General features: G+C 39.3%; 43 protein-coding genes and 2 rRNA genes (1 of these 45 running past the window's edge). 19 read left to right on the top strand and 26 right to left on the bottom strand.

Features of this window, described 5'->3' with window-relative positions; translation table 11 throughout:
• Both hutU and hutH read left to right on the top strand, forming a co-directional pair.
• Nucleotides 1-1,462: the 3' portion of a urocanate hydratase gene (hutU, locus tag I6F43_RS11855; RefSeq protein ID WP_010553810.1), read on the top strand. Its footprint begins 212 nt before the window's first position; 1,462 of the gene's 1,674 nt are visible here — the last part of the coding sequence; its start codon lies off the left edge, out of view; the stop codon is at nt 1,460-1,462.
• Between the two features lie 2 nt (nt 1,463-1,464).
• Nucleotides 1,465-3,000, top strand: a complete 1,536-nt coding sequence (gene hutH, locus I6F43_RS11850; protein WP_197102475.1) for a histidine ammonia-lyase — start codon at nt 1,465-1,467, stop codon at nt 2,998-3,000.
• Here the strand turns inward: hutH and I6F43_RS11845 are convergent.
• Nucleotides 2,997-3,767: an NADP-binding protein gene (locus tag I6F43_RS11845; protein ID WP_197102474.1), complete on the bottom strand. Its 771-nt coding sequence runs from the start codon at nt 3,765-3,767 to the stop codon at nt 2,997-2,999. The genes hutH and I6F43_RS11845 overlap by 4 nt on opposite strands.
• Nucleotides 3,768-3,883: 116 nt before the next feature.
• On the opposite strand from I6F43_RS11845, the gene I6F43_RS11840 reads away from it, so the two are divergent.
• The 4 genes from I6F43_RS11840 to I6F43_RS11825 all read left to right on the top strand — a co-directional run bounded on the left by I6F43_RS11840 (nt 3,884) and on the right by I6F43_RS11825 (nt 10,555).
• On the top strand, nt 3,884-5,911 hold the full coding sequence (locus I6F43_RS11840) for a methyl-accepting chemotaxis protein (RefSeq protein ID WP_165724886.1): 2,028 nt from the start codon (nt 3,884-3,886) through the stop codon (nt 5,909-5,911).
• Nucleotides 5,912-6,282: 371 nt separating this feature from the next.
• On the top strand, nt 6,283-8,997 hold the full coding sequence (gene secA, locus I6F43_RS11835; RefSeq protein WP_010553814.1) for a preprotein translocase subunit SecA: 2,715 nt from the start codon (nt 6,283-6,285) through the stop codon (nt 8,995-8,997).
• 68 nt (nt 8,998-9,065) lie between these two features.
• Nucleotides 9,066-9,464, top strand: coding sequence for an 8-oxo-dGTP diphosphatase MutT (gene mutT / locus I6F43_RS11830; RefSeq protein ID WP_197102473.1), 399 nt, complete (start codon nt 9,066-9,068; stop codon nt 9,462-9,464).
• A 23-nt stretch (nt 9,465-9,487) separates the two neighbouring features.
• Entirely contained in the window at nt 9,488-10,555 is a 1,068-nt protein-coding gene (locus I6F43_RS11825; RefSeq protein ID WP_197102472.1) for a phosphotransferase enzyme family protein, read from the top strand.
• Nucleotides 10,556-10,843: 288 nt separating this feature from the next.
• Here I6F43_RS11825 and I6F43_RS11820 read toward each other — a convergent pair whose 3' ends face one another.
• The 3 genes from I6F43_RS11820 to pmbA form a co-directional block, all read right to left on the bottom strand.
• Nucleotides 10,844-12,919 (bottom strand): M13 family metallopeptidase, encoded by a 2,076-nt coding sequence (locus tag I6F43_RS11820; protein WP_010553817.1) that lies wholly within the window; start codon nt 12,917-12,919, stop codon nt 10,844-10,846.
• A gap of 414 nt (nt 12,920-13,333) precedes the next feature.
• Nucleotides 13,334-13,819, bottom strand: a complete 486-nt coding sequence (locus tag I6F43_RS11815) for a DUF721 domain-containing protein (protein ID WP_024589904.1) — start codon at nt 13,817-13,819, stop codon at nt 13,334-13,336.
• Nucleotides 13,820-13,891: 72 nt separating this feature from the next.
• Entirely contained in the window at nt 13,892-15,241 is a 1,350-nt protein-coding gene (gene pmbA / locus I6F43_RS11810) for a metalloprotease PmbA (RefSeq protein WP_165721239.1), read from the bottom strand.
• Nucleotides 15,242-15,385: 144 nt separating this feature from the next.
• On the opposite strand from pmbA, the gene yjgA reads away from it, so the two are divergent.
• Nucleotides 15,386-15,919: a ribosome biogenesis factor YjgA gene (yjgA, locus tag I6F43_RS11805; RefSeq protein WP_007582068.1), complete on the top strand. Its 534-nt coding sequence runs from the start codon at nt 15,386-15,388 to the stop codon at nt 15,917-15,919.
• A 124-nt stretch (nt 15,920-16,043) separates the two neighbouring features.
• Nucleotides 16,044-17,417: an oxygen-independent coproporphyrinogen III oxidase gene (gene hemN, locus I6F43_RS11800; RefSeq protein WP_165721240.1), complete on the top strand. Its 1,374-nt coding sequence runs from the start codon at nt 16,044-16,046 to the stop codon at nt 17,415-17,417.
• 93 nt (nt 17,418-17,510) lie between these two features.
• Here hemN and I6F43_RS11795 read toward each other — a convergent pair whose 3' ends face one another.
• The 3 genes from I6F43_RS11795 to I6F43_RS11785 all read right to left on the bottom strand — a co-directional run bounded on the left by I6F43_RS11795 (nt 17,511) and on the right by I6F43_RS11785 (nt 20,020).
• Nucleotides 17,511-18,026, bottom strand: coding sequence for a DUF2489 domain-containing protein (locus tag I6F43_RS11795; protein WP_010553820.1), 516 nt, complete (start codon nt 18,024-18,026; stop codon nt 17,511-17,513).
• A gap of 12 nt (nt 18,027-18,038) precedes the next feature.
• On the bottom strand, nt 18,039-18,635 hold the full coding sequence (gene yihI, locus I6F43_RS11790; RefSeq protein ID WP_197102470.1) for a Der GTPase-activating protein YihI: 597 nt from the start codon (nt 18,633-18,635) through the stop codon (nt 18,039-18,041).
• A 752-nt stretch (nt 18,636-19,387) separates the two neighbouring features.
• Nucleotides 19,388-20,020, bottom strand: a complete 633-nt coding sequence (locus tag I6F43_RS11785; RefSeq protein WP_197102468.1) for a c-type cytochrome — start codon at nt 20,018-20,020, stop codon at nt 19,388-19,390.
• A 281-nt stretch (nt 20,021-20,301) separates the two neighbouring features.
• On the opposite strand from I6F43_RS11785, the gene yihA reads away from it, so the two are divergent.
• Nucleotides 20,302-20,970: a ribosome biogenesis GTP-binding protein YihA/YsxC gene (yihA, locus tag I6F43_RS11780; RefSeq protein WP_101164494.1), complete on the top strand. Its 669-nt coding sequence runs from the start codon at nt 20,302-20,304 to the stop codon at nt 20,968-20,970.
• A 9-nt stretch (nt 20,971-20,979) separates the two neighbouring features.
• Here the strand turns inward: yihA and I6F43_RS11775 are convergent, their stop codons facing one another.
• From I6F43_RS11775 to polA, 3 genes are all read right to left on the bottom strand, one after another.
• Nucleotides 20,980-21,498: a DUF1285 domain-containing protein gene (locus I6F43_RS11775; RefSeq protein ID WP_010553821.1), complete on the bottom strand. Its 519-nt coding sequence runs from the start codon at nt 21,496-21,498 to the stop codon at nt 20,980-20,982.
• Nucleotides 21,495-22,082 carry a YceI family protein gene (locus I6F43_RS11770; RefSeq protein WP_007582084.1) on the bottom strand — a complete coding sequence of 196 codons (588 nt, stop codon included), beginning with the start codon at nt 22,080-22,082 and terminating at the stop codon, nt 21,495-21,497. The genes I6F43_RS11775 and I6F43_RS11770 overlap by 4 nt, the downstream gene beginning before the upstream one ends.
• A gap of 490 nt (nt 22,083-22,572) precedes the next feature.
• Complete coding sequence (gene polA / locus I6F43_RS11765; protein WP_197102466.1) at nt 22,573-25,308, bottom strand: DNA polymerase I; 2,736 nt, start codon at nt 25,306-25,308, stop codon at nt 22,573-22,575.
• A 524-nt stretch (nt 25,309-25,832) separates the two neighbouring features.
• Between polA and elbB the strand changes: the two genes are divergently transcribed.
• The 3 genes from elbB to I6F43_RS11750 all read left to right on the top strand — a co-directional run bounded on the left by elbB (nt 25,833) and on the right by I6F43_RS11750 (nt 29,832).
• Nucleotides 25,833-26,480, top strand: coding sequence for an isoprenoid biosynthesis glyoxalase ElbB (gene elbB / locus I6F43_RS11760; protein WP_197102464.1), 648 nt, complete (start codon nt 25,833-25,835; stop codon nt 26,478-26,480).
• A 227-nt stretch (nt 26,481-26,707) separates the two neighbouring features.
• Nucleotides 26,708-27,103 carry a c-type cytochrome gene (locus tag I6F43_RS11755; protein WP_007582093.1) on the top strand — a complete coding sequence of 132 codons (396 nt, stop codon included), beginning with the start codon at nt 26,708-26,710 and terminating at the stop codon, nt 27,101-27,103.
• Between the two features lie 164 nt (nt 27,104-27,267).
• A complete protein-coding gene (locus tag I6F43_RS11750; protein WP_007582095.1) occupies nt 27,268-29,832 on the top strand; it encodes a sensor domain-containing diguanylate cyclase in 2,565 nt (854 codons plus the stop codon).
• Nucleotides 29,833-29,847: 15 nt separating this feature from the next.
• Here the strand turns inward: I6F43_RS11750 and rep are convergent, their stop codons facing one another.
• Nucleotides 29,848-31,866: a DNA helicase Rep gene (gene rep / locus I6F43_RS11745; protein WP_024605304.1), complete on the bottom strand. Its 2,019-nt coding sequence runs from the start codon at nt 31,864-31,866 to the stop codon at nt 29,848-29,850.
• A 162-nt stretch (nt 31,867-32,028) separates the two neighbouring features.
• On the opposite strand from rep, the gene ubiK reads away from it, so the two are divergent.
• Complete coding sequence (ubiK, locus tag I6F43_RS11740) at nt 32,029-32,292, top strand: ubiquinone biosynthesis accessory factor UbiK (RefSeq protein ID WP_007582099.1); 264 nt, start codon at nt 32,029-32,031, stop codon at nt 32,290-32,292.
• A gap of 252 nt (nt 32,293-32,544) precedes the next feature.
• Here the strand turns inward: ubiK and I6F43_RS11735 are convergent, their stop codons facing one another.
• From I6F43_RS11735 to ilvG, 8 genes are all read right to left on the bottom strand, one after another.
• The gene (locus I6F43_RS11735; RefSeq protein ID WP_165735253.1) at nt 32,545-33,189 is read right to left on the bottom strand and encodes an NAD(P)H-binding protein; all 645 of its coding nucleotides are present in this window, start codon (nt 33,187-33,189) and stop codon (nt 32,545-32,547) included.
• Between the two features lie 4 nt (nt 33,190-33,193).
• Nucleotides 33,194-33,856, bottom strand: a complete 663-nt coding sequence (gene can, locus I6F43_RS11730) for a carbonate dehydratase (RefSeq protein WP_007582103.1) — start codon at nt 33,854-33,856, stop codon at nt 33,194-33,196.
• 30 nt (nt 33,857-33,886) lie between these two features.
• A complete protein-coding gene (locus I6F43_RS11725) occupies nt 33,887-35,062 on the bottom strand; it encodes a methyltransferase (RefSeq protein ID WP_165735252.1) in 1,176 nt (391 codons plus the stop codon).
• A 61-nt stretch (nt 35,063-35,123) separates the two neighbouring features.
• Entirely contained in the window at nt 35,124-36,158 is a 1,035-nt protein-coding gene (locus I6F43_RS11720; RefSeq protein WP_024591429.1) for an ABC transporter substrate-binding protein, read from the bottom strand.
• A gap of 97 nt (nt 36,159-36,255) precedes the next feature.
• Complete coding sequence (ilvA, locus tag I6F43_RS11715; RefSeq protein ID WP_165735251.1) at nt 36,256-37,809, bottom strand: threonine ammonia-lyase, biosynthetic; 1,554 nt, start codon at nt 37,807-37,809, stop codon at nt 36,256-36,258.
• 2 nt (nt 37,810-37,811) lie between these two features.
• Nucleotides 37,812-39,668, bottom strand: coding sequence for a dihydroxy-acid dehydratase (gene ilvD / locus I6F43_RS11710; RefSeq protein ID WP_010553830.1), 1,857 nt, complete (start codon nt 39,666-39,668; stop codon nt 37,812-37,814).
• Between the two features lie 103 nt (nt 39,669-39,771).
• Entirely contained in the window at nt 39,772-40,017 is a 246-nt protein-coding gene (gene ilvM / locus I6F43_RS11705; RefSeq protein WP_010553831.1) for an acetolactate synthase 2 small subunit, read from the bottom strand.
• Nucleotides 40,014-41,663, bottom strand: a complete 1,650-nt coding sequence (gene ilvG, locus I6F43_RS11700) for an acetolactate synthase 2 catalytic subunit (RefSeq protein ID WP_007582116.1) — start codon at nt 41,661-41,663, stop codon at nt 40,014-40,016. The genes ilvM and ilvG overlap by 4 nt, the downstream gene beginning before the upstream one ends.
• A gap of 553 nt (nt 41,664-42,216) precedes the next feature.
• Here ilvG and I6F43_RS11695 point away from each other — a divergent pair.
• The 6 genes from I6F43_RS11695 to I6F43_RS11670 all read left to right on the top strand — a co-directional run bounded on the left by I6F43_RS11695 (nt 42,217) and on the right by I6F43_RS11670 (nt 49,276).
• Nucleotides 42,217-43,887, top strand: a complete 1,671-nt coding sequence (locus I6F43_RS11695) for a phosphoethanolamine transferase (protein ID WP_197102462.1) — start codon at nt 42,217-42,219, stop codon at nt 43,885-43,887.
• Complete coding sequence (locus I6F43_RS11690; RefSeq protein WP_197102460.1) at nt 43,884-44,255, top strand: diacylglycerol kinase; 372 nt, start codon at nt 43,884-43,886, stop codon at nt 44,253-44,255. Before I6F43_RS11695 ends, I6F43_RS11690 begins: the two co-directional genes overlap by 4 nt.
• Nucleotides 44,246-46,192: an LTA synthase family protein gene (locus tag I6F43_RS11685; protein WP_197102458.1), complete on the top strand. Its 1,947-nt coding sequence runs from the start codon at nt 44,246-44,248 to the stop codon at nt 46,190-46,192. Before I6F43_RS11690 ends, I6F43_RS11685 begins: the two co-directional genes overlap by 10 nt.
• Nucleotides 46,193-46,255: 63 nt before the next feature.
• Nucleotides 46,256-46,930 (top strand): response regulator transcription factor, encoded by a 675-nt coding sequence (locus I6F43_RS11680; RefSeq protein WP_197102457.1) that lies wholly within the window; start codon nt 46,256-46,258, stop codon nt 46,928-46,930.
• Complete coding sequence (locus tag I6F43_RS11675; RefSeq protein WP_197102456.1) at nt 46,911-48,347, top strand: sensor histidine kinase; 1,437 nt, start codon at nt 46,911-46,913, stop codon at nt 48,345-48,347. Before I6F43_RS11680 ends, I6F43_RS11675 begins: the two co-directional genes overlap by 20 nt.
• A 50-nt stretch (nt 48,348-48,397) precedes the next feature.
• Complete coding sequence (locus I6F43_RS11670) at nt 48,398-49,276, top strand: TraB/GumN family protein (protein WP_197102455.1); 879 nt, start codon at nt 48,398-48,400, stop codon at nt 49,274-49,276.
• A 47-nt stretch (nt 49,277-49,323) separates the two neighbouring features.
• Here the strand turns inward: I6F43_RS11670 and I6F43_RS11665 are convergent, their stop codons facing one another.
• From I6F43_RS11665 to I6F43_RS11635, 7 genes are all read right to left on the bottom strand, one after another.
• Nucleotides 49,324-50,733, bottom strand: a complete 1,410-nt coding sequence (locus I6F43_RS11665; protein WP_197102454.1) for an ATP-binding cassette domain-containing protein — start codon at nt 50,731-50,733, stop codon at nt 49,324-49,326.
• Between the two features lie 440 nt (nt 50,734-51,173).
• The gene (locus tag I6F43_RS11660) at nt 51,174-52,901 is read right to left on the bottom strand and encodes a response regulator (RefSeq protein WP_197102448.1); all 1,728 of its coding nucleotides are present in this window, start codon (nt 52,899-52,901) and stop codon (nt 51,174-51,176) included.
• A 123-nt stretch (nt 52,902-53,024) separates the two neighbouring features.
• Complete coding sequence (locus I6F43_RS11655; RefSeq protein WP_197102446.1) at nt 53,025-55,358, bottom strand: fatty acid cis/trans isomerase; 2,334 nt, start codon at nt 55,356-55,358, stop codon at nt 53,025-53,027.
• A complete protein-coding gene (locus I6F43_RS11650) occupies nt 55,355-55,717 on the bottom strand; it encodes a hypothetical protein (protein ID WP_024591417.1) in 363 nt (120 codons plus the stop codon). The genes I6F43_RS11655 and I6F43_RS11650 overlap by 4 nt, the downstream gene beginning before the upstream one ends.
• A gap of 86 nt (nt 55,718-55,803) precedes the next feature.
• Nucleotides 55,804-56,598, bottom strand: coding sequence for a VOC family protein (locus I6F43_RS11645; protein WP_197102444.1), 795 nt, complete (start codon nt 56,596-56,598; stop codon nt 55,804-55,806).
• A 660-nt stretch (nt 56,599-57,258) separates the two neighbouring features.
• A 5S ribosomal RNA gene (gene rrf / locus I6F43_RS11640) occupies nt 57,259-57,373 on the bottom strand.
• Nucleotides 57,374-57,585: 212 nt separating this feature from the next.
• A 23S ribosomal RNA gene (locus tag I6F43_RS11635) occupies nt 57,586-57,671 on the bottom strand; the annotation flags it as partial.

The following is a 57,671-nucleotide window of genomic DNA, read 5'->3' as shown; positions in this document are numbered from 1 at the left end:
CGATAGACTCGAAAGCGACGAAACTCTGCTTGTACAATCAGGAAAACCCGTTGGTGTATTTAAAACCCACAGTAATGCCCCTCGTGTACTTATTGCCAACTCAAACCTTGTTCCACACTGGGCAAATTGGGAGCACTTTAACGAGCTCGATAAAAAAGGCTTGATGATGTACGGACAAATGACAGCGGGTTCTTGGATTTATATTGGCTCGCAAGGCATTGTACAAGGCACTTACGAGACCTTTATAGCCATGGCAAAGCAACATTTTTCAGGTAGTGCTAAAGGCAAGTGGGTATTAACGGGTGGCCTTGGAGGTATGGGCGGTGCGCAACCACTTGCCGCTACAATGGCAGGGTTTAGTGCGCTAGTTGTTGAATGTGATGAAAGCCGTATCGATTTTCGTATAAAAACAGGCTACGTTGATGTAAAAGCAACGAACCTTGAACACGCACTGCAATTAATAACCGACGCGTGCATAAAAGGTGAAGCCCTATCAGTTGGCTTACTTGGTAACGCTGCCGATGTATTTAGTACACTGGTTAAAACAGGTATTACACCTGATGTAGTCACAGATCAAACATCAGCTCACGATCCATTAAATGGTTACTTACCACAAAACTGGACAATGGAGCACGCAGCAAAAATGCGTGAGCAAGATCCAAAAGCGGTAGTAAAAGCGGCTAAACAATCAATGGCAGTCCAAGTTAGAGCCATGCTGGCGCTGCAAAAAGCGGGTGCCGCCACTACTGATTACGGAAATAATATTCGTCAAATGGCGTTTGATGAAGGTGTTACCAACGCGTTTGATTTTCCTGGATTTGTACCCGCCTATATTCGCCCTTTATTTTGTGAAGGTATTGGACCATTTAGATGGGTAGCACTATCAGGCGATCCAGAAGATATTTATAAAACCGATGCAAAAGTAAAAGAGCTTATTCCTGATGATGCACATTTGCATAACTGGCTTGATATGGCCCGTGAACGTATTCAATTTCAAGGGCTACCTGCACGTATTTGTTGGGTAGGTTTAAAAGATAGAGCACGCCTTGCATTGGCCTTTAACGAAATGGTTAAAAATGGCGAACTTAAAGCCCCTATCGTTATTGGTCGCGATCACCTCGACTCTGGCTCAGTTGCCAGCCCTAACCGCGAAACAGAAAGTATGAAAGATGGCTCTGATGCGGTATCGGATTGGCCATTACTCAATGCACTGCTTAATACAGCAAGTGGCGCTACTTGGGTGTCCCTTCATCATGGCGGCGGTGTAGGTATGGGCTTTAGTCAGCACTCTGGTGTGGTTATTGTTGCCGATGGTACAAATGAAGCTAAAGAGTGTATTGCTCGCGTACTTTGGAACGACCCTGCAACGGGTGTAATGCGCCATGCTGATGCTGGATACGACATAGCAAAGAACTGCGCTAAAGAACAAAATTTAGACCTACCAATGTTAGACAAGGAATAATCATGTTCAAACTTACTCTCACTCCAGGCTCACTTAATTTAAACACGCTAAAAAAAATTAATAATTCACCAGTAAAGTTAAGCCTTGTACAGCATGCTGAATCACAAATAGCTGCCAGCGCACAAACCGTTCAAAACGTTATTAATGAGCACCGCACTGTATACGGGATTAACACCGGCTTTGGGTTATTAGCTAATACCAAAATAGCCGACGACGAACTTGAATTATTACAGCGCTCCATTGTGCTTTCACACGCTGCGGGCATTGGCGAATACATGGATGACAGCACAGTAAGATTAATGATCACCTTAAAAGTAAACTCGCTTTCGCGCGGCTACTCGGGTATTCGCCTGCAAGTAATCCAATTTTTTATGCAGCTGCTTAGTAGCGAAGTATATCCGTGCGTGCCTAAAAAGGGCTCCGTGGGGGCATCGGGGGATTTAGCCCCTCTTGCGCATATGTGCCTACCTTTATTAGCTGAAGGTCAAATGCGACATAAAGGAAAAATAATTAGTGCAGCACAAGGGTTAAAAATAGCGGGGCTTGAACCTCTTACCCTTGCAGCTAAAGAAGGCTTAGCATTATTAAATGGCACACAAGCGTCGACTGCGTTTGCACTACAAGGCCTATTTAGAAGCGAGAACTTATATGCACAAAGCTGCGTTATCGGCTCGATAAGCATAGAAGCTGCAATGGGCAGTCGCGCGCCATTTGATGCACGTATTCATGATATTCGTGGTCAGCGCGGACAAATAGACACCGCTCAAGTATTTAGAGAGCTACTCGATACGCACTCTCAAATTAGTGATTCCCACGTCAATTGTGAAAAAGTACAAGATCCATACTGCCTTCGCTGCCAACCTCAAGTGCTAGGTGCTTGCCTAACTCAGATACGCCAAGCCGCAGAAGTGTTGCTATGCGAGTCAAACGGTGTAACCGATAATCCGCTAGTTTTTGCCGATGTAGGCGACATCATTTCTGGAGGGAATTTTCATGCAGAACCCGTTGCAATGGCTGCCGATAACCTCGCTATTGCGATTGCCGAAATTGGTGCTTTAGCAGAAAGACGAATTGCATTACTTATCGATTCAAACCTATCCAAATTACCGCCATTTTTAGTTGAAAACGGCGGGGTAAATTCAGGTTTTATGATTGCTCAAGTTACCGCTGCAGCGCTTGCGTCAGAAAACAAATCATTAGCACATCCGGCTTCGGTCGATAGCTTGCCTACATCTGCAAATCAAGAAGATCATGTATCTATGGCAACCTTTGCAGCAAGGCGCTTAGATGAAATGGCCAATAATACCCAAGGTGTTTTGGCAATAGAATGGTTAGCATCGGTTCAAGGGCTAGAATTTAGAAAGCCGCTTGAACCATCAAATAAAGTGCAAAGCGCTAAAGCGTTATTACGCGAGCATGTGAGTTATTATGATAAAGACCGCTACTTTGCTCCCGATATCGAAGCTGCTAATACATTACTAAGTGAAGGTAAGCTATGCGACTTCATAGAGAGCAGTCCCCTGCCTTCAGCATATTAAATACCATATTGGTAAGTAAAGCCTAGCGCTTCAATAGCTGAGCCAATAACTTTGCGCTCAGCTTTATCATCACTGGTAAAGCGTGGTAACTCGCCACCATGTTCTGCACACTTCACTGCATAGTATTCAGCTTTTGTTGGGTGCGCAGGATTAACAACATTATAAATATTTTGCCCTACTTGCCAGTGTTCTATCACCGCAAAAATAGCATTAATTACATCTTGTTGATGCACCATATTTACTACTTGCTCACTTGATGTATTAAACTCTTTGCCTGCCACAAAACGACCAGGTTCTCTGTTAGGCCCTAGTAATCCAGCTAAACGCAGCACTTTCCCGTCTTGCTCAAGTACTTGCTCTTCTGCCTCATAGAGCTTTATTTGGCGCTCGTTTGTGCATGAAATATCGCTACTTTCGCTATATACACTAGGCTCTTGATCGTATACCCCGGTTGATGAGCATAATAAAAAGCCCTTTGCGTTTAACTCCTTTGAGAGCTTAAGCGCTGCGGTGAGTGTTTCAGGATAATTACTTTCACTGTGCCTGCTACGTGGTGGAATAGCACATACCCAATAAGCATTTTGTAAATCAACTTGATGTCTTAATTGCCCATCTTCAAGTGTAAACTGACGCTCAAAATCAAACTCGTGTATATCTGTTCTATGCGTTCCTTGTACTTGCCAATCAGTTTTTTGCGCACTTACGCATAAAGCATGCCCTAACCAACCTGCACCTAATACTACTAATTTATTACTTTTATTTGTCATTTTTGTATAAGCCTTTATTTTAAACGCATAATTAGTTCTTTCTATCTAACTTTATAGAGATTTTAAGTAAGATATGATTAGATATAATTTCATAAATAATAAAAATATGCGCACTCATGCTAAATAATTTATCATTACGGAAGAAAATATTATTATTGATTGGTGGAACAATTACCGTTTTACTAATTATCGCCTCAACATTTTTTGTTAAACACATTGCTAATCTCTCTAGAGAAAACATAGAAAACGAAGCACAAAGTTATCTACAGACCGAGCAACTTTCAATGCAAAGTTACTTTGCGATGTACGGTAAAATGGTATCAACCTTTGTTAATAACCCACATTTGATCAATTTTTTTGAAAATTGGGATACTCGCGATCAAGCACTCGAAAGCGCGTCAGGTTACAACGAAGTAAACCAAGACTTTGTGCGTTTAAGCTCAAACGACGAAAACATCTTATCGGCCTTTTTTGCCTCAGCAACCACCGGTGAATACTTTAAAGAAAATGAACGTACAAGTCACTACAACGGCCAGCCTTATTACGCCTACAAGCGTGGTTGGTGGCAAGAAGCCATGCAAGTTAACAAACTTTACGTAGGTCCAATCTCTGTTGATTTAACCACAGGCGTAGCATCTGCAGTAGTACAACAACCTGTTTATAACGCACAGCGTAAACTCATTGGTATGGGCGGTGTTGATTTACAACTAAACAAAATTAACGACATGGTCGAAAATATTCGCTTTAACGGCCAAGGTTATGGATTTTTACTCGATGGAAATCAAAAAGTAGTTCACTTTTCAAAAGCCACTGGACACAAACTTTCAATTACAGATGAAGGTGCAAACGGTAAAGAAGGACTCGATGCGCTTGAGCAACAATTTACAGATACAGCAGGCTTTAAAGAATTAAATACACAAATGCGAAATAACCTTAAAGGCAGCCAAATGGTTACTTTTAAAGGTGAGCAGTTTTATGTGGTTTACCATCGTCTGCAGCTAGAGCAGCCTCATATAGATTGGTATGTAGGTCTACTTATTCCTACTAGCATGATTGAAGAGCCCGTAAATGCCGCAGTAACCGCAACAACAACTGCAGTAGTTATTATCTTAATTATTATATTAGCCATGATTTTATGGGCTACCCATATGATTTCAAAACCCATCACAACACTTACGCATATTATGCGTGATATAGCATCGGGTGAAGGCGACCTTACTCAAAAAATTGATATTAATAGTCAAGATGAAGTGGGACAGCTGGCCAATCATATGAACACTTTTATTGATAAGTTACGCGCCATGATGCTAGAAACCGCAGCGCAAGCAGAACAGCTAAGTAATGCAGCAGCTCAGCTAAGACATGTTTCTGAGCAAACTAATTCTGAAATTCAGCAAGAGAAGCAGCAAGTTGATAGCGTCAGCGCTGCGGTAACTGAAATGGCGACTACTGTGCTTGAAATATCACGTAATGCACAACATACAAATAACGCAGCTGAAGAAGTTCAGGCAATTACAGCTGAAGGTGCAAGCCGTTCTACACAGGCGCAAAAAGTAATGACTGAACTGGCGTTGCATATTGGCGAAGCATCTAAAGTGGTAGCAGGCCTTGAGCAAGAAAGTAATAATATTGGCGCATTAGTCGATGTAATTAATTCAATAGCCGATCAAACCAACTTACTTGCACTTAATGCGGCTATAGAGGCAGCTCGTGCCGGTGAACACGGTCGAGGCTTTGCCGTTGTTGCTGATGAAGTACGCTCACTAGCAAGTCGCACACAAGAATCAACTGACGATATTCGTAATATGATTTCGCGCTTGCAGCAAATAGCTCAACAGGCCTCAGTGATGATGCAACAAGGACAAGATCAAACCGAGGGCTCAGTACTGCAAACTAAAGAAGTACTTAGCTCACTTCACAATATTGCGCAGTCGGTCACTAAAGTACAAGACCAAAGTCATCAAATAGCCACGTCAACTGAGGAGCAAACAGTCGTTGCTGAAGATATTAATACGAGCCTTTCGGCAATTAATAACTTAGTGAACAGTACCGCTGACCATGCGCACACCCTCGCTGACGAAGCTCGTGACTTAAGTGATTTAGCTGCAGCACTTAACAAAACGGTTAACCAATTTAAATTATAAAACACTCATTTAATAGCTGTGTTTAAGCGTCAAACTTAAGCGCAGCTATAACCCTTGTTTTTAATTTATTTAGCACCATATCTTTACAGTTCGCTACTATTTTTACTGTAATTGAGTAATACAAAGTTATTTTTACGAACCAGATCAAATTTTTCGATTTTATACACAGATCTTTTTATTGAGATAGTTTGTTGTTTGGCAGAGTCTGGTATAGTAGCGCACGTAATAAACAGTGCTTTTTGAGCGGTTTAATACAATATTGCTAATTAATATGTTCTAAGTGTTATTTAAAAGCACATATTAATTACCAATTGTTAAAAATGGGTTAGCCGATACTCGGCTGACAAAGAATACATTGTAACGGTTTTATCATGATATCTAATTTATTTACCAAGCTTTTTGGTAGTCGCAATGACCGCACTATTAAAAACTTAAGAAAGACGGTCGCGCTAATCAATGCGCTAGAAACGCAACTTGAAGCGCTTTCTGATGAAGATTTAAGAGCTAAAACAGCTGAGTTTAGAGAACGTTACGATAACGGACAAGGCCTTGACGATATCCTACCTGAAGCTTTTGCTGTGGTACGTGAAGCGTCAAAGCGTGTAAATGGCATGCGTCATTTCGACGTGCAGTTATTAGGTGGTATGGTTTTACATCAAGGTCGCATTGCAGAAATGCGTACCGGTGAAGGTAAAACACTAACAGCTACCCTACCAGCTTATTTAAACGGCTTAACAGGCAAAGGTGTTCACGTAATTACTGTGAATGACTACCTTGCTAAACGTGATGCTGAAACCAACCGTGCGTTATTTGAATTTTTAGGCCTTACTGTAGGCTGTAACGTACCGGGTATGATGCCACAGCAGAAGAAGCTAGCTTATACTGCTGACATTACGTACGGTACAAATAACGAATTTGGTTTTGACTACCTTCGCGATAATATGGCTTTTAGCATTGATGAACGTGTTCAGCGTCCATTATTTTATGCCGTAGTCGATGAAGTGGATTCAATCTTAATTGATGAAGCGCGTACTCCGCTTATTATTTCAGGCCCAGCTGAGGACAGCTCTGAGCTATATACTGAAATAAATACCATCGTTCCTTTACTTGAACTTCAAGAAAAAGAAGACGAAGAAGGTGTTGAAGGCGACGGCGATTACACTATTGATGAAAAGTCTAAGCAAGTTCATTTAACAGAACGTGGTCAAATTAAAGTAGAAGAGCTACTTACCGAACGCGGCTTAATTGAAGAAGGCGATTCGCTTTACTCAGCAGCAAGCATTACGCTACTAAGTCACGTTTATGCCGCCCTTCGTGCCCACAAGCTATACCAAAAAGATGTTGATTACGTAGTAAAAGAAAACGAAGTAATCATTATCGATGAGCATACTGGTCGTTCAATGGAAGGTCGTCGTTGGTCAGAAGGTTTACACCAAGCTGTTGAAGCTAAAGAAGGTGTAAATATTCAGAACGAAAACCAAACACTTGCATCTATTACGTTCCAAAACTACTTCCGTTTATACGAAACATTAGCAGGTATGACAGGTACTGCCGATACTGAAGCTTTTGAGTTTCAATCTATCTACGGCCTAGATACTGTTGTTATGCCAACTAATAAGCCAATGGTTCGTGATGATCGCGCCGACTTAGTTTACCTAACACAAGAAGAAAAATACGAAGCAATTTTAATTGACATTAAAGACTGTCAAGACCGCGGACAACCGGTACTTGTAGGTACTATTTCAATTGAAAGCTCTGAGTATTTATCGCAGTTTTTACGCAAAGAAAAAATTAAGCACAACGTACTTAATGCCAAATTTCATGCGCAAGAAGCAGATATCGTTTCAGATGCTGGCCTACCAGGTACAGTAACAATTGCAACCAACATGGCCGGTCGTGGTACCGATATCGTGTTAGGTGGTAACTGGAACAGTGAAGTTGAAAAACTTGAGAACCCAACTGCTGAGCAAATTGCTGAAATTAAAGCAGCTTGGAAAATTCGCCATGATGCGGTAATTGATGCTGGCGGTTTACATATCATTGGTACTGAACGTCACGAATCTCGTCGTATAGATAACCAATTACGTGGTCGTTCTGGTCGTCAAGGTGACGCCGGTTCTAGCCGTTTTTACCTATCGATGGACGATGCACTAATGCGTATCTTCGCTGGTGAACGCATGACTAACATGATGCGTAAACTAGGTATGCAACGCGGTGAAGCAATTGAACATCCATGGGTAAACCGTGCGATTGAAAATGCACAGCGAAAAGTAGAAGCACGTAACTTTGATGTTCGTAAGCAACTACTTGAATACGATGATGTAGCAAACGATCAACGTCGCGTTGTTTACTCTCAACGTAATGAGCTACTTGAAGAAGGCGATATTTCAGAAACTATCACAGCAATTCGTGGTGATGTTCTTGCTAGTGTAATTGATCAATACATTGCACCACAAAGCCTTGCTGAAATGTGGGATATTCCTGGCCTTGAAGAACGTTTAAAACAAGACTTCTTAATTGAATTACCAATTACTCAGTGGTTAGCAGATGACAATAAACTATACGAAGAAAAACTTCGTGAGCGTATTGAGCAGGCGGTTGAGCAGTCGTACAAGCAAAAAGAAGAGCAAGTTGGCGACTCTGTTTTACGTCAATTCGAAAAAGCGATTATGCTACAAAGTCTTGATCAGCATTGGAAAGATCACCTTGCTGCTATGGATCACTTACGTCAAGGTATTCATCTACGTGGTTACGCGCAAAAGAATCCTAAGCAAGAGTATAAGCGTGAGTCGTTTGAGCTGTTTTCTGAAATGCTTGAAAACTTGAAAGTAGATGTTGTAAGCATCCTAAGTAAAGTACAAGTACGCGCAGAAGAAGATGTTGAAAAAGTAGAAGAGCAACACCGTAAAAGTGAAAATGCTCCTCGCGAATACCAACATGAAGAAGCTGAGCAAGTAGGTGGCGAAGCGCCAGCACCAGAAACAGCTACTGTAATGGCTCGTACAGAACCAAAAGTAGGTCGTAATGACCCTTGTCCTTGTAAATCAGGTCAAAAATTCAAACAATGTTGCGGTAAATTAAAATAGCCCAATATTGTTATTAGCTTATTAAAAAGCGGCGCTAGCGTCGCTTTTTTTTATGGAGTTTTAAAGTAATGACTATAGAAATTGTACATGTAGCTGTTGGTGTTATTAAGAAAAATAACGCTATATTCATTTGTAAACGTGCAGATGAACAACATCAAGGCGGTTTATGGGAATTTCCTGGTGGCAAAGTAGAAGCAGGTGAAAGTGTTTTTGTTGCACTTAAACGCGAGCTTATTGAAGAAGTTGGATTAACAATTCACAGCTCTAGTCAACTTATGGTGATTGAACATGACTACGGCGATAAGTGCGTTAAATTAGATGTACACGTAGTGAGTAACTTTAGCGGTGAAGCACATGGCGCTGAAGGACAACCTAGTGAATGGGTAGCAATTAGTGAATTAGAAAATTATGATTTTCCTGAAGCTAATGCTGAAATTATCGAGAAAATAGTAGCCCGATACTTATAACAAACTAGGTACAAGTGAGCGCAATGAACATCTCAATACAAAATAAGCTAAGCGAACAATTAGCATTAAATGCTGAGTTAACTCAAGTTAGTGTGATTGGTAGCGGCCATATAAATAGTACATGGCTACTTACGTGTATTGATAAACAGTTTATTGTGCAAAAACTTAATACTGAGGTATTTAAATACCCTGCTCAGTTAGTAAGTAATGCAAAACTAATTGAGCAGCATTTAAATGCTAAACAACTGAAAAATAATTACCCCCTTGAAACAGTTAAGCATATAGCCATACAAAACAACGAACACTTAATAGAAATTGATAGCGCGCATTATCGCGTCCTCAACTATATTAGTGACAGTTACAGCGAAGACGTTGTTAAAAATGCGCAACAGAGCGAGCAAGCGGCTTACGCCTTTGGCGTATTTGCTCATGCATTACAAGATTTTGATACACAACAACTACATACTGTAATTCCTGATTTTCATAACTTAGCGATGCGCTTTGAGCAATTAAATACCGCAATCACAAATAACTCTGTAAATAGAGTAAAGCACTGCGCTAACGAAATAGAATATTGCTTATCGCAGCAACATTTAATCACCGAGCTTAATAGCATAGCTAAGCAGATACCACTTAGAGTGTGTCATAACGATACAAAAATAAATAATATGCTGTTTTGTAGTGCAACTCACAAAGCAAAAGCAGTGATTGATTTAGATACCTGCATGGCGGGATTTAGGCTTTATGATTTTGGCGACATGGTACGCACTTTCTGCTCCCCCGAAGCCGAGGATTCAACAAACTTGCACAACGTTATTATTCGAAAAGATATATTTTCAGCCATTGTTAAAGGCTATGTAACGCCATTAAAAAGCGGCATGAGTACAAAAGAACAAGAAAGCCTGCTGTTAGGCGCTAAAATAATGCCGCTCATGTTAAGTGTGCGCTTTTTAACTGATTACTTAAATAACGATGTGTACTTTAAAGTGGCTCATGCAGAGCATAATTTAGAGCGAGCACAAAACCAACTCGCGCTTTATAAAAACATACTCAGTAACGAAAAATGGATGCACCAATGCTTAATGAGCTAAAGCTTATTCAACCTGAACTCTGGTTAAGAGATTTATTAACGTATTGAATCATGGTGATATTTAAATTTATTTTCTCTAGTCAGAGATTTTTGGTGAAAACAAGGCGAATTTACGCGTCAATAGCTGGCCTATTGCAAGTAAATTCAACGCTGTTAGCGCTGAAAATAGCTGCTTGAGATAGATTTATTATCCATAGTTCAGGTTATTTACAAATTCAAGATACAAAAAAACCAGTAAGCTAAAAACTTACTGGTTTTTTATTAACTTTAAATCAGTCTATTTAGTAAATTACCAAATTTTTACGCGATCTTCTGGTTTGATATACATTTTATCACCTTCTTTTACGTCAAACGCTTCGTAAAACTCAGGCATATTCGACAAGATACCGATTACACGGTAGTGACTTGGTGAATGAGGGTCTGTTAATAAACGATTACGTAACTCTTCATCGCGATAGTTACGACGCCAAATTTGTGACCAACCCATAAAGAAGCGTTGATCGCCTGTGTAACCATCAATCACTGGTGATTTTTTATCACCTAAAGACAGCATATACGCTTTATGCGCAACCGTTAAACCACCTAAGTCACCAATGTTTTCGCCAAGCGTTAGCTCGCCATTAACACTTGCATCTTCAAACGGTTTATATTCGTTATACTGTGCAACTAAAGCCGCTGTACGCTCTTCAAATTGCTTAAGGTCAGTCTCACTCCACCAGTTACGTAAGTTGCCATCACCGTCATATTTAGCACCTTGGTCGTCAAAACCATGACCAAGCTCATGCCCAATTACTGCACCAATTGCGCCGTAGTTTACAGCATCATCCGCTTCTAAATTAAAGAATGGCGGTTGTAAAATAGCTGCTGGAAATACAATTTCGTTGTTTACTGGATTGTAATACGCATTTACTGTTTGCGGAGTCATGTGCCACTCAGAGCGATCAACTGGTTTACCCAATTTAGCAATCATGTCTGCGTATGCCCATTCGCTATAACGAATGTAGTTACCTACTAGCTCATCTGAGTTAATATCTAGCTCTGAGTAATCTTTCCACGTGTCTGGGTAACCAATTTTAGGTGTAAATTTGTCTAGTTTTTCTTTCGCTGCAAGCTTTGTTTCAGGGCTCATCCACTCAAGATTTTCAATAGCAACACCGTAACCTTTAATTACGTTATCAACTAACTCTTCCATGCGTGCTTTAGCTTCTGGCGGGAAGTTATCTTTAACGTATACCTTACCTAAAATTTCACCAAGTACACTGTTAGATGCATCAACCGCTTGCTTCCAAAGAGGTGCTTGTTCTTCTACGCCACGAAGTGTTGTGCTGTAAAAGTCAAAGTTAAGGTTAACTAAATCTTCACTAAGTAGTTCTGCATAACCACTTACAAAATGAAATTTTAAGTAGTTTTTCCACGTCGCTAAATCAGTGTCTTTGTAAATAGTAGCAAGTGCTTCTAAGTAGCTTGGTTGACGTACAATAATGTCACTTGCACTCACGCCTGCATCTTTAAAGAATGCAGCTAAATCAAGGTCACCCATCAACTTGCTTGCATCTGCTACTGTCATCTTATTATAAGATTTAGTTGCATCACGGCTTTGCACACGGCTCCACTGAGCATCAGCTAGTGTTTTTTCAAATGCAAGTACGCTCTTAGCTGCTTCTGCTGCATTTTTAACGCCTGACTTTGCTAAAACATCAGTGATGTATTGCTCGTAAGAAGCGCGAATTTTAGTGAATTTTTCGTCATCTTTTAAGTAATAGTCACGATCTGGTAAACCAAGACCCGACTGAGATAAATACAATGCATACTCACTTGAGTTTTTAGCATCGTTATTTACAAACCAACCAAACGGTAAAGTACCGCCTTGTTTTTGAATTTTAGCCATTAAACCCACTAAATCAGCTTTAGATTTAACGCTATCAATTGTATCTAATGACGGTTGTAATGGCGTAATACCTAGCTCATTACGCGCATCTTTATTCATATAGCTTTTATAAAATGCACCAATTTTGTACTCATCACTGCCTTTTTTAGCGGCTTTGTTTGCGGCTGCACTTTCAAGGGCTATTTTCATCGCTTTTTGCGACTCATCATATAACTGCGAAAAAGAACCGTAGTTAGATTTATCACCTGGTATTTCAGTTTTAGCTAACCACTGACCATTTACATGGTAGTAAAAATCGTCTTGTGCGCGTACTGAACTATCCATATTAGCTAATTCAATACCAAGCTCTAGTGGTTTTTCAGCGGGTGCTGTTACTACTGGAGTGTCGGTTACTTTTGTTTCTTGTTGTTTTTCACCACAACCTACCAAGCCAAGCGCAAGTGCGATACTTGCAGCAGCCATTGTTACTTTATTCATAATTATTCCGTTTGTTAGTTAGAATTGAATCATACCAATCTGCTTATATATGGGGTCTATTTAACGTTAAGAAAATTACGCTAGAACCAGGCAAAAGTTTTTGTATCTAGCTGCTCTAAATAAAAAATTTTAACGACGTTATAGTGTAATTTAATTCGTTAAATTGATCAAAGACTTATGCAGGTTGGTATCACATACCAACTCCATTAAATTCTTGAATATAGCAGGAGTAAAAATAGCACTGCCTACACGCTTTTACTTAATGGAATGGGTATCAAAGAGCTTTCGATCAATATAAAGCCCACGCAGTATCATAAACCTCATTAAGCCAACAATAAAATGGAATATGTAACAAAGTATTTTGAATGCGGTGAGCTGCCAAATTAGCCCCACCAATAACAAGATGGTGAGTAGTTAAGACTTACTTTTATTTTTTCCGTGAAGCGCTAAACGCTCTAGTTTTTCTTTTAAAGAGGGGGGTGCAGAAGATGCTATCGCGTTTAAGTAATCAGCTGTTTGCTCACTCATTTTACGTGAGTTGGTAACTGCAGGACTGCCCGACTTATTCGCTGTACTTAATCTCTGAGTTGCTTGAGGATTTGCAGTTATTTTTATTTGCCCGAGCTCTGCCATTCCGGCAGCTCTAAAATGTGAAAGCATATCCATTTTTAAATAATTAAGCCTAAGCGCGATAGGTGCAGATACCGCCTCTATCATTAGCGTGCCGTCTCGGTAATTACTGACTCGGCATTTATCACCCAACTTAGGGCCTAAAAAATCTTTTAATAGGGTTTGCTGTGTATCAAGTGCTTGGCTTTTGCCTGCATAAGCTGATAAACGATTATTTAACCCCGCCATAATATCGGTTAGCGGTTTTGGTGCATATCTATCTTTAGCCATTTTACACCTCGTAAAAGCTCACTTAGACCCAGAGATAATACTCTAGGTCTAAGTATACACTGCGTATTAATACTACGCGCCGGCTATTTGCATTTGCTCTATTAATACTGAGCCAGTTTGAATACCACCACGGCGTTCGATGTCACCACCAATAGCAGATATGCCTTTAAACATATCTTTTAAATTACCAGCAATGGTAATTTCGCTTACAGGATATTGGATTTCACCATTTTCAACCCAAAAACCAGCAGCACCACGAGAGTAATCACCCGTTACGGTATTTACGCCCTGCCCCATTAGCTCTGTAACTAATAAGCCGGTGCCCATCGTTTTTAATAGTGCAGTTAAATCGTTATGAGTTTGCTCAACAAGCCAGTTATGTATACCGCCAGCATGCCCTGTTGGGGTCATATTCATTTTACGCGCGGCATAACTTGCTAATAAATAAGTTTGTAGCTCGCCGCCTTGAATAATTTCCCTATCGAATGTTTTAACACCTTCGCTATCAAACGGTGACGACGCCAACCCTTTTAAAATATGTGGGCGCTCGGCAATATTCACACAATTACTAAATACTTGTGTGCCTAAGCTATCAAGTAAAAAACTTGATTTACGATAAAGCGCACCACCACCAATTGCCGACACTAAGTGACCAAACAATGAATTTGCAATATCGGCTCTAAAAATAACAGGCACTTTTATTGTGCCTAACTTTTGGCTATTTAATTTAGCCAATGTTTCAGCTGCTGCTTCAAGCCCAACTGCCGCTGCGTCATTTAAACCCGCTTGGTCGCGTGCAACAGTATAAGCAGAGTCGCGTTGCATCTGCTCACCATCTTGACCTATTACCATAGTGCTAATGCTATGACGAGTGCGTGGAAAGCCCGTTATCAAACCATGGCTGTTGCCATAAACACGTAATCCTTGGTGAGATGAAAAACTCGCACCATCAGAGTTAACAATACGCTCATCTGCATTTAGTGCAGCTTGCTCAGCAGCATGACAAAGCTCAATACCTTCTTCAGGGCTTACATCCCAAGGATGGTATAAATCTAAATCTTTAGGATTAAATTCAAGCAATTCTTTATCAGCAACGCCGTTAAATGGGTCATCCGATGTAAATTTGGCTATATCAATCGCTTTTTCGACTACCATGCGCAATGTTTTTGGATTTAAATCAGCGGTTGACGCCGAACCTTTATTATTACCAACGTATACACTAATGCCTAAGCCGCCGTCCTGGTTAAACTCAATGGTTTCTACTTCACCCATTCGTGTACTAACCGATAAACCAGACGTGCTAGACATGGCAGCTTCTGCAGCTGTAGCGCCTAATTTTTTAGCATGTTCGAGTACTTCTGCTACCGCATCTTTAACTTGCGATATTTGAGAATAAATTGGATCGTTTTGTTGGCTTTTCATAAATTAAGTCCTGAGCCTTAGAGGCATAATGCACGCATTTCTTATATTTAAATGCTAACACACTCAATGCATCACATCAGCTAATATTCCTAAGTATCATATTCATGTATAATGGCAAAAGTTATTTTTATTTAAGAGCACCCCATGGCAAAGAAAAAAGGCAAGCCTGCTGAAATTGAAGAAGAAATTGAATATGTATCAAGAACGGAACTTAAGCGTGAAGCGCAAGAGTTTCATCAGTTAGGTACTGAAATTGCCAAAATGGGTAAAAAACAGCGCGAACGCCTGCCATTAAATGACGATTTAAAAGCGGCAATGGTTGTTGCTGATAAAATAAGTAATAAAAGTGACGCGTACCGCCGTCACTTAAACTACATCGCTAAAACGTTGCGTACTGTAGAAAACATTGACGCTATTAGAGCGATTATCGATGTAATGCTTAATAAAAATAACCAAGCTGAAGTATTGGTCAAAAAAATTGAGCAATTACGTTCAGACCTAATTGAACAAGGTGATGACCTTATCAATGAGACTATTGAACAGTTTCCGTCTCTTGATCGTCAGCAAATGCGTCAATTGGTTCGTAATGCGGCGAAAGAAGCGAAAGCTGAAAAGCCGGGTAAAGGTTATAAAGAGTTATTTCAATATCTCAAAGATGCCCATACTGTTACGTATTAATTAGACCGCATTAATTGATATTTTATTAAAAAAGGTGCTTCGGCACCTTTTTTGTTATAGATCAAACCGCCTCACTGCGTACTTTTTTATAATCACCCCCTAAATAAATACTTAGGTGCGCGTGATGATTAAACTTCCACAATGGGATCAAACCCTAATAAACAAATATAATGTGTCTGGCCCGCGTTATACCTCGTATCCCACAGCTCTATCACTGCGTGATGGGTATCAACAACAAGACCTACTAAGCGCTGTAGAATCATCAACGAGTCGTTCACTCTCTTTATATATTCATATTCCGTTTTGTAGTCAGCTTTGCTACTACTGTGGCTGTAATAAAATAATTACCCGCCATCAATCTAAGGCCGATACGTATCTCGACTTTTTAGCAAAAGAAATTACTGCCCAAGCTCATTTATTTAAAAACTACACGGTTGAGCAATTACATTTAGGTGGCGGTACTCCCACCTTTTTAACCGCAAAACAAATGACTCGTCTAATTAAGCTTTTAGAGCAGCACTTTAATTTTACAAGCACAACAGAGCGCGGCATTGAAATAGACCCTCGCTCACTTGCCGATAATATGCTTGTTGATTTAAGAATGCTTGGCTTTAACCGTGTCTCATTTGGGATTCAAGACTTTAACGACGACGTGCAACTTGCTGTTAATCGCCCGCAAAATGCAGATACGGTTAAGCAATTAATTACACAAGCTCGCGAGCTGGGATTTCAATCTATTAATGCAGATATGATTTACGGGCTTCCTCTGCAAACGCCAGAGAGCTTTAAGCAAACTATAGAGCAACTTATTGAGTTAAGCCCTGACCGAGTATCGGTGTTTAACTACGCGCATTTACCAGAGCGCTTTGCCGCACAGCGTAAGATTAAAGATGCAGATTTACCCAGTGCACATAATAAACTCACTATGTTTAAAAACACGCTGGAGCAGATGACGCAAGCAGGCTATCAATTTATTGGTATGGACCACTTTGCAAAAAACGATAACGAACTAGCTATTGCGCAAAATGAAGGCAAGTTACATCGTAATTTTCAAGGTTATACAACCCATGGGAATTGTGATTTATTAGGCTTAGGCGTGTCATCAATTTCACAAATTGGCACTGCCATTTTACAAAATCAAAAAGAATTAAAACATTATTACCACAGCGTAGAAACACAAAACGGCTGTGCTCTTAATAAAGGTATGCACTTAACGCATGATGATGTAATTCGTGCTGATGCAATTAAGCAGCTCATTTGCCAGTTTGAATTAGATATACAAGACTTTAGCGAAAAGCATGCGCTTATATTTAATGACTACTTTGAGGATGCGTTAATTGCGCTTACGCCACTTATAAAAGATGAACTAGTCACTATAAATGATAATAAAATTAGCGTAACGCCACGCGGCAACTTATTCATTCGTATTATTTGCATGTGCTTTGACGCTCATTTACAAAAACAAATAAATGCGACGCGTTTTTCACGAGTGATTTAACTGATACTAATTTAATGCAATTTGTATGAAAATTTTTACGCATAAAAAAAGCAGACCAAGGTCTGCTTTTTTTGAGTACTCGAAAAACTAAAGCTAGTTAAAAACTACTTTATCGCTGCCAGGAGCGGCTTTAAACTCGATGATAATTTTAGCGCAATCGGCTTTAACTTCATCTTTAAGTGTTTCTTCAGCTTGCCAGCGAGCTTTATCTAGCTTAAAAATTTCTTTTTTAGCATATTTTTTACGTGCATCGTGTGTCGGCATTTCTTTAACTACCTGGTACATTTTATAAATGCCAGGATATTGTGTCGTTAAATCACGCTCGCTCTCAAAGCCATATTGAGACATAAGTACCCAAATACGTAAACAGCCTTCAGAAAACTCACACTGCTCTTCATTCATTGCACGCGCAATTAAATGAATACTATCGGCTAGTTTGGCATTTCGCTTTAAACGCGACTTCTCAAGCTTTTGCTTTTGTTCAGCCTGCGTTTTAGCAATTAACTTTTTTTGCGCATTTAACTTATACAGCAACTGACCCGCATAAAATGCCAGACCAACTATTATAGCAGCGCCTAAAAGTAAGGCTAAAATTACCGCGGTACTCATTATTTATCCTTACTATTTGTCGTCTTCATCTAACCATTCGTTGGCTAAATCGTCAGATAAGTATTGATCGAAATCAGAATTGCCTTTGCTTTCAATATCATCTTCAAGGTCATCTTCAAATTCGTCTTCATCCTCGTCTTCAATACCAAGAATTTCACATAACGCCTGATGACGAGCAATACGGCTATTAAAGTACTTAGCATCTTTACCAGTTAGCATTTCACCTTCTTCATGACGCTCTACTAGTTTAAGTAAACGCTCGTCATTCTCAAGTGCTTCTAGCTCTTGTTCAGGTGTAAATTCAGGCTCGATTAACTTTTTCAGCTCAATAGTTGGCTTTAAGTTGCGTTTCATTTCAACTTTAGGCTCAGGCGCAGTTGCAATTAATGGTACCGGCTTTTTACTGCCTACACGCTTATCTTTCGGCGCGTGACCAGCATTATGGCTTTCGCTATCTAGTAAATCTGGCGCGTTACGAGAACCTGGCTTAGCACCTTTGGTTTTTTTAACTCGCTGCTCTTTTAATGCGCGCATTTCTTTAAGCTTATCTTGGCTTAAACGAACAGGTCCGTTTGCTGGGCTTTTGCGTGACTTTTTAGTTCTACTCATATCTTGATCATCTCACTTAAGAGGTTTTGAGCGAAGCGCAAATTAATGGGCATCGCAGTGCTGGCCTAGCCAGAAGAATTCAGTTTGCGCTTAGAGGTTGGGTCTCTCATTTAAAAGCGCCTTAGCTAATTAATCGCCAATTTAAAACGGTGGGTATTGTAACAGGACAAATAAAAAGGCGGTAGAGAAAACATCTCTACCGCCTGCTAATCTGAGCGCCATTATCTGGACACTTCTCCCTTCGACTTTTTTTAGTCTTTATTATTTTTATTATTATCAGTCCGTATTGTTATTATTTTTACGTTCCTTGTTACATTCCATTTTGTTTTTATTATTAAACTTCCATGAGTTTTTTATTATTTTCGGTCATCCTGACACTTTTTTATTATTTCCTTTAGTAGCACTAATCTTATGCTATGTAGTCATGCCGCGTTACTTTCCTTGATAGTTATTTCCGTTTTGTTATTGTTGTTTTGCGACAGTGGTTAATTTACTCGTTAATGATTTTGTTACAACTGGTTTATATAACTTTTATTATATTTATTACATTGAGATATAAAAATAAACATAAATTACAATAAGTTAATCAATAATCAAAAATAAAAAGAAGACTTTTCTTACAACCAGACATGGTCAATGTCTTACATTAAAACGGACGATATCGTTAATTTTTGACACAAAAAAAGCAGCCTAGGCTGCTTTTTTTAACACATTGTAGTTTATTTATTATTAACTGCTAAATAAATACGACTTTAGTGTAAGCCACCTAAATACTGAGAAAGTACTTCGATGTCTTTATCTGTTAATTTTTTTGCAATATCGCCCATCATGCCATTTAAGTCATTATGACGAGTACCATCACGGAATTTTTCAAGTTGAGCCTTGATATATCCTGGATGCTGAAAAGAAATTTTTGGAAACTTAGCAAGTGACGAGCCATTACCACGTGGGCCATGACATGCTGCACATGATGGAATTCCACGTTCTGCATCGCCTGCTTTAAAAAGCATCTCGCCAACTTCAACAACATCTTTAGGTGTAGCACCTTCAGTCATGTTCATTGAAGAAAAATAAGCAGCTAGATCTTTCATGTCTTGCTCGCTAAGTGGCATAGCCATAGCGCTCATTACTGGATCCATACGCCCTTCTTTGCCGCCTGACGTCATACCTAATTTTAAATCCTGAAGTTGCTTGAGGATATAATCTGGATGTTGACCTGCAATTTTAGGGTAAATATTAACCGGCGCATTACCGTCTGGGCCGTGACAAGCCGCACACGTTGCTGATTTTTCTTTACCTGCGTTTACATCGCCATCAAATGCTGCTGCGTTGCTTGCTGACAACGCACCAAGCAATATTGTTAAAGATAGTGCTATTTTTTTCATGGTGAATTCTCTGTTTCCGACCCTGTATCATCTACAATCGTGATGTTGTAATACATATATTCTACACGATAATAAATTCTCTGGCACGTTTTCTACACATATTAAGCTTATAATTTACAGGGTTTTGACTTAGATTAAGCTTTAACATGTTTTAAATGTACCATAGGTGCTGTTTTTAGGTGGTTAAATACGCTTTTTAATACATCCTTTATAGTATAAAATACGCGCCCTGAGTGAATTTGGTTTACTCAACGTTATTTATTTAAGTTTTAGGAGAGCCTGTGCTCAAATCTCGTATCAAATATAATACTGCGTCTTTCGTAACAAGCGCTCCCGACATTACTAAATTACCTGCTGATACGGGAATTGAAGTTGCGTTTGCCGGTCGTTCCAACGCAGGTAAGTCGAGTGCATTAAATGCATTAACCGATCAGAAGCTAGCACGTACAAGTAAAACACCTGGACGTACTCAGCTAATCAATACATTCGATTTAGCTGATGTTGACGATATGCGCCTTATCGATTTACCAGGCTATGGTTTTGCTAAAGTACCAATCGAAATGAAAAAGAAATGGCAAAAATCGCTAGGCGAATACCTACAAAAGCGTCAAAGCCTAAAAGGTATTGTTATTTTAATGGATATTCGTCATCCATTAAAAGATTTAGACCGCGATTTAATTAATTGGGCTATTGGTAGTGAAATTCCAGTATTGGCACTATTAACTAAAGCCGATAAATTAAAGCAAGGCCCTCGTAAATCACAAGTACTGCAAGTTCGTCGTGAATTAAGCACGCTTGATGGGGATATTACAGTTCATGCATTTTCATCATTAAAAGGCACGGGTTTACCAGAAGTAGCTAAAAAACTAGATGAATGGTTTTTAGGTCCTGTTATTGCTATACCACCTACCGATGAAACAATCACAGACGAAACTAACCCAGAGGCTTAAACGCTGGCGTTACGATAAATAAAACTGCTTTCCTGCAGATTTAATAAAATAGCCGAGCTTATCAGACTCGGCTTTTTCAGCCCACTGATAATATACGCTTCGCGCAACACGCGCACTACAGCCATAAGGTAGCTTTAGATAAGGCACTTTTGACCCTTTATAGTCTTTTATAACTAAAGGCTGCTGAGCGCTCACCAACCACTGCCTAGCTAAATTATCAATACAACACAACACCTGCCCTTGCACTGTATTTTCAAAACGCCAATCAACAATAATAAACGGCGCATCATCAACCGTTATTGTTATTTTTTCGACAGGTGTTTTTAAATAAAATTGCTCACCTTCTTTACATAGAACAGAAGCAAACAGCTTCACCATGGCTGGGCGTGTTATTTCGCTGCCATCGTAAAACCATTTCCCCTCATGATTAATGACAATTGGCAGTTCACCACAATGATTAGGCTGCCAACTATCAAAAGGTTTGCTTGGCTCGCTTAATTGCTTGCTAAGCTCACTTAAAGAAATCACTGTTTTTTAAGTGTAATTGCAAATGTAACAGGCACTGCTGTTGCAATTGAAGGTAAGCCCGCTAGCTCTTGCAGCTTTTTAACGCCTTCAGTTACACCAAAATCATCACTATTAATAATAATAGGTGTTAGCGATGATACCGTTAAATCACCACTTTGCGTGCTGTTAACGAGTACATCAATTGCCAATGGCTTTTTATTACCGTGAAAATCAAGCTCAGCTTTAATACCCTTCAATACATATTGACCAGGCTTTTTAATATTGCTCAGTTCTTTAGTTAAATTTGCAGTTAAAACAGCATTTGGAAATTTAGCCGCTTCGAATAAAAATGTCGTTAAACGCTCATTACGAATAGGAATTAGAGTTTCGGCTGATGTTAAATCAACATTAACGCTAAACTCGCCTTTATCAGAAAGCATACCTTCAAGGTTAGTAAAATGGTGAGCTTCAGCAATCGAATCTTTTTTAATTGAAACAAAGCTTAATTGGCTTTTATCATTCACTAGCTGCCAATTGGCCTGAGCAACATTAGAAATAACTAAACTTGATAAAGAAAAACCTGCAATAGCTAATGCTTTAAACATAACGCACTCCTTAGTAATAAAATGAAAAAAATAAAAATAATATCACCTCGATGGTATCACCTGCGATGTACCCAAACCACCTCGAAATGACGAATGAATAATACAATTGGTATAGCGCAATAAAGAATTAATTAGATAGGATTTTCAGGCGTAAAACAAAAAACGGCCCACCAAACAAGTTGGTAGGCCGGTATAGCAAACTGGGGAGAAGCTATCAATTTGTTGCACCCTTTCAGATGCATCATCAACAGGATGTCCTACAGGATAGGACAGGCGGGACTTTAACAAAAGCACGCATTAAAATACAATCATATTCCTGTAAAACAGCTCGAATTGACGAACATATAACTATTTAATACAAATAGTTGCTTAAATTAACCTTATTTTAACTAAAGCTTGCATATACCTGATTGAATCGCTGTTATTCGCCATTTTTATTAAACATAAAAAAAGCGCCAAAAGGCGCTTTAATTAAAATGCTAAAATTGCATTAATGAGCTTGTTCCCAGTTGTCACCTTCATCAGCTTCAACTATAAGTGGTACATCTAGCGCAGCAGCTTGCGACATCAGTTCACAAATGTGTTTTGTGTATTGTTCTGCGCAGTCTGTTTTGATTTCAAATACTAATTCATCGTGCACTTGCATAAGTAACTTAATCGTATTTGGTGCTTGTTCGTGTACCCAACGATTGACGCTCAGCATTGCCTTTTTAATAATATCGGCGGCAGTACCTTGCATTGGTGCGTTTATAGCAGCACGTTCGGCTCCTTTTCTACGCGCCCCATTACGTGCGCTTATTTCTGGTAAATGTAGGCGACGACCAAATATTGTTTCAACGTAGCCATTTTCAGCTGCTTTTTCGCGTGTTGTTTCCATGTACTCTAATACACCTGGAAAACGCTCAAAGTATTTATCTATGTAATGCTGCGCTTCGTGGCGTGGCACATCTAGTTGACGTGCTAAACCAAATGCCGACATACCGTAAATTAAGCCAAAGTTTACTGCTTTCGCCTTACGGCGCATATCGGTAGTTACATCATCAAGCTCTACACCAAATACTTCAGCGGCAGTGGCACTATGTACATCTAAGCCGTTAGCAAATGCATTTAATAGACCTTTGTCTTGTGAAAGATGCGCCATAATACGCAGCTCAATTTGACTGTAATCGGCAGCAACAATTTTATAACCATCTGCGGCTATAAACGCTTCACGAATACGACGTCCTTCTTCTGAACGAATAGGAATATTTTGTAAATTAGGATCAGTTGAACTCAAGCGCCCCGTAGCTGTAATTGCCTGATGATAAGACGTATGTACACGCTGGGTTTTCTCATTCACCATTAATGGTAATTTATCGGTGTAAGTTGATTTAAGCTTTGATAAACCACGATGCTCTATAATTACTTTAGGTAGCGGATAATCATGAGCAAGTTCTTGCAGTACTTCTTCTGCGGTAGAAGGTGCACCTTTAGGCGTTTTTTTAATAATAGGCAGCCCAAGCTTCTCGAACAACAGTACTTGTAGCTGTTTTGGTGAACTTAAGTTAAATGGTTCGCCTGCTATTTCAAACGCTTCTTTTTCAAGCTCAATTAAACGCTCACCTAAACGTTGACTATGCGCTCCAAGCATATTGCTATCTATCGCAACACCGGTGCGTTCAATATCAGAAATCACACTAATAAGTGGCATTTCTATATCTTCAAATACCGATTTTAGCTTTTCATCAGCTGCTATTTTTGGCCAAAGCACTTCGTGTAAACGCAAAGTAATATCGGCATCTTCAGCGGCGTAAGGTGCTGCTTTTTCAAGTTCAATTTGGTTAAAGGTAAGTTGCTTTTTACCTTTGCCAGCAATATCTTCAAAGCTAATATTTTTATGACCTAGGTATTTAAGTGCTAGCGAGTCCATATCGTGACGCGTCCCTACACTATTAAATACATACGACTCAAGCATGGTGTCAAACTTAATACCATTTAGCGCAAAGCCTGCATTCGCTAATACACTTTTGTCATATTTAAGGTTTTGCCCTACTTTAGCTTTGTTTTCATCTGCCAAAATTGGACCTAGCTTTTGCATTACAAATTCAAGGCTTAATTGCTCAGGCGCACCCGGATAGTCGTGCGCTACCGGTAAATACACAGCTTCACCCGCTTTTACGGCAAAGCTCATACCCACCAATTGCGCTTTCATGTAATCAAGGCTGGTTGTTTCAGTATCAAATGCAAATAACTCAGCACTATTTAATTGCTCTATTAGCGTATCAAATTGCACTTGCGTTAAAATAGTTTCGTAATGAGCATCTTCTACTTTTGGTAATTCAGTGGCTTGGGTAGGTACAGCTAAATGTGTTTCAGCATCTTTAGGATTATCAAGTAATTCAGCTAACCAACGACGGAATTCGCACTCACCATATAATGCAATTAATTCGTCTTTGTTAGGCTCTTGAAGTTTGAATGTATCAAGATCAGATTCAACTTCAACATCGCACTTAATTGTCGCAAGTTCGTAGCTTAAAGGCAGATGATCAAGAGCAATTGCTAACTTTTCGCCTATTTTACCTTTAATCTCACTGGCGTGATCCATTACACCTTGAAGAGAACCATATTTTTCTAACCATTTAACTGCAGTTTTAGGACCACAACCTTCAACACCCGGAATATTATCGACCTTATCACCCATTAATGCTAAGTAATCAATAATAAGTTCAGGGCCTACACCAAACTTTTCAACCACGGTAACGGGATCTGAAATACTGTCAGTCATCGTGTTTATTAGCGTAACGTGTTCATTAACAAGCTGTGCCATGTCTTTATCGCCAGTAGAGACGAGTACATGTCGTTTTTGCTCTGACGCTATACGTGCAAATGTACCAATAACATCATCAGCTTCAACGCCTTCAATACTAATTAGCGGAAAGCCCATCGCTTTAATAATACTGTGTATTGGTGCTATTTGAGTGCGTAAGTCATCCGGCATAGGCGGACGATTTGCCTTATACTCGCTATACATATCGTTACGGAACGTTTTACCTTTAGCATCAAATATAACCACCATATGTGAGGGATCGTATTGTCTGATCAAGCTTTTAAGCATGTTGATCACGCCATAAATAGCGCCCGTAGCTTCACCTTTAGAATTAGTTAAATGCGGCGGAGAATGATAAGCACGAAATAAATATGACGAGCCATCAACTAAAATAAGTGGGTTTTCGGGGATCTGAGCCATGGTGAATTTGGATCCTAAATGCAAAAAATTAAGGTAATTATAAGCATGCCATAAGGTAGTAAATAAAACGACAGTGAATTACTGCTTATCGTGTTATTAAAACTATAGCAAGCTGTGGATAAGTGTGTAGATAACAGCCACGAGCTATTCTTCCAAAGCATTATAAAATGCCTAGAAAATACTTTAACTGTATGTTTTAATTTAAAAAAGATAATACGAGGTTCTTTTTTTATTATTTTAAACCAATGTGGAAAAAGGTTTTCTAACGACTGCTTGTGTTGTTATTCACTTTGATTATTCGCGTCCATTTAAATAACCGGAGGAGTATTCTAGCACAATGGATCGAAGATCATAGCGATCCTTTATAATTTTTTTAAAGGCAAAGTGATCGCAAATGGCATAAACCGCAATACAACTTGCATAGAGAATGATTTTTGTACTAAAAATTTATTTTCGCGAGAAATTTTGAGCATGTTAGACTTCATCCGATCGACTTATAAAAAAGACTTTAGGGGCACAAAAGCATGAAAAACGTAGCGGTAATATTAGCAGGGTCTGGTGTGTACGATGGTAGTGAAATTAATGAAGCAATTTTAACTTTATTACATATAGCCAAAAATGGCGCAACGTATCAGTGTTTTGCACCGGATATTGAACAACTTCATACCATTAACCATTTAACGGGCGAAGTAATGCCTGATAAGCGTAATGTATTAACAGAAGCGGCTCGTATTGCACGGGGTGACATTAAATCGCTGCTTGAACTAGACGCAACTCAGTTTGACTCATTAATTGTACCTGGCGGTTTTGGCGCTGCAAAAAACTTATGTGACTTTGCAATTAAAGGCGCAAAAGCAAATATTAATGAAGACGTACTTAATGCTTGTAAATCATTTGCAAAAGAAAATAAGCCTGCTGGTTATATGTGTATTGCACCCGCTTTGATCCCATTTATTTACGATAACGCTGTACTTACGATTGGTAACGATGCAGAGACAGCACAAGCGCTAAGCACATTAGGCGCTAAACATATAAATTGTGCAGTAGATGATGTTGTTATTGATCAGCCAAATAAGCTAGTTACAACCCCAGCTTATATGCTTGCGCAATCAATTATTGAAGCCGATGCAGGGATCGAAAAACTAGTTAGTAGCGTATTATCAATAAATTGATCTTAGGATCTAAAAAGTTAATTGTATGACTGTTTGCAATTATTAAATTGCTTAACAAAAAACAGTAAATAATTAAATTTTATTGCGTTAACGCAAAAAGTAGTCAGTTTTATTAATAAAAACGCCTCTTAGCATTTTATAAATTGGCTCAGAGAGTTATAATCGGTTTAATTTCCGTCATCTTTAATCGTGATTGATCACGTTCAAATCGAAGTGAGCAAGGCAAAATGAAAAAATTAACAGCTGCAGCATTATTAATGCTAGCAACCACTGCATACGCACAGCCATATGATAACTCTATGACTGAAGATGCAATTAAAGCACGTCTCGCGCCGGTTGGTGCTGTATACCTTGAAGGCGATAAAGCTGCTGTAGCAGCGGCGCCTACAGGCCCTCGTTCTGGTGAGCAAGTGTATCAAGGTGCATGTTTTGCATGTCACGGTACTGGTGCACTAGGCGCGCCTAAATCGCCTGACGATTGGGCTCCACGTATAGCTAAAGGTAAAGACACTTTACTTGAGCATGCACTAAATGGCTTTAATGCGATGCCTCCAAAAGGCACCTGTATGGATTGTTCTGATGATGAGATAAGCGCTGCCATCGACTTCATGACATCTAAGTAAATACAGCTGAAATACACAAAAAAGGTTTACTTCGGTAAGCCTTTTTTAATACCTAAAATAGTGTTTCTAGCCAGTATGATAGTACGAATATCAACTTGACGATAAGCGCTAAAAGTGAAAGTATAAGGCTAATAACTATACAATAAAAATAGCCGGTTAGATCATTGGAAGATAAACTCTCAGTATCGAGTAAATTGGCGTATCAAAATAAACGTCTAAAAACATTACTCAATAAATACAAACAATCACATCACTTACAAAATGCGCTGATACAATTATCAGAGCAAGCAAGTACTGTTGCCGAGCTAACCCTACTTTATCCCGCTATCCACGACATTTTACAAAAATATGTGCCGAGTAAAAGTTTTTATGTGGTGCTATTAAATCAATACAGTCAATCGTTAGAACTTTCTTACTTTTCAGATGAAAAAGATGGTATTGCCGTCGCCCTTAACCAATCAAATAGCTTTGATGAAGGCGCCACTGGTTATGTATTTAAACAGGGTAAAACCACATGTTTTACCAAGCAGCAAATGCAAAATGCCGCAGCAGAAGGCTTATTTAAAGCATTAGGCACTCCAGCAGAGCATTGGGTAGGTGTTCCGGTTTACCAAGAACATAATATTATCGGTGTTTTAGCAGCGCAAAGTTACGATACAAAACAAGGCTATAGCTCACAACAAATACAATTACTTGAGTTTATGTCGCTTTATTTAGCAACTGCAATAGAGCGTGTAAAAAAACGAGAGCTCCTTGAGTCAGAAGTTAAAATTCGTACCCGTGCACTCACTCAAAGTAACGACGCGTTAAACCTTGAAATAGAACAACGCAAACGCGCACTTCAACGCCAACAAATTCTGTTTAAAATATCTGAAATAGCAACGCAAGCTAAAAACCTTGATGATGCTTACTTTAAGATACATGAAATAATAAAAACAATTACCTACGCAGAGAACTTATATATTGCACTTTACGATAAAGAGTCTGGCTGGATAAGCTTCCCTTATTGTGTAGATGAATTTAAAGAAAACACACAACCAAGACGCTTTGCTAAAGGTTATAGTGAACTGGTAATAAGCACTGAAGAAACGCAACTTATACACCCGTGTAGAGCAAAAGAATTAATAGAAAGCGGTGTAGTACAAAGAGCTAAGCCTGTACAAAAAGAGCAAATGGCCACTAGTTGGTTAGGCGCTCCACTTAAAACAGCTCAAGGTGTTATCGGCCTTATTGTTTGCCAAGCTTACGATAACAAACATATTTTCAGCCGGGATGATTGCGAGTTAATTACCTTTGTATCTCATCAAATTGCAGCGGTTTTACAAACAAAGCTCACCAATCAAGCGATTGCAAAAAGCCATCAAGAACTCGAATTTAGAGTAAACGAAAAAACCAAAGAACTGCGTCAAACAAATCTGCACTTACAAATGCAAATAGATGAGCGTAAAAAAATAGAGCAGCAGCTTTATCACGACGCACATCACGACTCTCTTACTAGCTTACCTAATCGCAGCCTCTTTTTAACTCAGCTTGAAAAAACACTACAACATTATCAGCGCTTTCCTGAACATAATTTTGCTGTTTTATTTATTGATTTAGATAAGTTTAAAGACATTAACGACCAACTTGGTCACCATGCTGGCGATCAGTTTTTAATTAACGTTAGTGAGTTATTTGCCCAGTGTATACGCGAACATGATTTACTAGCACGCTTAGGTGGCGATGAGTTTGTTATTTTATTAACGCACTTAACTGAGCCTCAACAAGCAGAAGATGTTGCTAATCGTATTATCGATTTAATGAAAAAGCCTTTTTTCCTTAAAGGCGAATCACTTCAAAGTGGTGCTAGTATAGGAATAACCTACTCAAAGAAAAGCTATACGCATACGGATGAAATTATTCGTGATGCCGATGCTGCAATGTATCACGCTAAAAACTCCGGAAAAAACCGCTACGAGCTATTTCATCCGCTATTAACGCAATCAATACCTGCGCAGGCACTAAAAGCACAACATCACCTTGATATATTACCTATGAGTTTTAGAAGCTCAGAAATAATTACTCTTGATGAGCAACATCAGTCTGAATCTTTATTTGAAGCATTTGGTGAACACCCAATACTTGGCTTTACTAGCTTTGATATTTTGAAAAAGTTTGCATCAGATAAAGAACAGCACCTCGAGATAGAGTTACAGTTATTACAACGCGCTTATGCACAAGCAATTACCGCAAATGTAACTATGGCGCTGGTTCCTTGCTCTGGTTTACTACTCGAGGAGCACGAATTTGTTTTATTTACAGATACGCTAAATAAACAACAAGGACATAGCCAGCTCTGTTTGCTATTTGATGAGCAAGAAATTCGTCACGCAAGCGCAACACAAATAGAAAACCTCAAAAAGCTATCACAACTTGGTTATTCAATTGGTTTAAACAATTTCGCTAAAGATCGATGCGAACTTAATTTACTAACCGATATTAATTTTGACTATCTGCTACTTAGCTCGACCTTTAGTAAACGTGTTTTACAACAAGAAAGTTACGATTTTCAGCTACAGGGCGTGCTTGCAATTACAAAGCTCAAAGCAATGAAAGTCATTGCTAAAGGCCCATCAATACTTAATTTTAGAGCTTTACTAGACAAGCACGGTTTGGCATTTTTTGTGGGAAAACAACACGCTCTAGTGTGTTCTGAGTTACCTGAAATACAAGCAACCCAGTCTTTATAAAATTAGCCTGAGGTATTACTCAGGCTTTTTAAACATTGCACGAAGGTTAGCGACTCTTGCTTGGCCTTTTTCCATTCGCTCTGCTTGCGTATTTGGCGCCTTTTTATTTTCAAACGCGAGATCGTCCTGCGGTAACTCTTGTACAAATCGGCTTAACTCAGTTTGTGAGGTTTCACCAAATTGACGACGTATTTTTGCATAAGTAAGTGTTAACTCCTGCTGTGCACGAGTAATACCAACATAAGCTAAGCGGCGTTCTTCATCTACGTTATCTTCATCAATACTTACCTGATGCGGAAGTAAACCCTCTTCCATACCCACCATAAATACGTACGGGTACTCTAAGCCCTTTGATGCATGTAGTGTTGATAAGTGCACTGCATCGGTTTCATCTTCTTCTTCGTTACGCTCAAGCATATCGCGAAGGGTTAGCTTGCTAACAACCTCGGCTAATGTCATTGGTTCGTTGTCGGCATCACCGGTCAACATATCTGTTATCCAACGATACAGCTCTGATACGTTTTTCATACGCATTTCAGCCGCTTTTGCACTCGGTGAGGACTCGTACAAATATGCCTCGTAATTAATATTACGCACTAAGTCTTTAACAGCTTCGAGCGTATCACCGCGTACTGCGTTATCAGATAGCTCAACAACCCAGCGTGCAAATCCAGCAAGCGCATTAAAACCACGCCCTTTTAGTCTGTAGCCTAAATCGTTATCAAAACAGGTAGCAAATAAGCTCGCGTGTTTTTCGTTAGCAAGCGTACCAAGCTTTTCAAGTGTAACCGTGCCTATTTCGCGTCGCGGTGTATTTACGATACGTAAAAATGCATTGTCATCATCTTGATTAACTAGCAAACGTAAATACGCCATAATATCTTTAATTTCTGAGCGAGCGAAAAACGACATACCGCCACTAATTTTATAAGGGATACGGTTACTCATTAAAGATTTTTCAAAGCCACGTGCTTGATGATTACCACGATATAAAATCGCGTAATCTTTATAGCTGGTACGCTTCATAAACTTATGTGAAATTATTTCAGCAACCACACGCTCAGATTCATGCTCTTCATCGCGGCACCCTATTACTTTAATCGGCTCACCATAACCTAGTTCACTAAATAACTTTTTCTCTATGTCATGTGGGTTATTCGCAATTAAAATGTTAGCCGCTTTTAGTATTCGCCCTGCACTTCGATAGTTTTGCTCAAGTTTTATAAGTCTAAGCCCTGGGTAGTCTTTACCTAATAACACTAAGTTTTGCGGGCGAGCACCACGCCATGAGTAAATTGATTGATCGTCATCACCTACAACAGTAAAACGGGCACGCTCGCCTACTAGCAATTTAACAAGTTGATATTGGCTTGTATTGGTATCTTGATACTCATCCACCAGCAAGTATTTAAAGCGTTGCTGCCAGCGCTCACGAGATGTGGCGTTATTAGTAAGTAACAAAGTAGGGATCATAATTAAATCATCAAAATCCAGTGCGTTATAAGCACGTAGCTGATTTTGGTAGCGAGCATACAGCTGTGCAAACAATGCCTTTTGCGCATCACGCGCTTCGCGTATTGCTTGCTCTGGCAGTACTAATTCGTTTTTCCAACTACCAATTTCCATTTTAAGTAGTTTGAGTAAGTCCTTGTCTTTTTTTAGCTCATCTTCGGTGAGTTCACTAAGAAGCTGATTGGTATCTTGATCATCAAATAACGAAAAGCCGGGTTTAAACCCTAATGTGCTTAACTCTTTTTTTATTATTTCTAAACCGAGTGTATGAAACGTCGATACCCACAAACCTTTGGCGTCTTGTTTACCAAGTGTTTGCAGTACTCGTTCACGCATTTCTTTGGCTGCTTTATTGGTAAAAGTAACAGCGGCTATATTTCGCGCTTTGTACTCACATTTTTTCACTAAATAAGCGATTTTATTCGTAATAACACGGGTTTTACCAGAGCCTGCGCCTGCGAGTACTAAGCATGGACCACTAATATATTTTACGGCTTCATCTTGTTTAGGATTGAGTTTCATAACGACCAAAGAAATTTAAAAGACGCGCAATTTTAACGTAACCATTACTGCGAGCATAGCAATTGCCTTAATTAATTAAGGTAAAGATGATCATGTGTTAAATACCGTGGGTATAAGGTAATATTAGTTATTATTATTTTAGGCCGCATCGAAGGGACAAATATGATCAACCCAGCAAAACTTGAAGAAATTGCTAAGCAAATTACTAGCAATATGCCACAAGGTGTAAAAAACCTAGCAGAGACACTCGAAGGTAAAACAAAGCAAGTTTTACAAAACAAGCTTGCTGAGATGGATTTTGTGAGCCGTGAAGAATTTGATGTGCAAAGCCAAGTACTTATTCGTACTCGCGAAAAGTTAACTGAGCTTGAAGCTAAAGTTGCATTACTTGAGCAACAACTTAGCACTAAAACTGACGCTGAATAANGCAACAACTTAGCACTAAAACTGACGCTGAATAATTATACCAATTGCATTAAATTAGTGATCTATTATAGCGATAAGAAAATAGCTCAATAACAAGGCTAAAATTATGATACATAGTTGTTCTATATAAATAATTTTTAACGTAGTTAGTGAGTTATTTAATACGCTAGAATGATCATTTTTTTAATAAAATTGGTATTAATTTAATGTACAAAAAAGGCAGCTTAGGCTGCCTTTTGCGTTTTACTAAGTTTATTCAAATAGCTCATCTAGCACATAATAAAATAACTTAGCCTGTTGCTCTAAACTCACACTCAGCATTTTTTGCGCAACTTGCTCGCCAGTTATTGGTTTGTAACGCTTTAAAAACGGCAGTCGTGTAATAACAGGAAAAATAATACTGCCTATCTTTTCTGCCACTCTAAATTGCTCACGATCACCTAATAATAAAGACGGTTGTAAAATACTTATTTTACCAAAAGGGAGTGCTTTAATATGTTGCTCAAGCTCACCCTTCATTTTCAAATAAGCACTATTACTGTGCGTGTTCGCCCCGCTTGATGACACTAAGCAGTAATGCGTAACACCATTACATGCCGCTAACTGCGCCGCTATAAACTGATAATCAAAATCTACTTTACGCTGAGCTTGTGTAGAGCCCGCCCGTTTACGGGTTGTGCCCAAACACGAAAACAATACGTCACCTTTAAAAAGCTCAACGTATTGAGTTAATTTTTCAAAATCAATAACGTGATTAACTAGCTTTGCGTGTGTAATAGGCAAAGCCCGACGACTTAACGTAACCACTTTGGTATAACGATCGCTCTTAAGTAGCTTATGTAGCAACTCATTACCGACCAAACCTGTAGCACCTATTAATATCGCCGTTTTAGTCATAAATTTATTTATTTTCGCCCACTTTATTAAGTACGTGCTGCACTGCTTTTTTGTAGCTTTGCGTTTCTTCACTCGCGCACGTTACTACAGATTCTAAATCATGAAGATGGCCGTTTTCTAAACCATAAACCCAACCATGAACGCTTAGCTCTTGGCCGCGCTCCCACGCATCTTGCACAATGTTAGTACGGCATACATTACGCACTTGCTCAATTACATTTAGCTCAATAAGGCGGCTTAAACGTTCGCTTTCTGGCATTGCATCAAGTTGTTCAAGATGCTTTTCTTTTACATCCCCTACATGGCGTAGCCAATTATCAATAAAGCCAAATTTTGCATTGTTTAAAACGGCTTGTACGCCACCACAGCCATAGTGACCTACTACCATGATATGTTTTACTTTTAAAACCTCTACAGCGTACTGCATAACCGACAAACAGTTATGGTCAGTGTGTACAACTACGTTTGCAACGTTACGATGCACAAATAATTCGCCTGGTAATAAATCAACTATTTGATTAGCAGGTACACGAGAGTCTGAACAACCAATCCATAAATACTCTGGATTTTGTTGCATAGATAAAATTTTAAAAAACTCAGGATCAGCTTCGCTTGTACGTGCAGCCCAACGTTTATTGTTATCGAATAAATTTTTTAACTTTCTCATTGCATCTCTTATTAAGTCGAGGACGGAAATTTAATGGATATTAGCAAGAATCAAAATATTACGAGGCGTTAACTGCTTTTCACAAAACGTTTTAACGCTTACTTGATAGCCTTGCTGTTGCAAATATAAAGCACGATCGAGCACAAGCCAAACTTCAATTGCTCTTCTGAACACATGTCGAACCAGTTCAACTCGGTCAGTTATTTTTTTTCGAGCAACACCAATATCTAAATATTTATTATAATCAGTATCTTGAGGTAGGTTTATTGCCTTTTTATCTGCAGCCCATGCACAAAATGATTTAAACGAATCTGAGAATATAGCTTTGTTAACCGAAGGGACGCTTACATAATATTGCTCGCCAGTAATCGATTTTCTAAGTGCGTCAAAACCAAGTCGCCATTCTAGTTCTGTTTTACGTACTTTTTCCAGACGAGAAGGCGCTGTAACGGTTTCTTGTAATGCGAGCTTTAAATCGCGATGCGTTAAGTTAAGCTCGCTTTTATTTGCAACCTCACTCATTACACGGTACTCATTAGCCGTAAATAAATGATAGCAACAAGGTGAAAAGCTAATTTGCTGTACTTTCGCTAAACTTGCTTGGCGCATAAATGCTTGGTGCAAACCACCACATGCGTGTAGCGCTACGGCATGCATATCAGCATTAAAAAATTGAGTGATATCCTCTTTTAATACATCTGCTTGGCTAAAGTGCATTGCCAAGCCTTGTTGCTGTGCACTTTTTTGTCCTTGCTCGCATAAGCTTTGTTGCAGTTCAATACTATGCACATCACTTGCGCCATTAAAAGCAAGCATTCGCCCTAAGTGTCCTTTACCCGCACACCACTCTAAAACTGGTTGCTTAGTATTAGGTAGTGCAGATACAAAATCTTGTAACTGATCAAACTTACGACCTTTAATGCCGTTACTTATCCAAAACGGATAATCAGATCGAGAGTGTGCAGAGCTAGGTAACTCACATAACTTAGCAAGTTCATCAAGTTGGTTTATGTGTTGGCTAAAAAATTGGTATAGCTGATTTTGATCGTTATCAAGAACGGTTACCTGATCATCAGTTAGTTCGTTAAGTATGCCTTGCAGCTCTGGCCAAGGAATAGTGTCAAAATCAAATGCGGTGCACTGCCAATACTGACGATGGCGCATTAAAAGTGAATCAAGTGCAAAAAATTGCTCGGCTAAAGTCATAACAGCTTAAAAAATAAAAAGACAATTAATTATATCAGCTCAGTGAGCTCTCATTAAGCAGTTATTTTTGGCTAAAAATCAGCCGTAAATACAAAGGTATTGAAATAATACTCACCAGAATCGCTGCTATGAGCATCCATGATAATTGCATCTTTTCAGGCTCTTGGTATTTATAAATAAAGTGAGATTTCACTTCGTCAAATTCGTTTTGCTGTATGCCATATAAGTCAGCAATTAAACGCCACTTTGCTATCGACATATGCCCTAAACTGGTAGTGGGTGGGGTTATATAACTTTTTAGTACTTCAGCCTCAAAGGCGAGCTGATGAAAGCTCTTACTCGGTGCATAGTTTTGCTGGGTGACTGCAATGGCTTCATCCATATTCATCATTGCATAGCGCCAACCTTTTAGGCTCGCTTGGTAGAATTTTTCGACCGTTTGTGGATTTTGCTTAAGCATGTTTTCGCTGGTAAATAAAATGTCGCTATATACATCCATACCATAACGCTGTGGGCAAACAAGCCGATGAGCTACGCCTTGTTGAGTCATATAATAAGGCTCTGTAGTAACATAAACTTGCATAGCATCTAGCTTGTTTTCAATCCAAGCCTGGTTAAAATTTTCGCCATTGTAAACTTTGAGTTTATCTACATCAACGCCACTGCGTTTAAGCATAATAAGTAGCTCGGTGCCATCATTTTTGCTCACCGCAGTGATACGTTTATTAACAAAGTCACGTGGATGAAAAATATCAGACGTGTCTTTAACCATCCAACAGTAAGGTGAAAATTGTAATAAGGCAGCCATAGCAACAAGAGGTTGGCCATTAATACGTTGCTGTAAAATACCAGAATGCCCTACACCAAATTGTGCTTCACCACTGGCCACAGGACCAAAGGTATCAGGTTTCATTGGATTAGCTTGTTTAATAGTTACATCAAGGCCCGCTTCATTATAAAAGCCTTTTTGCTTAGCCATATAGTAGCCAGCAAACTGAAACTGATGTGTCCATTTTAGCTGTAATGTGACTGATTCTTGCGCCGCGATATGGCTGCAAAAAAAGCACAATCCAATGATTAATCCTTTAAATAGCAAATAGGTGTCCTCAAAAAGTATGACGATTACCTGTAACTATATGTAAAACGTGTAATAAAGCAAGCACCCTAGTTAGGTGCCTGCCTTTAAAGATAGGTTATACTGAGGCGAGTTTTTCGGCTTTTTCTGCTTGCGGTTTTGATGTTAAAAATTGGGTAAAACACGGGTTTTGTGTTTCATCTTGTACACTGTAACCTAAGCGATTCAAATGCTCGTTAAACATCCCATACTGACTCGGCTCAATAGCAAAACCTGCCAGTACATTCCCCATCGAACCACCGTGATTACGATAATGAAATAAGGTAATGTTCCAATTGCTGCCTAAAGTATCTAAAAAGCGTGCAAGCGCACCCGGATACTCAGGAAATTCAAAACGCAATAAACGTTCATGTAATTGCTCTGGTGCTTTTCCGCCAACCATATAACGCACATGTAATTTAGCGAGTTCGTTATCCGACAGATCGCAAAATTGATAATCGTTATTTGTTAAGTCTTGCTTTAACTCATTAAGCTCTTGCTCGCCTTGGCGCAGGGCAATACCCACAAATATTTGTGCTTCACCAGGTCCTGCATAACGGTAGTTAAATTCAGTAATAGCACGGCCACCTAAAGAAGCACAAAACTGTTTAAAACTGCCTTTTTCTTCTTTAATAGTAACCGCTAATAGCGCTTCGTTTTTTTCACCCAGCGCAGTGCGCTCTGCTACATAACGCAGGCGATCAAAGTTTAAATTAGCACCCGAAAGCACAGCCGCTAAGTGCAACCCTTTTAACCCCGACTGCTGACTCCACTTTTTAAGCCCAGCCGTTGCAAGTGCACCTGATGGCTCTGCTATTGCACGCGTAGATACAAAAATATCCTGCATGGCTGCACATATTTCATCGCTGGTAACGGTTACAACTTCATCGCAAAACTTTTGTGCTAAACGAAATGTTTCAGTGCCAATAATTTTAACCGCTACGCCATCGGCAAAACTACCAACGCGATCAAGCTCTACTGGCTTACCTGCTTCAAGTGCTGCTTGTAAACACGCACTTTCGTCGGCTTCTACGCCAATTACTTTTATATCTGGACGCAGCGATTTAATATAAACCGCCATACCAGCAAGTAAACCACCGCCGCCAACAGGAATAAACACAGCATCAAGTTCATTTAATTGCTGCATTAACTCGCGTGCTACAGTGCCTTGACCAACAATGACATCCGGATCATCAAATGGTGGGACAAATATACCATTGCGTTGCTCTGTAAGCTCAAGCGCATATGCTTTTGCTGCATCAAAATGATGGCCATGTAATACAACTTCACCGCCAAGTGCACGCACTGCGCTGACTTTTATTTCAGGCGTTGTTACTGGCATTACAATAGTCGCTTGATGCCCTAAGTGAGATGCACTTAATGCAACCCCTTGAGCATGATTACCCGCAGAAGCAGTGATAACCACTGAGCCTTTAGGTAATTTATTTAATTTGTTATACGCACCGCGTAACTTAAATGAATACACGGGCTGTTGGTCTTCACGCTTTAACCAAACATGGTTACCTAGCTTTTTACTGAGTTCAGCCATTTCGCTGACCTCAGTAACTTTAGCCAAAGGCTCCATGTTTGCTTGAATAATAGCGCGAAAATAATCGAGCTCTTGAGAGACCATAATTAACTAAGCGCCTCCAATTTAGCTAAGTCGCGCACTGCGCCTTTATCGGCACTTGTTGCAAGTAATGCATATGCTTTTAAAGCAGACGATACATAACGCTCACGATCAACTGGTTTGTAAGCCATTTTTCCGCGTGCTAATTGCTTTTGTTTACGTGCCTCAAGTTCTTCATCGCTTAGCGCTAATGTGATTTCACGTGTTGCGATATCAATAATGATTTTGTCGCCATTTTCAACATAAGCGATTGCACCACCACTCGCCGCCTCTGGCGATACATGGCCAATTGATAAACCCGAAGTACCACCCGAAAAGCGACCATCAGTAATAAGTGCGCATTTTTCAGCTAAGCCTTTCGATTTTAAGTAGCTTGTTGGGTATAGCATTTCTTGCATACCCGGGCCGCCTCTAGGCCCTTCATAACGAATAACAACAACATCGCCGGCTTTTACTTCGTTATTTAAAATCCCTTCTACTGAATCATCTTGTGATTCGTATACAATGGCGGTGCCTTCAAAATGTAGCATTTCATCAACTACGCCAGCACTTTTTACAACACAACCATCAACCGCTAGATTACCCGAAAGCACAGCTAAACCACCGTCTTGGCGAAAAGCATGTTCAACGCTTCGAATACACCCATTCACGCGGTCATTATCGCCTTCATCCCAACGACACTCTTGGCTCATTGCTTTGGTAGTTCGAATGCCCGCAGGACCCGCACGGTAAAATTTGCGCGCTACTTCGTTAGTTGGGTCAGTTGCATCCCATTTTTTAACAAGCTCAGCCATTGTTGACCCAGCTACATGATTAACCGACATATCAACTAAGCCCGCTTTACCAAGCTCGCGTACAACAGCCATCATGCCACCAGCACGGTGGACATCTTCAATATGGTACTCTGGTGTTGCTGGTGCAACTTTACATAAAAACGGTGTTTTACGAGAAAGCGCATCAATATGCGACATATCAAAATCAACGCCAGCTTCTTGCGCTGCAGCAAGCAAATGTAATACGGTATTTGACGAGCCGCCCATTGCAATATCAACAACCATTGCATTCATAAAGGCTGTTTTATTGGCAATTGCGCGTGGCAATACATCTTGATTATCTTTTTGATAATACTCACGACATAAATCAACAATACGAGCCCCTGCTTCAACATACAGTTGTTTACGGTCTTTATGAGTGGCAAGCGTGGTACCGTTACCCGGAAGTGCTAAGCCTATTGCCTCTAACAAACAGTTCATTGAGTTTGCAGTAAACATGCCTGAACACGAACCACATGTAGGACACGCAGAGCGCTCTACTTGCTCTGAATCTGCATCACTTACCGATTCATCTGCGCCTTTAACCATGGCATCAACTAAATCAAGTTTAATGTCGATGTTAGCAAGTTTAGTTTTACCCGCCTCCATTGGACCGCCCGATACAAATATTACCGGGATATTTAAACGTAGCGCTGCAAGCATCATCCCTGGAGTGATTTTGTCGCAGTTTGAAATACAGATCATCGCATCGGCGCAATGACCATTTACCATGTATTCAACCGAGTCAGCAATTAAATCGCGTGAAGGCAGCGAATAAAGCATACCGCCGTGTCCCATCGCAATACCATCATCAATCGCAATGGTATTAAATTCTTTTGGAACGCCACCGGCTTGGGTTATTGTCTCACCCATAAGCTCACTAAGCTGATTAAGGTGTACATGCCCTGGTACAAATTGTGTAAACGAGTTAACTACGGCAATAATCGGTTTACCAAAATCAGAGTCTGTCATACCTGTTGCGCGCCATAATGCTCTTGCGCCTGCACGTTTACGTCCTTCAGTTGTTGTTGCACTTCTTAATTTAGCCATAGTTACCTCAGTTTTTGCCGCAATATAAGCGGGCATTCCTCATTCTAAAATTGGTGAATAACCGAGTGACTCAGTTACTCGTAAATTATTTTTTAATTCGTAATTACACAGCTTGTTGGTGCTGTAAATTTTGTAAAGTGACTTCTTTTACATCCACCAGCTTGTTTAGCTGGCTGGTTAATAGGTGAATAGGTTTATCACTATCTACCGTCATGGCTACGTTGTATAAGCCATCATCCATATTGAGCTGAAAATGCGTTAGGTTAAAACCACGATGACGCACCACTCGTAAAAAGCGTTCTACCGCTATACTTTGGCTTTTTAATGCAATAGTTAGGCTGTGTTTCATTTTGCTTTCTCCGTCATCATTTCGTCGTTAGCAGCCCCAGGTGGTACAAGTGGCCAAACATTTTCTTTATCATCAATACAAGCATGTACTATGTACGGGCCTTTGCTGTTAACTAATGCTGTAATAGCATCATCAACTTGGTTAGCGTGGGTAATTGTTTGCCCTGGAATACCAAATACAGCAGCTAGTTGCACAAAGTCTGGGTTATCCGAAAGGTTAGTTTCAGAGTAACGTCCTTCAAAAAACAGTTCCTGCCATTGGCGAACCATACCCAAGCGCTGGTTATCTAAAATTAATATTTTTACAGGTAAATTATTACGGCGAATCGTGGCCAATTCTTGAATATTCATCATTATTGAGCCATCGCCCGATACAGTGATAACAAAGTCATCAGGGCGTGCTACTTGTGCGCCAATAGCAGCCGGTAAACCAAAGCCCATTGTGCCGGCGCCACCACTACTTAAATGATTACTCGGGTGAGTAAACTTCATGTGTTGTGCTACCCACATTTGGTGCTGACCTACATCGCAACACACAACGCCAGTTTTTGGCATGCGTTGGCTCAGTTGGTTTAATAAGTACGGTGCGTAAACCTTCTCACCTGGGTAATCGTAACGCCACGCGTGCTTGATATTCATTTCTTTATTTGTGTCACACCACGCTTTAGGTGTTACAAAGCACTCAAGTGCAGGTAACGACGTTTTTAAATCAGCAATTAATGAAGCTTTAGCAGGTTTTCGCTTACCTACTTCAGCGGCATCAATATCTAAATGAATTACTTTAGCTTTAGCTGCAAATTTAGCTAAGTTACCCGTTACGCGGTCATCAAAGCGCGCACCTATACACACAAGTACATCACATTCTTGCACGGCAATATTAGCGGCTTGACCACCATGCATACCTAGCATACCTAAGTAATGCTCGTAGTCAGGTAACACACTGCCTAATGCTTTTAGTGTTGATACAGCCGGCATCTGAGTTTTATTTAAAAACTGCATTAACTCGTCTTGCGCATCAGCGGCTTGTACACCACCGCCTACGTACGCTACAGGCTGTTTAGCCTCACTCAACAATTGATTAGCAATAGCAACTTGCTTTAAATCTAACTCAGGTAAGTATTCATCAGCTGCAAGCCAAGGCTTAAAAGGTACTTGCGCCATTTGAATATCTTTTGGGATATCGACAAGTACAGGACCTGGTCGGCCGCTTTGCGCTAAATGAATAGCTTCTTGTAATATCTCTGCTAAGTCTTCCGCTCGTTCTACCATGTAGCTGTGCTTAGTACACGAAAGCGACATACCTAGTACATCTATTTCTTGAAACGCATCTGAACCAATAGCTGCAGTAGGCACTTGGCCGGTGATCGCCAATAATGGTACTGAGTCCATCATCGCATCAGCAAGGGCAGTTATTAAGTTAGTTGCACCTGGGCCCGATGTTGCAAAACACACACCTAATTTACGCGTGCTGCGAGCATAACCAACAGCTGCAAACCCTGCACCTTGCTCATGACGAGTAAGGTAGTGTTTGACTGGCGCGCCATACAGCGCATCGTAAATTGGCATAATAGCTCCGCCTGGGTAGCCAAATACTTCATTTACGCCGTGTTTGGCCAATAAGTCGATTGTTAGTTCTGCGCCTGTCATTAATAAACCCTCATTCCTCAGTGACAACCCAATTACATTTTTACGCTAAAAACTTTGCCCTTAAAACTAAAAAGCCCTCCGAACGGTTAAGTGCGGAGGGCTTTTTTAATGCTTAAGTTTTTAAAGCACTACGAAGCCCTCGCGGGAATAATCACCACGATAATAATCAGGACTAGGTTAAGTGCGTTTGTAAGCATGTAATTAATACCAAATTTTGTTCAATTATCGCGAAGGTTATTCCTTCGCTCTCTTTTTATATTAGTACCGCGCTAGGCCCTTTAAGTCAACACCAAAGTTAATCTAACAAAAAGACTAAAAGGCAATTTATCAGGTTTTAAAATTCATTATACAAGCTGGTAGTGGTTTTTTTATGCTCTAATTTTATTCTCAGAAATTCACTATTCTTATATCCCTTATTTAAGGTTTGATTAATTTTTAAGAATATTTTTATAAATAAAATTATTTATCACCTTCAGGTAATGCGTAGGTTCCCTTAAGCGAATCTTAAGTGTTGTTGCATAGCATGGCGTTGTTATTTTAAACGAGCCTAAACATGAACGTAATTAGTCAAACACCAGCACAAAAAAAGCCAAATCGTAGTAAACGGTTTTACATTCACTGTAGTGCAAATGCCTTTGTAGTGATGATTGCCTGTTATTACTGTTTAGTTATAAACATTCCTTTTATTCAAGGTTCGTTTAGCGCCATAACCTCTCTTGCATCTTTTTCATGGCTATTTTTACTTTCAGTGCCACTGCTTTTGTTATGCCTTTTAATTATTTTCTTTTCGATAGTGTCGGTTAGATGGTTATTAAAACCAGTTAACTATCTTTTACTGATAATTTCTAGCGCCGTGCTTTACGGCTCATTAAATTACGGTGTCGTGTTTGACTATTCAATGATTCAAAACACGTTCGAAACGGATTCAAGCGAAGCGCTGAGCTATTTAAACCCGCAGCTCATAGCCTTTTTACTGTTGTTTTGTGCGCTACCTGTTTTTATATTAAGCAAAGTAAAAATACACTTTACTCGCCCTCATCAAGAAGCGATTAGCCGCATAAAACTTATTATTGCCTGCTTAACGCTAATTGCTTTAGTGGTCGCTAACTTTTACGCCGATTACGCAGCCACTGGTCGCAACAACCGCATTTTGAAAAAAGAAATTATTCCGTTTCAATATCTCTCTAGCGGTTATAAATACATGCGCGATCAGCTGCTGTATACCAATATGGAATTTAAAAATATAGATGCAACACCCACTCTTATTGCGCCTAACACCACCAGCGTAACCGTTATGGTTGTTGGCGAAACCGCACGAGCAGAAAACTTTGCTTATCAAGGTTATAAGCATAACACCAATCCTTATACACAAAAGTATAATGTGACGTATTTTAATAATGTGGCGTCTTGTGGCACCGCTACTGCAGTGTCTGTGCCGTGTATGTTTTCACTGCAAACACAAGATAACTTTGATCGATTAGCAGCCGACAACCAACAAAACCTGATTGATTTAGCACAACAAGCTGGCAGCGACGTACTGTGGGTTGATAACAACAGCGGCTGTAAAAACGTATGCACCCGTGTTGTTAATATTGATATACCAACCACCCCATCAGCGCTTTGCGATGGAAAATATTGTTTTGATGAAGTGCTTATTGCTCCACTTAAGCGCAAACTCGCTAATTTAAGCCAAGCTAACACCATTATTGTCCTACACACGATGGGCTCACATGGACCAACCTACTTTAAACGCTACCCAGATAAGTTTAAGCAATTTACGCCCTCGTGCGATAGAAGCGACATTCAAAACTGCTCACTCGATGAATTAGTTAATACCTACGACAACACAATTGCGTACAGCGACTTTGTTAACGCTCAAGTAATTGAGCAATTAAAAGCACTGCCAAACAACATAGATAAACAGTTTTTATATGTCTCTGACCATGGTGAATCACTTGGCGAAGGCGGTGCTTATTTGCATGGTTTTCCGTATAGCTTTGCACCTAGCACACAAACGCATGTCCCCCTTTATATGTGGGCTGATGAGCATAACCAGCGCATTACCAATACCTGTTTAGCTAATTTAGACACCACTGCTGCGCGCTCACACAATAATATTTTTCACACCCTTTTAAATTTAATTGGCATTAAAAGCAAAACGTATCAGGCATCGCTCGATTTACTTGCTAGCTGCCAAACAACACCAAGCGAAATAAAACTATGAGTAATAAAAACGTTATAAAACGCCAAGGCTTAATGCGCCTTATTTTTACTTTAAGCCATTCTTTTAACGGCTTAAAATGGATGAGTCGATTTGAAGCGGCGTTTCAACAAGAGCTAGCACTGTTTTCATTATTGGGTGTGTTTGTATGGCTACAAGAAATTGCACTAAGGGATAAATTACTGCTTATAGCCAGCCTGCTTTTTGTATTGTTTGCTGAGCTGGTAAATACGGCAGTTGAGGTTGTAGTAGATAGAATTGGCAGTGAATACCATGAGCTTTCAGGGCTCGCTAAAGATATTGCCTCTGCCAGTGTGTTTATAGCTATGCTAATTGCCGCTCTTATTTGGTGGGCTGTGTTATGGGCATAAAGCTAACTTTTATACCTAAAATACAAAATGCACTTGGCCCTGTATGGATTTTTGTTGTATTTGCTGTTTTGGCACTTAGCTTGTTAACACTTGCTCGCTTTGGTTTAAGTGTATGGCAAGGGGAGCGTGTATTTGGATCGCATGCGTGGTTATCTATATTTATAGGTGGTTTAAGAGTTGATATAGCCACTCTAAGCTACATTATTATGCCCGCATTACTACTTACCTTACTGATGCAAAGCGTAGGTTGGCAAAATAAAGTACGCGGCCTAATTAAAATTTACTTAGTGGGGATGTCTGCTTTACTCGTTTTTTTTGAAGTGATTACGCCTACGTTTATAAACGAGTACGACTTGCGCCCTAACCGCTTATTTATAGAATATTTAATTTACCCTAAAGAAGTCTCAAAAATGATTTTTTCAGGCTATAAGTTAGAAGTATTTATTGCTGTTATAGCACTTGTTTTAAGCTGTAAATTTGCAAGTAAAGTATTTAGCAATCAATGGCAAAGTACGTCATCACTAACAGGCTTAAACCAATCAATTTTAGCGCTTGTTTTAGTATGCTTAACTATTTTGGGCGCGCGTAACTCATTAGGGCACAGACCACTTAACCCCGCCATGGTCTCGTTCTCTACTGATCACTTACTTAACGACTTAACCCTTAACTCACTTTATAGCGTCGCATTTGCAGTTAAGCAACTCTCTAACGAACAATCAAGCCAAGACTATTATGGCAAAATGCCTACCGATGAATTGCTTAGTATTGTGCGTAGTAACATGCAAAACACGCAAGGCACATTTAGTGATGTAACCGCCCCTACAAAAACGTTTCATGAAGCAAGTAATATAGGTAAACCAAAAAATCTAGTCATTATTTTACAAGAAAGTTTAGGTGCTCGTTATGTAGGCACGCTTGGCGGTTTACCGCTTACACCTAATATAGACGCCCTTTATAAACAAGGCTGGGGGTTTGATAATTTATACGCAACGGGTACGCGTTCAGTGCGTGGAATTGAGGCAATAATTACAGGGTTTACACCAACGCCTTCGCGTGCGGTTGTTAAGCTTGATAAATCACAGCGTGACTTTTTTACCATTGCTGATTTTTTAGCAAAGCAAAATTACAACACGCAGTTTATTTATGGTGGCGAAAGCCATTTTGATAACATGCGAAGCTTCTTTTTAGGCAATGGTTTTAAAAGTATCGTAGATACAAATAACTTTAAAAAAATAGATTTTAATGGCTCGTGGGGCGCATCAGACGAAGACTTGTACGACCAAGCCGACATAGAACTTACTAAGCTTAAAAATCAAAACAAACCCTTTTTTAGCCTTATATTCTCAAGCTCTAATCATAGTCCGTATGACTTTCCTGACGATAAAATAACGCTGTACGATAAACAAAAACAAACCCGTAATAATGCTGCCAAGTATGCCGATTACGCACTAGGCACGTTTATCGAAAAAGCTAAAAAATCGAGCTACTGGGATGATACCGTATTTATAGTTATTGCCGATCACGACTCGCGCGTATCGGGTTCGAATTTAGTACCGGTTGATCACTTTAAAATTCCGGCCGTTATTTTTGGTAAAGGTATTACCCATAAACGAGATAGCCAACTAGCCAGTCAGCTCGATATTCCTGTTACTCTACTGTCTTTAATTGGCGCAAGTGGTAAGCACCCTATGATAGGCCATGATTTATCAAAGCCAATTAGCGACAACAAACAACGCGCAATGATGCAATACGACAAAAATTTTGCCTACATGTACGATAATAAAGTGGTGGTGTTACAACCACAAAAACCAGCAACCACCTATACGTATAGCAATAACCAGCTTGTACCATGTGAAAACGATGAGCAACTAGTTAAAAAAGCCCTAGCCCACGCGAACTTAGGTAATCTAGCTTATACAAATGGTTGGTATCATTAACCAAGTGACTTGATAATAAAGCCTTGTTAAAGTAACAAGGCTATTTTTATAAACCGAGTAAACATGAAAATCCTCGTTATTGAAGACTCTGAAGCACTAAGACGCAGCTTGCAAGTTGGCCTTAGCAACCTTGGTTTTACCGTAGATGAAACTGGTGATGGCTCAGAAGGGTTGAGTATGGCACTGAGTGGAAACTACGACCTCCTCGTACTTGATTTAATGCTACCGAGCGTTGATGGCATGAGTATTTTACAAGCACTGCGCAGCAGTAATAGCCAAAGCCGTGTGCTAATTTTATCTGCACGAAGTGAGCCTCAAGATAAAATTAGCGGCCTTATGAAAGGCGCTGACGATTATTTAACTAAGCCATTTTCGTTTGAAGAACTCCATGCTCGTGTCCTTGCATTACTTCGTCGTGGTTCACTGCAAAACCAACAAAATACCCTTACCGTAGGTAATTGCGTATTAGATCTCTCGCTTAAAACTCTTCATTACGAGCAACATGCCATTGAGCTCACGCGTAATGAATACAAAATAATAGAATGCTTATTTAACGCCCCAGAGCGAGTATTAGGACTCGAGCTTATAAGTGAAGCGGTGGTAGGTCAGTTTGATATGCTCTCTAAAAATGCGCTTGAAGCACACATCTCAACCATACGTAAAAAAGTAAGGCAGTTTGATGGCGAGCTCCCGATAAAAAACAAACGTGGATTTGGTTATGTCGCAACAACAAAATAAAAGTCACTCAATAAGACGTAAACTCGTTAATAATATTAGCGCCGTGATCTCGGTTATTTTATTCACCATATTTTTAACCGTTGATTTAAGTGTTGATACTTGGGTGGAAGATCAGTTCAATCAGTCTTTAACTAATAAAGCTAACTACTTAAAAACCTTAGTTGAAGATGACAACAACGTGGTTGAATTTGATTTTGCTGGCGAGTTTATGTCAGAGTATGAAGCTGCCGATGCCACGGAGTTTTACCAATTATGGCATGGCCGTGATGTGTTTGAACGCTCGGACTCATTAGCGCTTTATGAAAATGCTAACCTACCTTTTTTAGAAATGCCGATAAACGAATCTAAAATTATAGATTACGAGCTTCCTAATGGGCGTGATGGCCGCGCACTTATAAGTCACTTTGTAGCCCAAAAAGACGATAGAAACCCCACTCACTCTGCTGTTTTTAATACCATGACTCTTGCAATTGCAGCGCCCACCTCCGAACTTAATAAAGTACTGATTATTATTGATGTGGTCTTTATTTTAACCTGTGTACTTGGTGTGTTTGGTGTGCGCTATTTAGTGACACGTATTGTAAATAAAGGTCTGCACCCGCTACACAACTTAAACGACCAAATTAAGTTACTCGATATTACCGGTGTTGCGCAAACAATAGAAAGCGACTTTAAAGTAGAAGAAATAGAACCTATACGTAACGAGCTAAATAAGTTTATTACCGTTAATCAGCAACTCTATAGTAATGAAAAACGCCTAACAAGCGACATTGCACACGAGCTTAAAACCCCAATAGCTGAACTAATAAGCCTTTCAGAAGTGGCTATTCGCTACCCTGACGATAAACGTATTAGCGACACCTATACCAGTGATGTGCTTAATATTTCACAGCGTATGAAAACGATTGTTAGCAACCTATTACTGTTGCAGCGCTCAAGTAGCAGTGCAATGCAATTAAATGCACAAAATATCATTCTAAATAACTTAGTAAATCAAATTATTGATGAGCTGACCTTTAAGCACCCAAGTATTAAAGCGCGTTTAAATAACGAAATAAGTGACGAGATTACACTTAATGCTGACGAATTTAGTTTAAATACCATTTTATGTAACTTAATCGATAACGCACTATTTTATGGACTCCCTGAGGCACCAATTAAATTAACTGCCGTAAATAACAGCACAAACATGACCATCTCTGTTAGTAACAAAGTAAATAAACCACTAAGTAGTGAACAGCTCACTGCTATTTTTGACCCGCTCTATCAGCTAGATTCATCTAGAACTAATAACCAGCGCCATGGTTTAGGATTATCAATTGTACAGAGCTTATGTAACTTAAATGGCTTTACTATCACGGCCAGTAATACCGAAAGCAATACGTTAACGTTTATATTAACGTTACCTCTGAAGTAAATTTAGGTTAGTATTTACACTACTAACCTTCGAGATTTTAAGGACAAACCATGAATGCTCTTACCCGTATTAGCCACTTTTTTATTGTGGCATTACTTATAACATTTAGCCTTAACAGCTATGCAGCTCCCGCCTTATATAAAATAGAAAAAAATGGCGTCAGCTCTTACTTATTTGGCACTGTACACGTTGGTGATGCCAGCATGAAAGGCTTACCTAAAAATGTAACCAATGCAATTAGCGCAAGCAAAGAAGTCATTGTTGAAGTTGATATAAGCAAACTTACACCACTTGAAATGCAACAGCGCTCAATGCCATTTATGATGCTTAGTGACGGTAAAACATTACAAACTGAGCTTTCAAAGCAAAATTATACCAAGCTAAAAAATTACTTTGCTAAAAAGTCGATTGATATTGCTATGTTTAATGGCTTAAAGCCTTGGGCTGTTATGGTGACTATGATGCAAATTGAATTTCAAAATGCAGGATATTCAGATAAAACCGGCATAGACAAGCAAGTACTTGCTTACGCTAAAGAACATAAAATAAAAATTGGTGAGCTTGAAACTCTAGAGCAACAACTGCAAATGTTTGATGGCATGGCGCTATTAAGCAATGAAATGATTGAAGAAACCTTTGAGCAACTCAGCGATATTAATACTTACTTTATCAAATTAGTTAATGCCTGGAAAAACGGGGATATGGATACACTAACCGATTACTACAACATGAGTTTTGATGACAGTAATTATGGTGAAATTAGCGAGCAAGTAATGCTAACTAACCGCAATAATAATTGGGTTAAACAACTCACACCGCGTTTAGCAAACGAGCAACTATTTATTGCCGTAGGCGCTCTGCATTTACCTGAAAAACACGGGTTACTTAAACAGCTACGAGATAAAGGCTTTAGCGTTACTCGTCTTTAAAATAAAAATGGGTTGAGTGAATTTTCGCTCAACCTTTCTCTGAGCTTTTAATTAAAGTCTTCCATTTTTAAGTAATTCTCTATTCCTTTAATTTTGTCTGCCGCATGATGATTTACATAAATCACAGTACTTGTATTAGCAGCACAAATTTTCTCTATTAGTAGCAGTACACGTTGCCTGTTTGCTTCATCTAATCCTAAGCAAGGTTCATCTAAAATAAGTAACGTTGGATGCTTTACCATAGCTCGTACAATTAAAAGCATACGTTGATCGCCGTACGATAGCTGGGTGAATGAGGTATTTTTTTTATCACTTAAACCAATAAATGCCAGCCACTGTTGAGCAATATTAATTTGTGCGTCGCTCGGTTTTTGATATAAACCTATGCTGTCGTAAAAACCTGAAATAACAGTATTTAAAGCCGATATACTTACGCGGTAATCCATATGTAGCGCGTTAGATATAAAACCAATATGCTGTTTTATATCCCAAATACTCTCCCCGGTTCCGCGTTTAAAACCGAACACTTCAATGTCATTGTTATAACACTGTGGGTTATCACCTGTTATTAAATTTAATAGGCATGTTTTACCTGAACCGTTCGCTCCAGTAAGCTGCCAATGCTGATGCTTTTTTATAGTCCAATTGAGATTTTTGGATATGCTTACATCACTGTAACTAACTTTAGCATTACTCAATTTAACTAAGGTATTACCGGTGAATGCCTTTTGCTCTTGCTCGGCGTCAGGAGATGGCACATCCAATGAAGTATGCTCTAAATGAAGTAGTTTTAGTAAGTCACTTAATTGCTCACTACTTGGCTTTGCTAAAGTATGTAACAAGCAGCCTTGGTTTACATAACCATAGTGAGTAATGAATGAAGGGATTTCGTCTAGGCGGTTTAGTACAAAAACAAAAGTAATCGTGTGGCTAAGCTCTATGAGTATTTTATTAAGCTGCTGGCAAGATTGTACGTCGAGTCCATCAAATGGCTCGTCAAGCACGACTAACTCACTATGGGAGCTGAGTGCTTTAATAAGTAGGAGTTTACGAGTTTCACCCGTTGAAAGATCTCTAAAATGCCTATTTAGTAATGAGCTAAATTTAAATAATTTTATTAGCTGCGCTAATAACTCACCATTATTACTATGCTCTGCAAATATAAGGTCTTTAACGAGGGTGTGCTTTTCATGCTCTAATTCTTGGGCCAGTAACTGTTTATGCGAATCTGAAGACACGAGCATAAGCTTATTAATACTACTTATACGCTTACCACTTTCGCACTTAGCTTCACCAACTAACGCAGCTGTCAGTGCAGATTTACCGGCTCCATTAGTACCTAGAAGCAGCCAATGTTCTCCTAGATTCACTTGCCAATCTAGGTTGCATATGTCGTAACGACTTTTGCCTTGCCCTTGTAAGTAACCATTAAATTGCTCAAGCGTAATTAACTGCACTAACTTTTCCTAATAAACCTTAAAACAGCAAGTTAACGCATATTAAAAGAGCTTAGCAAGCTTGTTATCTGCAAAATTAATTTATTTCACTAGGGCGTATTGATCTTTGTGGATTGAAATTTGTTCAATCTAGGGGCGATTAAATCGCGGCGCGAGGTTTGTAACCTAGTGAGCTCGATAACTGCTCCTGCGTTATTCTAATGGCTTACATCCATGTAAGAATAAGTCAAAACCGAGTAAAGCTTCCGCGTCCTGCTCACGCCCCTTACCTACATCCATGTAGGCAACAAAGAGTTAATCGTCCCTAGAAAGAACCCAATGGGCAGCGCATGTTTGGTATTTATGCTGCGTTATCGCCTATTTATGGGGAATAACCACACTACATAGGCTCTGCCTTGCCTAAAAACCAAGCATACTGCTGCAAATTCAACTACCAAAGATCAACACGCCCTAGCAACGCTAATACTATTTAATGCGTCTTTAATTGCTTGCTGGCTTATTGGCTTATGAATATGAAGGTTAGCACCGTTCTTATAAGCTCGCTCTATATCATTTTGTGAAGTATTTGCTGTTATAACAATAATTGGCATTATTTTATTAAGATCAGAGCGTATTTTTTTAATCGCCTCAAACCCATCCATTACTGGCATATTTAAGTCCATAAAAACAATATCGTATTGATTTCCACTCACCATATCGCACGCGACTTTGCCGTTTTCAGCGCAATCATAGCTTAAACCTAATAAGCTAAGTATGCGGGTCAGTAATATAGTATTTAATGGATTATCTTCAACGACTAAACACTTTAGTTTGTCATTTATTTTACGAGGGTTTGGGAGAGCTTTACTGGCAATTATTGGTAAGTGCAAAGATACCAGCGCTCCATTAGCTTCATTATTTTTGAAGGTAATTTCACCGTGCAACGCCTTTACAACATACTGAACCCGAGTGAGACCTGTTCTTAATCCTTGAAAATGGTTTGTTTGTTTAAATGAGTCAAATTCAAGATCAGTAATCTCTTTCGAAAAACCACAACCAGTATCACTTACAGTTACACAAAGTTCATCATTAAAAAGCTTTGCAGAGACAGTAATTTCACCTTCTGTCGTAAACTTAATAGCGTTACTGATTAATTCTGTAAGCGTATGCTGCAAACGTTGATGATCCAATTTACATACACAATTTAATGATTCATCTAAACAACTAACTAGTTTCAGGCCTTTTTGCTGACAAGCATGCTCGTAAGCCATTAGTACTTTATTACACGACTCTAGAAGGTTTTCATTTTTAAATTGCGGTACCCACTTACCTGTACTTAAAGCTTGCAAGTCCTGCAGTTCATCTAATATAGCTATTAACCTAAGTGCGCAGTAATTAGCTTGGGTTTTAACGCTTTGCTGCGTATCAGAAACCTTTAACTCCTCAATAGACGTAATAAGACCCTGTAAAGGAGTTCTAAATTCGTGACTGGCTCTGGCAATAAAATGCTCTTTATTTTGACTCACTTGTTGAGCGAACTCTTTTTGTTTTTGGTATTTAGACAATGCGTTACCTATTTCTTTTTCCATTGGCATAAATACAAATCTTAACTCTACAAGTAGTAAAAACATCGCCATAAGCCAAAATAATAATTCAAGGTTAGATACCCAGTTCAATTTTTGGACAGCTTGCTCTTCAAATAAATTCACTGCATGATCTAGTTGCTTTAATAGCTCTTCAACCTCAGTTACATAGAATATACGCTTATCTACTTGGCCTTGTTGATAAAGCAAATTTTCCGCTTGCTGGATATATGTTGCAACTTGGGAATCTAGTTTATGAGGAGCTAACGTATATAGCTTAATAAGCTTAGGTGTAAGGTACTGATACTCTCCATTAGCATTTTTTGAAAGTAAGTAATTATGAGTTTTTTTGAATGATACGACTGATGCTTTTAACGCTTTAGTATGCTCAGAAATATTTGTTGCCGATAATAATAACTCATTACTATGCCAAGCTATTTTTTGAGAAAGCATTCTCTGCTTACCAGCCATATTTATTATTTTTGCGTCATATTTTTGCACCGAAAAATAATACTGCATAAGTGATGCTGATGTGCTTATTAATAGTGCTATTGCTATTAATGCCCATCGGTAACGAGTACGGATATTCGCGACAACTTTAAACATACTAAGCCCTGTTTTTGTTTTAAGTGTAGCTCAATTTTTTAGAACTAATAAGCAGCTTAAATAATGATTATTAAATAAAAAAGCCCAACTAAAAAGTTGGGCTAATAAAATAAAACTATTTAACTATCTATTTTCTAAACGGTTATAGTCGAACATTCCATATTCTATCCCACGATATTTTTTAGCTGTATCGTGCAATATATCGCTGTATTGCCAAAACTGTGGATGAGTACGTCGTATACCAAACTTAGATTTCAATGCACCATAATCAGCTTCTATTTGCATCATAGGCAATTGCTCGGCAAAAGCATTTACTTGCTGCTCGTTATTTAAATACCAAATAGCTGCTGGATAATCTCCGATAAACCCAGGAACAATAGTCGCGGTATCTTCATCATAAGCACGTTGGCCATCTTCGTTTAATAAACTAGATATATTGTAGTGCGCATTATGATGAATAATAGTGTAGCCCTTATGGCTATTATCTTCTTGCTTTACAAGTATAAAAGAAAGCTGAGGTAATAAGTTAACCGCTTTTGCTGGCATTTCACTTATTACATTTAACGGCTTTGCCACTTCAGTGTAGTTGTATTTTTCACTTAAAACTGGCGCTAAGGCTTCTTTCATCAAGGTATATAGTTCATGCTGTGGATCATCAGTTTCATAGTTAATACCACTGGGCTGGCTAAATTCTCGGTTACTTTTAAAGAACTTAGATAAGTCAGGTGGTGAATTACGGTACCACTGCTTTTTGATTTGATTACGCTTGTGCTCAGGTAATAGAGCTAAAAAGTTTTGCTCTCCCTCTAAACGTAAAAAATCCATATATAAACGTGTAACCAATTGATGGCCTATATTTCCGTATACATCAAAGCCTGCCACAAGCAAATAATGAATACGTTCAAATAACGCATAATCAAGTATCCACGTGGTTTTAGGCTCTTGACCAATAAAACCTTTAACAACAGTTGCGCTATCAAAGTGGCGGAAAATAGTCAGTGCAGCATTTTTATTATGCCCATCACCTTTCCAAAGCAAGTCAGTTGTAAGATGCTCGCCACCTTTAAACATTTCGTTAGCAAGCTCAACTTTTGCCTGTAAATATTTTTTCTCACGAACTGAATATTTAACCCAGCTAGAAATGGGTAAGGCATTACTTTCCTCAGCGGCAGGAAGTTCTAATGCCTCTTCATGTTGCATTAGCATTTCCCCTACAGCAGGAGTCGCTACTTTATTAGGATCAGCAAAAGCCACCCAAAAATGATCGTTTATAACATTTAAAGCAATCTGACCACGACAAACAGGCCCTTTTATAAAGCCCATAATAATTAACTCTGCCTCATCAAGCATAAATTGATACTTAGAATTAATTGGAATAACTTCGAAAGTTTTAAAAGGGTTAGATGCTGCCTTAGCCTCATAACTAGGCATTTTCGTAACAGTATAATCTGGCGCAATAAACTGCTCATATAAACGCAGTAATTTAGTTTCATTAAGCTCAAGAGGTAAATGTGTCTTAGAAAGTATGGTTGTACGCTCTTGCATAAAACGATAATAAACACGGCTAACTTTAGGGTCATCGTATGGGCGGCGCGTGTTAATTAACTTTATTTCCTCACCAGGAGGCGTACTTGAGCGAACTAGTTTGAAAAAGCTTTGTGGGTTTTCTGAAGTAAAATAAATATGTGCTAAAAACCAATGTTCATAAATATAACGTGCTGATAACTGATACTTTAAGTTATCTTGATTTAAAAATGCTTCCCAGCCCTTTATTTTATTCTGATCATACTTACTTGGTGGCTCAATATGTGACATTTTACCGCCATTTTTAAGCCAGTTCTGTAAATGATTAAACTCTTCGCGCGAAACCCCAGGTAAACCATAAGGCATACCGCCATGAGGTTGCTCGTCAGCTAATCGGTCAAACTCCCCCATTGTTGCACAGGTTTGCGAACGCCCTAATGAAAAATCAAATTCATCATCTAGCACTTCATTAGTTGGTAATTCATAGCTTTGCTTTAACACTAAACTATTAAATAAAACACTTCCCGCTAAGTTTGCTTCTTCACTTTGTACGCGCTCATTTAGCACTGGCGTAAAGTTTTTTTCTCGCCATTGCTGTGTATTGGTTGCATCAAACAATAAACGGCTTGGGGTCGTTGCCAATAAACGAGTTCCATCGTAAACGAGCTCTTTACTCAAACCTCGATCAATACCTTCAGGGGATGAGAGCTTAAGCTGGCAAGGTGCGTCGTAACAACCATGGCAAACGACGCAGCGGGTATCGAGTACTGGTTTTACGTTTTGTAAAAAATCAGCTCCAGCAAGGGTAGAATGTGGAACGATACGCTCTTGCGCTTGTTCAGGGCCAAATAAATCATCGTAATGTGCATTACCTAAGTAAGCACAACCACTAAGGATAATTAATACAAATGTACTTATTATTATTTTTTTCATTCGTCCTCGTCACCTAAATCGAAGGTGGGCATCATATCCATTTGAGGAGAAACGAATGTTTTCTGACCTTCAGTATTCAAAACAATACTTAAAAGAGGCCCATGCGTTAATGTTATCTGCGCATCATGCTCTTGCTCTAATATACTTAAATACAGAGAATCAGTTATAAGCAACTCATAACCGCTAACGGTAATAGCTACACTGCTATCTTCACTTGGATTTTGGCAAATTTGAGCAAGTAACTCATCATCAAGTCCAATTGATATTTCAAAATCAGGCTGCTCTAAATCTCTATCACTTAATGATTCATCTAATAGAAATAAAGGAAGGGTTAAATTGCTATCTTGTTCAAATTCCATTGCGTTCTCTGCACTTTCTGACGATTTAATTGGCGAGTATTATAACAAACTAGCGAGTAAATTAACGCTAAAGCTAATGTAACTGTTTAAACGTCATCTATAACAGATTCGATCACCGAAAATACAGCACCTTGAGGGTCGCATATAACACTAAAACGACCAACATCGGGGATATCTGTTGCAGGAACACATACTTGTCCACCTAAGCTAGCGGCTTTATTTACTGCTGTATCGCAGCTCTCTACTGCAAAATAAATCATCCAATGAGCAGAAATATCTTCAGGCCAGTCGCTTGTCATCTCAAGCATACCGGCAATTGGCTGTCCACCGACTAAAAATAAAGTGTAATCCATACCGTCCATTGGCTTTATTTCACTTTCCCAGCCTAGTAAAGCACAGTAAAAACCTCTACTTACTTTACTATTTCTGGTTGCTAACTCATGCCAATAAGGCGTGTTTAATTCACCTAAGTGCTTACAACCTTTATGCTCATTTCCTTGCCATAGTGCGACAGTGGCACCTACAGGATCTTTTAGCATCAACATTCGTCCTGCATTCATAACATCATGAGGACCGGCAATAACTTCAGCACCTAGTTCTTTAGCTTTTAGCGCACAATCATCAACATTATCGACGGCAATGTAAGCCAACCAATGACTTGGGATCCCTTCACTAATTTGCTCTTTAGGCATTTCATACATAGCGGCTATATCACCACCTTGCTTTTGTAGCATAGTGTAATATATGTCCTCCCCAATAGGTTGATCGTCATACCCCCAATCAAATAATGATGTATAAAACGTCTTACCTTCTTTCCAATTGTGTGTACAAAGTTCTGACCAACAAAAAATGCCATGTGGATGATTATCAATTTCACTCATTATTAAACCCTTATTATTCTATTTTTATCTAAACGAGCTCTGTCACATTTTATAAACTACATAATTGAACAGATCATAAATTGAGATTAGAGCAATAACAAAGCGGAGTCGATAAAAGAAGGGCAAAAATTCGTTATTCAGTTGTTTCATATATGAGGTTTTTAACGCAGTTAGCGTCAGATTTAATCCCTCAAATTGATTAAATATTATTGCTGATCGATATAAATGATTTACTAAGAAGTCCTTCGCTCTAGAGGAATCCCTGAATCACTTTTTTGCAGACGTAAAAAAGCCCGAATCATTAGATTCAGACGCTCTACAATATAAAGTCGGTACGCTACGCAGTATATCAGCGTCGGGAGTCGCTATGCTCGCCCGCCCTGCGTGCTAGGTGTTGATGTGAGTGTATATTTATTGCGCGCATTTCACTTTTCTGCAGACGTAAAAAAGCCCGAATCGTTAGATTCGGGCTTTCTACAATTTGAAGCCTGGTGATGTCGTAGTGCCCACAGCGGTGGAGAGCCACATAGCAAATGCTACACTATCATCGGTCGAAGCTTTGGTTTCACTACTGAGTTCGGCATGAGCTTTTGGCTATTTACTAAATCCCAGATAGCAAAAAATCCGTCACATTGCTGTAACGGGTTTCTACAATTTGAAGCCTGGTAATGTCCTACTTTCACATAGCAAATGCTACACTATCATCGGCGCTGTTTCGTTTCACTACTGAGTTCGGCATGGGATCAGGTGGGTCCAAAACGCTATTGTCACCAAGCAAATTAGGTGCAAAGAATCAATGACAAGCACGTAGTGCTACCATTTTCTTTGCGCAAGGTGCCTCAACTTTAACGCTACGCGCTAAGAGTCACCTCTTGAATTTGGAAAATATCTGATAATATTTTTTAAGTCTTTCTTAAGTAATATCTACTTTAGTTATATTAACTTCTTCGCGTGTTTCACTATCACATAAAACGCGTTTGGCGTTGTATGGTTAAGCCTCACGGGTAATTAGTACAAGTTAGCTTAATGGCTCACACCACTTCCACATCTTGCCTATCAACGTTGTAGTCTTC

The sequence above is a fragment of the Pseudoalteromonas sp. NZS71_1 genome (genome assembly GCF_015864305.1).
Taxonomy (GTDB): Bacteria; Pseudomonadota; Gammaproteobacteria; order Enterobacterales; family Alteromonadaceae; genus Pseudoalteromonas; species Pseudoalteromonas arctica.
Note: the sequence above shows the minus strand (reverse complement) of the source record. Positions and strands in the feature narration are given on the sequence as shown.

Coding starts and splice junctions, on each gene's coding strand:
- I6F43_RS11670 (WP_197102455.1), top strand. CDS start 48,398: ATGAATGCTCTTACCCGTATTAGCCACTTTTTTATTGTGGCATTACTT.
- secA (WP_010553814.1), top strand. CDS start 6,283: ATGATATCTAATTTATTTACCAAGCTTTTTGGTAGTCGCAATGACCGC.
- can (WP_007582103.1), bottom strand. CDS start 33,856: ATGAGAAAGTTAAAAAATTTATTCGATAACAATAAACGTTGGGCTGCA.
- polA (WP_197102466.1), bottom strand. CDS start 25,308: ATGGCTCAGATCCCCGAAAACCCACTTATTTTAGTTGATGGCTCGTCA.
- hemN (WP_165721240.1), top strand. CDS start 16,044: ATGATTAAACTTCCACAATGGGATCAAACCCTAATAAACAAATATAAT.
- I6F43_RS11770 (WP_007582084.1), bottom strand. CDS start 22,082: ATGTTTAAAGCATTAGCTATTGCAGGTTTTTCTTTATCAAGTTTAGTT.
- ilvA (WP_165735251.1), bottom strand. CDS start 37,809: ATGGTCTCTCAAGAGCTCGATTATTTTCGCGCTATTATTCAAGCAAAC.
- elbB (WP_197102464.1), top strand. CDS start 25,833: ATGAAAAACGTAGCGGTAATATTAGCAGGGTCTGGTGTGTACGATGGT.
- I6F43_RS11840 (WP_165724886.1), top strand. CDS start 3,884: ATGCTAAATAATTTATCATTACGGAAGAAAATATTATTATTGATTGGT.
- hutH (WP_197102475.1), top strand. CDS start 1,465: ATGTTCAAACTTACTCTCACTCCAGGCTCACTTAATTTAAACACGCTA.
- I6F43_RS11825 (WP_197102472.1), top strand. CDS start 9,488: ATGAACATCTCAATACAAAATAAGCTAAGCGAACAATTAGCATTAAAT.
- I6F43_RS11820 (WP_010553817.1), bottom strand. CDS start 12,919: ATGAATAAAGTAACAATGGCTGCTGCAAGTATCGCACTTGCGCTTGGC.
- I6F43_RS11655 (WP_197102446.1), bottom strand. CDS start 55,358: ATGAAAAAAATAATAATAAGTACATTTGTATTAATTATCCTTAGTGGT.
- I6F43_RS11735 (WP_165735253.1), bottom strand. CDS start 33,189: ATGACTAAAACGGCGATATTAATAGGTGCTACAGGTTTGGTCGGTAAT.
- rep (WP_024605304.1), bottom strand. CDS start 31,866: ATGAAACTCAATCCTAAACAAGATGAAGCCGTAAAATATATTAGTGGT.
- ilvG (WP_007582116.1), bottom strand. CDS start 41,663: ATGACAGGCGCAGAACTAACAATCGACTTATTGGCCAAACACGGCGTA.
- I6F43_RS11845 (WP_197102474.1), bottom strand. CDS start 3,767: ATGACAAATAAAAGTAATAAATTAGTAGTATTAGGTGCAGGTTGGTTA.
- ilvM (WP_010553831.1), bottom strand. CDS start 40,017: ATGAAACACAGCCTAACTATTGCATTAAAAAGCCAAAGTATAGCGGTA.
- yjgA (WP_007582068.1), top strand. CDS start 15,386: ATGGCAAAGAAAAAAGGCAAGCCTGCTGAAATTGAAGAAGAAATTGAA.
- mutT (WP_197102473.1), top strand. CDS start 9,066: ATGACTATAGAAATTGTACATGTAGCTGTTGGTGTTATTAAGAAAAAT.
- I6F43_RS11690 (WP_197102460.1), top strand. CDS start 43,884: ATGAGTAATAAAAACGTTATAAAACGCCAAGGCTTAATGCGCCTTATT.
- I6F43_RS11815 (WP_024589904.1), bottom strand. CDS start 13,819: ATGGCTAAAGATAGATATGCACCAAAACCGCTAACCGATATTATGGCG.
- I6F43_RS11695 (WP_197102462.1), top strand. CDS start 42,217: ATGAACGTAATTAGTCAAACACCAGCACAAAAAAAGCCAAATCGTAGT.
- I6F43_RS11660 (WP_197102448.1), bottom strand. CDS start 52,901: ATGTTTAAAGTTGTCGCGAATATCCGTACTCGTTACCGATGGGCATTA.
- ubiK (WP_007582099.1), top strand. CDS start 32,029: ATGATCAACCCAGCAAAACTTGAAGAAATTGCTAAGCAAATTACTAGC.
- I6F43_RS11795 (WP_010553820.1), bottom strand. CDS start 18,026: ATGAGTACCGCGGTAATTTTAGCCTTACTTTTAGGCGCTGCTATAATA.
- I6F43_RS11725 (WP_165735252.1), bottom strand. CDS start 35,062: ATGACTTTAGCCGAGCAATTTTTTGCACTTGATTCACTTTTAATGCGC.
- I6F43_RS11755 (WP_007582093.1), top strand. CDS start 26,708: ATGAAAAAATTAACAGCTGCAGCATTATTAATGCTAGCAACCACTGCA.
- I6F43_RS11785 (WP_197102468.1), bottom strand. CDS start 20,020: ATGAAAAAAATAGCACTATCTTTAACAATATTGCTTGGTGCGTTGTCA.
- I6F43_RS11645 (WP_197102444.1), bottom strand. CDS start 56,598: ATGAGTGAAATTGATAATCATCCACATGGCATTTTTTGTTGGTCAGAA.
- I6F43_RS11650 (WP_024591417.1), bottom strand. CDS start 55,717: ATGGAATTTGAACAAGATAGCAATTTAACCCTTCCTTTATTTCTATTA.
- I6F43_RS11675 (WP_197102456.1), top strand. CDS start 46,911: ATGTCGCAACAACAAAATAAAAGTCACTCAATAAGACGTAAACTCGTT.
- ilvD (WP_010553830.1), bottom strand. CDS start 39,668: ATGGCTAAATTAAGAAGTGCAACAACAACTGAAGGACGTAAACGTGCA.
- I6F43_RS11685 (WP_197102458.1), top strand. CDS start 44,246: ATGGGCATAAAGCTAACTTTTATACCTAAAATACAAAATGCACTTGGC.
- pmbA (WP_165721239.1), bottom strand. CDS start 15,241: ATGAAAAGCCAACAAAACGATCCAATTTATTCTCAAATATCGCAAGTT.
- I6F43_RS11680 (WP_197102457.1), top strand. CDS start 46,256: ATGAAAATCCTCGTTATTGAAGACTCTGAAGCACTAAGACGCAGCTTG.
- yihI (WP_197102470.1), bottom strand. CDS start 18,635: ATGAGTAGAACTAAAAAGTCACGCAAAAGCCCAGCAAACGGACCTGTT.